The 57,671-nt window shown below is 41.9% G+C and carries 57 protein-coding genes (1 of these 57 running past the window's edge); 24 read left to right on the top strand and 33 right to left on the bottom strand.

Annotation, left to right across the window (positions count from 1 at the left end):
- Positions 1–9 precede the first annotated feature (9 nt).
- Positions 10–846, top strand: coding sequence for an ORF6N domain-containing protein (locus BLW20_RS02715; protein WP_091096303.1), 837 nt, complete (start codon positions 10–12; stop codon positions 844–846).
- 25 nt (positions 847–871) lie between these two features.
- On the opposite strand, the gene BLW20_RS02720 is transcribed toward BLW20_RS02715, so the two are convergent.
- The gene (locus BLW20_RS02720; RefSeq protein ID WP_091096088.1) at positions 872–2,485 is read right to left on the bottom strand and encodes a hypothetical protein; all 1,614 of its coding nucleotides are present in this window, start codon (positions 2,483–2,485) and stop codon (positions 872–874) included.
- Positions 2,486–2,663: 178 nt separating this feature from the next.
- Between BLW20_RS02720 and BLW20_RS02725 the strand changes: the two genes are divergently transcribed.
- The gene (locus BLW20_RS02725; RefSeq protein WP_091096090.1) at positions 2,664–3,101 is read left to right on the top strand and encodes a DUF1896 domain-containing protein; all 438 of its coding nucleotides are present in this window, start codon (positions 2,664–2,666) and stop codon (positions 3,099–3,101) included.
- The gene (locus BLW20_RS02730; protein WP_091096092.1) at positions 3,088–8,535 is read left to right on the top strand and encodes an N-6 DNA methylase; all 5,448 of its coding nucleotides are present in this window, start codon (positions 3,088–3,090) and stop codon (positions 8,533–8,535) included. Before BLW20_RS02725 ends, BLW20_RS02730 begins: the two co-directional genes overlap by 14 nt.
- 12 nt (positions 8,536–8,547) lie before the next feature.
- Here the strand turns inward: BLW20_RS02730 and BLW20_RS02735 are convergent, their stop codons facing one another.
- The 26 genes from BLW20_RS02735 to mobC all read right to left on the bottom strand — a co-directional run bounded on the left by BLW20_RS02735 (position 8,548) and on the right by mobC (position 32,826).
- On the bottom strand, positions 8,548–9,372 hold the full coding sequence (locus tag BLW20_RS02735; RefSeq protein ID WP_091096094.1) for an RteC domain-containing protein: 825 nt from the start codon (positions 9,370–9,372) through the stop codon (positions 8,548–8,550).
- Positions 9,373–9,450: 78 nt separating this feature from the next.
- Complete coding sequence (locus tag BLW20_RS02740) at positions 9,451–10,869, bottom strand: bifunctional metallophosphatase/5'-nucleotidase (RefSeq protein ID WP_091096096.1); 1,419 nt, start codon at positions 10,867–10,869, stop codon at positions 9,451–9,453.
- 39 nt (positions 10,870–10,908) lie between these two features.
- A complete protein-coding gene (locus tag BLW20_RS02745) occupies positions 10,909–11,364 on the bottom strand; it encodes a DsrE family protein (protein WP_091096098.1) in 456 nt (151 codons plus the stop codon).
- A gap of 9 nt (positions 11,365–11,373) precedes the next feature.
- Positions 11,374–11,997, bottom strand: coding sequence for a TlpA family protein disulfide reductase (locus BLW20_RS02750; protein WP_091096100.1), 624 nt, complete (start codon positions 11,995–11,997; stop codon positions 11,374–11,376).
- A gap of 18 nt (positions 11,998–12,015) precedes the next feature.
- Complete coding sequence (locus tag BLW20_RS02755; protein WP_091096103.1) at positions 12,016–12,579, bottom strand: TlpA family protein disulfide reductase; 564 nt, start codon at positions 12,577–12,579, stop codon at positions 12,016–12,018.
- A 30-nt stretch (positions 12,580–12,609) separates the two neighbouring features.
- Entirely contained in the window at positions 12,610–14,280 is a 1,671-nt protein-coding gene (locus tag BLW20_RS02760) for a protein-disulfide reductase DsbD family protein (RefSeq protein ID WP_091096104.1), read from the bottom strand.
- 10 nt (positions 14,281–14,290) lie between these two features.
- Positions 14,291–14,737: a protein-disulfide reductase DsbD N-terminal domain-containing protein gene (locus BLW20_RS02765; RefSeq protein WP_091096106.1), complete on the bottom strand. Its 447-nt coding sequence runs from the start codon at positions 14,735–14,737 to the stop codon at positions 14,291–14,293.
- A 21-nt stretch (positions 14,738–14,758) separates the two neighbouring features.
- Positions 14,759–15,352, bottom strand: a complete 594-nt coding sequence (locus BLW20_RS02770) for a TlpA family protein disulfide reductase (RefSeq protein WP_143037725.1) — start codon at positions 15,350–15,352, stop codon at positions 14,759–14,761.
- A 4-nt stretch (positions 15,353–15,356) separates the two neighbouring features.
- A complete protein-coding gene (locus tag BLW20_RS02775; protein ID WP_091096108.1) occupies positions 15,357–16,466 on the bottom strand; it encodes an efflux RND transporter periplasmic adaptor subunit in 1,110 nt (369 codons plus the stop codon).
- Positions 16,467–16,499: 33 nt separating this feature from the next.
- Positions 16,500–19,667, bottom strand: a complete 3,168-nt coding sequence (locus BLW20_RS02780; protein ID WP_091096110.1) for an efflux RND transporter permease subunit — start codon at positions 19,665–19,667, stop codon at positions 16,500–16,502.
- A 10-nt stretch (positions 19,668–19,677) separates the two neighbouring features.
- Complete coding sequence (locus BLW20_RS02785; RefSeq protein ID WP_091096112.1) at positions 19,678–21,063, bottom strand: TolC family protein; 1,386 nt, start codon at positions 21,061–21,063, stop codon at positions 19,678–19,680.
- Positions 21,064–21,175: 112 nt separating this feature from the next.
- Complete coding sequence (locus BLW20_RS02790) at positions 21,176–21,595, bottom strand: hypothetical protein (RefSeq protein WP_091096115.1); 420 nt, start codon at positions 21,593–21,595, stop codon at positions 21,176–21,178.
- 172 nt (positions 21,596–21,767) lie between these two features.
- Positions 21,768–23,243 carry an MBL fold metallo-hydrolase gene (locus BLW20_RS02795; protein ID WP_091096117.1) on the bottom strand — a complete coding sequence of 492 codons (1,476 nt, stop codon included), beginning with the start codon at positions 23,241–23,243 and terminating at the stop codon, positions 21,768–21,770.
- A gap of 12 nt (positions 23,244–23,255) precedes the next feature.
- Positions 23,256–24,074 carry a DUF2490 domain-containing protein gene (locus BLW20_RS02800; protein ID WP_091096119.1) on the bottom strand — a complete coding sequence of 273 codons (819 nt, stop codon included), beginning with the start codon at positions 24,072–24,074 and terminating at the stop codon, positions 23,256–23,258.
- Between the two features lie 9 nt (positions 24,075–24,083).
- Positions 24,084–24,584, bottom strand: a complete 501-nt coding sequence (locus BLW20_RS02805; protein WP_091096122.1) for a DUF6691 family protein — start codon at positions 24,582–24,584, stop codon at positions 24,084–24,086.
- Positions 24,585–24,596: 12 nt separating this feature from the next.
- Positions 24,597–25,160, bottom strand: coding sequence for a YeeE/YedE family protein (locus tag BLW20_RS02810; protein WP_091096124.1), 564 nt, complete (start codon positions 25,158–25,160; stop codon positions 24,597–24,599).
- A gap of 8 nt (positions 25,161–25,168) precedes the next feature.
- Positions 25,169–25,462 (bottom strand): thioredoxin, encoded by a 294-nt coding sequence (gene trxA / locus BLW20_RS02815; protein ID WP_091096126.1) that lies wholly within the window; start codon positions 25,460–25,462, stop codon positions 25,169–25,171.
- Positions 25,434–25,661 (bottom strand): DUF6132 family protein, encoded by a 228-nt coding sequence (locus BLW20_RS02820; RefSeq protein ID WP_091096128.1) that lies wholly within the window; start codon positions 25,659–25,661, stop codon positions 25,434–25,436. Before BLW20_RS02820 ends, trxA begins: the two co-directional genes overlap by 29 nt.
- A complete protein-coding gene (locus BLW20_RS02825; protein ID WP_091096130.1) occupies positions 25,645–25,878 on the bottom strand; it encodes a hypothetical protein in 234 nt (77 codons plus the stop codon). Before BLW20_RS02825 ends, BLW20_RS02820 begins: the two co-directional genes overlap by 17 nt.
- Entirely contained in the window at positions 25,875–26,084 is a 210-nt protein-coding gene (locus BLW20_RS02830; protein WP_091096132.1) for a YgaP family membrane protein, read from the bottom strand. The genes BLW20_RS02825 and BLW20_RS02830 overlap by 4 nt, the downstream gene beginning before the upstream one ends.
- The gene (locus BLW20_RS02835; protein WP_091096134.1) at positions 26,081–26,410 is read right to left on the bottom strand and encodes a rhodanese-like domain-containing protein; all 330 of its coding nucleotides are present in this window, start codon (positions 26,408–26,410) and stop codon (positions 26,081–26,083) included. Before BLW20_RS02835 ends, BLW20_RS02830 begins: the two co-directional genes overlap by 4 nt.
- 11 nt (positions 26,411–26,421) lie before the next feature.
- Positions 26,422–27,840 (bottom strand): MBL fold metallo-hydrolase, encoded by a 1,419-nt coding sequence (locus tag BLW20_RS02840; protein ID WP_091096136.1) that lies wholly within the window; start codon positions 27,838–27,840, stop codon positions 26,422–26,424.
- A gap of 98 nt (positions 27,841–27,938) precedes the next feature.
- Positions 27,939–29,198 carry an NAD(P)/FAD-dependent oxidoreductase gene (locus tag BLW20_RS02845; protein WP_091096138.1) on the bottom strand — a complete coding sequence of 420 codons (1,260 nt, stop codon included), beginning with the start codon at positions 29,196–29,198 and terminating at the stop codon, positions 27,939–27,941.
- Positions 29,199–29,211: 13 nt separating this feature from the next.
- Complete coding sequence (locus BLW20_RS02850; RefSeq protein WP_091096141.1) at positions 29,212–30,009, bottom strand: sulfite exporter TauE/SafE family protein; 798 nt, start codon at positions 30,007–30,009, stop codon at positions 29,212–29,214.
- A gap of 60 nt (positions 30,010–30,069) precedes the next feature.
- Positions 30,070–30,693, bottom strand: a complete 624-nt coding sequence (locus tag BLW20_RS02855) for a Crp/Fnr family transcriptional regulator (protein ID WP_091096143.1) — start codon at positions 30,691–30,693, stop codon at positions 30,070–30,072.
- 132 nt (positions 30,694–30,825) lie between these two features.
- On the bottom strand, positions 30,826–32,826 hold the full coding sequence (gene mobC, locus BLW20_RS02860) for a conjugal transfer protein MobC (RefSeq protein ID WP_091096145.1): 2,001 nt from the start codon (positions 32,824–32,826) through the stop codon (positions 30,826–30,828).
- A 220-nt stretch (positions 32,827–33,046) separates the two neighbouring features.
- On the opposite strand from mobC, the gene BLW20_RS02865 reads away from it, so the two are divergent.
- From BLW20_RS02865 to BLW20_RS02875, 3 genes are read left to right on the top strand one after another with little or no spacing between them, the layout of a single operon-like run.
- Positions 33,047–33,745, top strand: coding sequence for a type 1 glutamine amidotransferase domain-containing protein (locus BLW20_RS02865; protein WP_091096148.1), 699 nt, complete (start codon positions 33,047–33,049; stop codon positions 33,743–33,745).
- Between the two features lie 4 nt (positions 33,746–33,749).
- On the top strand, positions 33,750–34,694 hold the full coding sequence (locus BLW20_RS02870; RefSeq protein ID WP_091096150.1) for an NAD-dependent epimerase/dehydratase family protein: 945 nt from the start codon (positions 33,750–33,752) through the stop codon (positions 34,692–34,694).
- A gap of 34 nt (positions 34,695–34,728) precedes the next feature.
- Positions 34,729–35,640, top strand: a complete 912-nt coding sequence (locus BLW20_RS02875) for a helix-turn-helix domain-containing protein (RefSeq protein WP_177165020.1) — start codon at positions 34,729–34,731, stop codon at positions 35,638–35,640.
- 22 nt (positions 35,641–35,662) lie between these two features.
- On the opposite strand, the gene mobB is transcribed toward BLW20_RS02875, so the two are convergent.
- Together mobB and mobA are read right to left on the bottom strand one after the other, a co-directional pair.
- Positions 35,663–36,952, bottom strand: a complete 1,290-nt coding sequence (mobB, locus tag BLW20_RS02880; RefSeq protein WP_091096152.1) for a conjugal transfer protein MobB — start codon at positions 36,950–36,952, stop codon at positions 35,663–35,665.
- On the bottom strand, positions 36,949–37,392 hold the full coding sequence (gene mobA, locus BLW20_RS02885) for a conjugal transfer protein MobA (protein ID WP_091096155.1): 444 nt from the start codon (positions 37,390–37,392) through the stop codon (positions 36,949–36,951). The genes mobB and mobA overlap by 4 nt, the downstream gene beginning before the upstream one ends.
- Positions 37,393–38,100: 708 nt before the next feature.
- On the opposite strand from mobA, the gene BLW20_RS02890 reads away from it, so the two are divergent.
- Genes BLW20_RS02890 through BLW20_RS02900 form a run of 3 tightly spaced genes read left to right on the top strand, consistent with a single transcriptional unit; the run spans position 38,101 to position 39,958 of the window.
- Positions 38,101–38,868, top strand: coding sequence for a ParA family protein (locus BLW20_RS02890; protein ID WP_091096157.1), 768 nt, complete (start codon positions 38,101–38,103; stop codon positions 38,866–38,868).
- A 5-nt stretch (positions 38,869–38,873) separates the two neighbouring features.
- On the top strand, positions 38,874–39,311 hold the full coding sequence (locus tag BLW20_RS02895) for a DUF3408 domain-containing protein (protein ID WP_091096159.1): 438 nt from the start codon (positions 38,874–38,876) through the stop codon (positions 39,309–39,311).
- Between the two features lie 11 nt (positions 39,312–39,322).
- Positions 39,323–39,958, top strand: a complete 636-nt coding sequence (locus BLW20_RS02900) for a conjugal transfer protein TraD (protein ID WP_091096307.1) — start codon at positions 39,323–39,325, stop codon at positions 39,956–39,958.
- Between the two features lie 15 nt (positions 39,959–39,973).
- Here BLW20_RS02900 and BLW20_RS02905 read toward each other — a convergent pair whose 3' ends face one another.
- Positions 39,974–42,007 (bottom strand): UvrD-helicase domain-containing protein, encoded by a 2,034-nt coding sequence (locus tag BLW20_RS02905; protein ID WP_091096161.1) that lies wholly within the window; start codon positions 42,005–42,007, stop codon positions 39,974–39,976.
- Complete coding sequence (locus BLW20_RS02910; RefSeq protein WP_091096163.1) at positions 41,991–43,760, bottom strand: ATP-dependent nuclease; 1,770 nt, start codon at positions 43,758–43,760, stop codon at positions 41,991–41,993. Before BLW20_RS02910 ends, BLW20_RS02905 begins: the two co-directional genes overlap by 17 nt.
- Before the next feature lie 179 nt (positions 43,761–43,939).
- Between BLW20_RS02910 and BLW20_RS02915 the strand changes: the two genes are divergently transcribed.
- The 15 genes from BLW20_RS02915 to BLW20_RS02985 all read left to right on the top strand — a co-directional run bounded on the left by BLW20_RS02915 (position 43,940) and on the right by BLW20_RS02985 (position 54,588).
- Positions 43,940–44,245, top strand: coding sequence for a DUF4134 domain-containing protein (locus BLW20_RS02915; protein WP_091096166.1), 306 nt, complete (start codon positions 43,940–43,942; stop codon positions 44,243–44,245).
- 11 nt (positions 44,246–44,256) lie between these two features.
- Positions 44,257–44,586, top strand: a complete 330-nt coding sequence (locus BLW20_RS02920) for a DUF4133 domain-containing protein (RefSeq protein WP_091096168.1) — start codon at positions 44,257–44,259, stop codon at positions 44,584–44,586.
- Positions 44,583–47,087, top strand: a complete 2,505-nt coding sequence (locus BLW20_RS02925) for a TraG family conjugative transposon ATPase (protein ID WP_091096171.1) — start codon at positions 44,583–44,585, stop codon at positions 47,085–47,087. The genes BLW20_RS02920 and BLW20_RS02925 overlap by 4 nt, the downstream gene beginning before the upstream one ends.
- 20 nt (positions 47,088–47,107) lie before the next feature.
- A complete protein-coding gene (locus BLW20_RS02930; RefSeq protein ID WP_091096173.1) occupies positions 47,108–47,740 on the top strand; it encodes a DUF4141 domain-containing protein in 633 nt (210 codons plus the stop codon).
- A gap of 2 nt (positions 47,741–47,742) precedes the next feature.
- Entirely contained in the window at positions 47,743–48,738 is a 996-nt protein-coding gene (traJ, locus tag BLW20_RS02935; protein ID WP_091096175.1) for a conjugative transposon protein TraJ, read from the top strand.
- 24 nt (positions 48,739–48,762) lie between these two features.
- Positions 48,763–49,386 (top strand): conjugative transposon protein TraK, encoded by a 624-nt coding sequence (traK, locus tag BLW20_RS02940; RefSeq protein ID WP_091096177.1) that lies wholly within the window; start codon positions 48,763–48,765, stop codon positions 49,384–49,386.
- Between the two features lie 12 nt (positions 49,387–49,398).
- Entirely contained in the window at positions 49,399–49,830 is a 432-nt protein-coding gene (locus BLW20_RS02945; protein WP_091096179.1) for a hypothetical protein, read from the top strand.
- A gap of 20 nt (positions 49,831–49,850) precedes the next feature.
- On the top strand, positions 49,851–50,138 hold the full coding sequence (locus tag BLW20_RS02950; protein ID WP_091096182.1) for a nitrogen regulatory IIA protein: 288 nt from the start codon (positions 49,851–49,853) through the stop codon (positions 50,136–50,138).
- Entirely contained in the window at positions 50,125–51,462 is a 1,338-nt protein-coding gene (traM, locus tag BLW20_RS02955) for a conjugative transposon protein TraM (protein WP_091096184.1), read from the top strand. The genes BLW20_RS02950 and traM overlap by 14 nt, the downstream gene beginning before the upstream one ends.
- A gap of 24 nt (positions 51,463–51,486) precedes the next feature.
- Positions 51,487–52,389 carry a conjugative transposon protein TraN gene (traN, locus tag BLW20_RS02960; protein ID WP_091096186.1) on the top strand — a complete coding sequence of 301 codons (903 nt, stop codon included), beginning with the start codon at positions 51,487–51,489 and terminating at the stop codon, positions 52,387–52,389.
- A gap of 21 nt (positions 52,390–52,410) precedes the next feature.
- Positions 52,411–52,971 carry a conjugal transfer protein TraO gene (locus tag BLW20_RS02965; protein ID WP_091096188.1) on the top strand — a complete coding sequence of 187 codons (561 nt, stop codon included), beginning with the start codon at positions 52,411–52,413 and terminating at the stop codon, positions 52,969–52,971.
- 12 nt (positions 52,972–52,983) lie between these two features.
- Complete coding sequence (locus BLW20_RS02970; protein WP_091096190.1) at positions 52,984–53,433, top strand: DUF3872 domain-containing protein; 450 nt, start codon at positions 52,984–52,986, stop codon at positions 53,431–53,433.
- 113 nt (positions 53,434–53,546) lie between these two features.
- Positions 53,547–53,834 carry a molybdenum ABC transporter permease gene (locus BLW20_RS02975; RefSeq protein WP_091096192.1) on the top strand — a complete coding sequence of 96 codons (288 nt, stop codon included), beginning with the start codon at positions 53,547–53,549 and terminating at the stop codon, positions 53,832–53,834.
- Positions 53,835–54,005: 171 nt separating this feature from the next.
- On the top strand, positions 54,006–54,317 hold the full coding sequence (locus BLW20_RS02980) for a helix-turn-helix domain-containing protein (RefSeq protein ID WP_091096309.1): 312 nt from the start codon (positions 54,006–54,008) through the stop codon (positions 54,315–54,317).
- Complete coding sequence (locus tag BLW20_RS02985) at positions 54,298–54,588, top strand: helix-turn-helix domain-containing protein (protein WP_091096194.1); 291 nt, start codon at positions 54,298–54,300, stop codon at positions 54,586–54,588. Before BLW20_RS02980 ends, BLW20_RS02985 begins: the two co-directional genes overlap by 20 nt.
- On the opposite strand, the gene BLW20_RS02990 is transcribed toward BLW20_RS02985, so the two are convergent.
- Positions 54,585–57,524: a DNA polymerase III subunit alpha gene (locus tag BLW20_RS02990; RefSeq protein WP_091096197.1), complete on the bottom strand. Its 2,940-nt coding sequence runs from the start codon at positions 57,522–57,524 to the stop codon at positions 54,585–54,587. The genes BLW20_RS02985 and BLW20_RS02990 overlap by 4 nt on opposite strands.
- Positions 57,525–57,529: 5 nt before the next feature.
- Positions 57,530–57,671 carry the 3' portion of a DNA polymerase IV gene (dinB, locus tag BLW20_RS02995; protein ID WP_091096199.1) on the bottom strand. 1,007 nt of this gene lie beyond the right edge of the window, so the window shows 142 of its 1,149 coding nt (coding positions 1,008–1,149); its start codon lies off the right edge, out of view; it ends in the stop codon at positions 57,530–57,532.

Raw genomic sequence — 57,671 nt, forward strand, 5'->3', positions numbered from 1 at the left:
GCTCCGCTTATCCACACCATTAGGGATAAACAGGTCATTCTCGACAATGATTTAGCAACGCTCTATCAGGTAGAAACAAAAGGGTTAAACAGGGTTGTAAAGAGAAACAAGAACCGCTTTCCCGAAACTTTTTGCTTTCAGCTTACCGAACAGGAAGCAAAATCTTTGAAGTACCAATTTGGTACTTCAAACGTTGGACGGGGCGGTCGGCGTACTTTACCCTTTGCATTTTGTGAGCAAGGGGTGGCAATGATGTCCGCATTATTGCGTAGCGATGTAGCTGTAAAAGTCAGCATTGAGATTATGAATGCCTTTGTAGAAATGCGAAAAATGCTCATTAGCAACGCTTCGCTGTTTCATCGTTTGGACAATATAGAACTGAAACAATTACAAGCCGACCAAAAATTTGAGGAAATATTTAAGGCTCTTGAAAGCGACAAGCTCCACGCCGAAAAAGGCATTTTCTACAATGGGCAGGTATTTGATGCCTATACCTTTGTTTCCGATATTATCCGAAGTGCCAAAAGCTCCATTATCCTGCTGGATAATTATGTGGACGATACGGTGCTGACCTTATTGGGAAAACGCAATACCAATGTAACCGCTACTATCTACACCAAAAGCATCAGCAATCAGCTACGGTTGGATTTACAACGTTACAACAGTCAATATCCACCTATTGAAGTGGAGATTTTCTCCGATGCACACGACCGATTTTTGATTATTGACGGTACAGAACTGTACCATATTGGAGCATCGCTCAAAGACCTGGGCAAAAAATGGTTTGCCTTTTCTCGAATGGATATTGAAGTTGGCAGAATGCTTCAAATATTGAAGAATATATAAACAAATCCCTGTCAGAACAGGGATTTTAACTTCTTCTTGTCCAACTTAAATTGGCTGTAATTAACTCAACTATTAAAGTTTCCAATATTTCATTTACCCACTCCAATTCAAAAATTAAATTGTTTTTAGCAAACCTAAAAGTTAAATCTTGCTTTTCTGCGTGGAATATCTTATTCCGTAAATAGTAGCAGTATTTGATGCAGATAAAAACAACGATTTCCAAATCTGTATTCGTTACAGGATTTTTAACCCTATCTTCTAAATATCCTTTAACCTTTTTAAAGATTATTTCGTTGTCTGTTGAAGACTTATTATTGTGATAGAGGTCTTTGATATAGTCAAACTTGTTAAACTTACTTTCAATCTTATCCAGATTGAAGATACTTTTTAAATCGGCTTCAAAATAGCTGATGTTGTCAAGTAGGTTTTTACTAATGATTTTATTTTGATACCTAAAGACAAAAGCAATAAAAGCAACTATCTTTTCTTTAGTGTCATAATCATTACTCAATAGCTCATAAAAACGAACTTTCTCCCGAAGCTCTTTTGCCGTAATACTTTTTGCTCTACGTTTTGATTTTGAAAACAACGTAGGGTTTGAAAGTATAAAACTTCTCATTAATCGGTGGCACTCATTTTCGTTTGCACCATTTCCAAAATAGTAATAGATTGAATTAAAGGATTTCCATAATTTTTCAAATCGTTCACTTTCTTGATTGGTAATTTTAGATTTCAAAAGGTAGGTTAAAGCATATTGGATTGCTTTGGATTTGTCATCGACTTTAAAAATGTCGGTAATATCCAATGTTGAAATATCAATACCTTTAAATTTATCGCTTAATATTTGCTCAATACTAATTTTTGTAGTTGGTAAGAAAAATATCGTTTCTTCTCCTGTTTGCTTTATTCGGTTAATAGCAATATTCTTTATAGGAACAAAGCGGTTTAATTTGATATAATAATAAATCAGAGATTTTATAATCTGGTCGTGAATAGAACTGCTTTCTGAAAAGATGATATTTATAAGATTGATTTTTGCAATTCTATTACACTTTATTGTTAGTGTATTATCCTCAATCACTAACTCATCATTTGTGCCTGAACTTCCGTTATACTCCATTCCAAAAATTTCCCGAGAAATTGAAATGTCAAGAGCATCAAAACTTATATTGACCGAATAATTGTGCTTTATTTTTTTCTTTGCGAATGTGTTAATAGAGCTTGTAATAAAGTCATCAAATTTTGACTTCTTTTCATAGTTGTAAATATCATAAACATAAGGATATAAGTCTTTAAACTTAATCTTGAAATCTGTCAATGTATAAGGGTCGCCATTAAATGAATTGTGTAAAATCATAAGTTTATCATTTATGGTTTTAACGGGCTTACCTTTCTTTTTTTTGGTTAATCTAACATCTTCGCCAAAATTTTGCAATGCTCTAAAGGCTTGCTCTTTAACATCGAATATTTTATCCGTTTTCATCAAACGATACAGTTCCTTTTTGCTTTCATAGCATTTGTATTGTGAAAGGAAGTCTATTGCTTTCAATCTATTTCGGTAGTCTGAAATATCATTTGCGAGAACTACATATTCTCTGATATTACTCGGTGCTTTATTCTCATAATCTTTCTTAGCCATCTTTTCTCAAACAGTTTAATTGTCAAATTTAATTAAAAGCCATTTATGTTAGGTGGTTTTAAGTATTAGAGTTACGCCAAATCCTACCTCTCAACGCCAAACCCTGCCACATCTTCAAAGGCATATCTGTACCGCTATAATTTTAGGCTTTCAGTAAAATTCTAAACAAAATTATAGTATGAGTACACAGCAAAAAGACTTGTCGTATTTCAGATTACGACTGCAAGAACTTTTAAACAGTAGCTTCCCCGAAAAGGCACACGACCAAAAATTTATTGACCAGCGTTCTTCGTGGGCTTCCAATGCCTATGAGGGTGCTTTTCGTTCAGGAAACCCGATTGAGCAATGCAACGAGATTGCCAACTACATACTCTTTGAGGGTTTGCACTTCTCCAAATTTGACACGGTTTTCCAAGTGGTATGCAATGAGTTTGATACCCTGATGGCAGACGAGGAACTGCGACCGTTCGCCCTTAAAATGCTCCCTGTTTGCGAACCTGTTTTTGCCCGATATGAACTAACCGATGATTTCGCATACGGTTATGAGTTTGATTTGCTCTACACCGAAATAACCGGAATAATCGCCATTTGGATAGAGGAAAATGGGCTTCAGTAAAAAGCAACACCTCCAACAGAATATTGATGCGTTACGGATTGCTTTTACATTGGAAAAGGAGAAACGGCAAGCCACCGTAGGCGAAAGACTGTCATTGATGCGTTACAGCGGATTTGGCGGTCTTAAATTCGTTCTCAACCCCATATCGGACGATATAGACATCAACCATTGGCGGAAAAACGACCACGACCTTTTCCCCATTACCCAGGAACTCCACCAATTATTAAAGGAAAATTCTACGGACGATAAGCAATACCGTAGGTACGTGGATAGTATGAAAAGCTCGGTACTGACCTCTTTTTATACGCCACCGCAGGTCATTGATGCAATTTCCGAAACCTTGCGTGAAAGCGGTGTAAATATTCAGAAATTCCTTGAGCCCTCCGCAGGTATCGGCTCATTTATACAATCCTTTTCCGACAACCAACAACCCAAAGTTACTGCCTATGAAAAGGATTTGCTGACAGGCAAAGTTTTAAAGCACCTTTATCCCGAAAGCAATATCCGTGTAAGCGGTTTTGAAGAAATTCCCGAAAAGGAACAAAACAGCTATGATGTAATTGCAAGCAACATTCCCTTTGGCGATACTTCTGTATTCGATTTGTCCTTTTCCCGAAGCAAGGACAATGCAAAAGTACAGGCTTCCCGAAGCATTCATAATTACTTCTTTCTGAAAGGAAACGATATGCTCCGTGAGGGCGGTTTGCAGGCGTTTATTACTTCGCAAGGCGTTCTGAACAGCCCGAAGAATGAGCCGATACGCAGGGCATTAATGGAGAACAACAATTTGGTTTCGGTTGTCCGACTGCCTAATGACCTCTTTACGGAATATGCAGGTACGGAGGTCGGAAGTGATTTGATAATCCTGCAAAAGAATACGGCAAAACAAGGTTTGACCGAAACGGAAGAACTGTTTTGCCAAAGCAAAATGACCAAACACAATACGCCAAGCAATGCTTTTTTTCGCAATGGTACGAGGGTCATACATACCGACCGAAAAATTGACACCGACCTATACGGAAAACCTGCAATTATCTATACCCACAAAGACGGTGTTGCCGGAATTGCCAAAGATTTGAAGCAAATGCTTTCTGAAGATTTTGGAAAGCTCCTGAATTTGGATTTATACAAAGGCGAACACAACGATGAACCTGTTATCCAAATTCCTATTGAGCCAAAGGTAACACCTCCGGTTGTTGAGCCTGTTATAATTCAACAAAAGTCACAACCTGCACCAACTCCGGTAATTCATCGGGAGGAAAGCCCGCAGGAACTGAAACAGTTGAGCATTTTTGACCTGTTTGAAAATGCTAACGAGCCTGTAATGGTGGTAGCTCCGCCCAAAAGAACTACACAAACCAAAAGACAAACCGCAAAGAAAAGTCGAGGTGTAATAAATCGTCAAACAAACCTGTTCGGCGGTGCGATGCAACAGCCTTATACTCCGCCAAAACTTAACGGAACTACGAACGGAACAACTCAAATAAATGGCAAAAAACAGGAAGCAATCGGAGATTTGTTTTCACAGGCAAACGGGAATGGCCAAGCGGACACGCCAGCCATTCCCAACATTACCATTAACACCATTCCCGAGCCTGCTCCGTACAGTGGCGAACTGCAATCCTTCCACCGAAACGACTGCCTTGTGGTGGATAACGGTTGGGTCGGTCATCTGCAAGACGTAGATACCGCAGACGGTACGGCTGTTTTCCACCCTTTGCAACTGCCGTCCTTACAAAAAGCAAGAGCCGAAGCGTATATCGGGGTGCGTGATGTTTACCAACAGCTTTATATCAAAGAAGCGGAACAGCAAACCGAACACAAAGAAGAAAGGGAAACCCTTAACCGCCTTTACGATGCTTTTATAAAAAGGTACGGAAACCTCAACGATGCTAAAAATATCGAACTCATCAAAACGGACAGTGCAGGTAAGGAAATGCCCTATTTGGAGCGTGTTGTTGGCGGTGTAATCCATAAGGCAGATATATTCAACCGTCCTGTAACTTTTTCTACTGCAACCATAGCAACTGACAATCCCGAAGAAGCCTTATCGGCTTCGCTGAATAAATACGGAAATGTGGATTTGGACTTTATGTCCGAAATCAGCGGTATGCCTGCCGATGCTTTAAAAGAAGTCTTACACGGTCGTATCTACTACAACCCATTAGAAAAGGAATATGAAATATCCGAACGCTGGATTACGGGTAACGTAGTGGAGAAAGCCAATGAAGTAAGAGCCTATCTCGAAAGCAACCCCGATGATACAGAAGCCAAAGAAAGCCTTACCGTTTTGGAAGAAGCAAGACCAAGACGTATCGAATTTGAGGAACTCGATTTTAATCTCGGCGAGCGTTGGATACCGACAGGCATTTACGCCCGATTTGCTTCGTACTTGTTCGAGGCAGAAGTCAATATCCATTATGCTGATAGTGCCGATGATTTTTCCGTTACCTGCAAACAGAAGAACGTACACATTTGGGACAAGTATGCGGTCAAAGCCCAAAGCCGGACGTATGACGGAATTGCCCTGCTCAAACACGCCCTTGTCAATACCACACCCGATATTTCTAAAACAATAAAGGTCGATGACAAAGATGTCAAGATACGCGATATGGAAGCTATCCAGATGGCGAATACCAAGATTGACGAAATCCGCACTGCTTTTACCGATTGGCTTCACGCCCAGAATGATGAGTTCAAAACAAGACTGACCGACCAATACAACGACACCTTTAACTGTTTTGTCCGACCGGACTATGACGGCTCACATCAGGAGTTTCCGGGATTAGACCGCAAGGGATTAGGCATTGAAGACTTGTATTCGAGCCAAAAAGATGCCGTTTGGATGATAAAGCTCAACAACGGTGCTATCTGCGACCACGAAGTAGGTGCAGGAAAGACCTTGATAATGTGTACCGGAGCACAGGAAATGAAGCGTTTGGGAATGGCTCACAAACCGATGATTATAGGCTTGAAAGCCAATATTCCCGAAATAGCCGAAGCCTACCGCAAAGCCTATCCCCACGCCAAAATCCTCTATCCGGGCGTTGATGATTTTACGCCCGAAAAGAGATTAAGAATTTTTGGCGACATTAAAAACAACGAGTGGGACTGTGTGATATTGACACACGACCAATTCGGAATGATACCCCAATCGCCCGAAATACAAAAGGAAATTCTCCAAGACGAATTGGATACAGTGGAGGAAAACCTTGACGTGATGCGAAGTCAAGGCGATGAAATAACACAATGGATGCTAAAGGGAGCGGAAAAACAAAAGGAAAACCTCGAAGTAAAGCTCAAAACCCTGCAACACGATATTGAAAACCGCAAAGATGATATTGTGGATTTCAAGATGATGGGCATAGACCATTTGTTTGTGGACGAAAGCCATCAGTTCAAAAACCTGATGTTCAACACAAGGCATTCAAGGGTTGCCGGATTGGGCAATCAACAGGGAAGCCAAAAGGCACTGAACCTACTTTTTGCTATCCGTACCATACAGGAGCGTACCCAAGCGGATATGGGTGCGACCTTTCTTTCGGGAACAACTATCAGCAATTCGCTAACAGAACTGTACCTGCTCTTTAAATATCTGCGACCACGAGCATTGGCAAAACAGGGTATCAACTCTTTTGATGCGTGGGCGGCGATTTATGCCAAGAAAACGACTGATTATGAGTTTTCGGTGGCTAACAACATCGTGGCAAAAGAGCGTTTCCGCTACTTTATCAAAGTGCCGGAATTGGCTCAATTCTATTCCGAAATAACGGATTACCGCACTGCGGAAATGATAGGCATTGACCGCCCCGAAAAGAACGAGATATTCTATAACATACCGCCAACTCCAGACCAGGAAGAATTTATCCAAAAGCTGATGAAGTTTGCCGAAACAGGCAAAGGCGAATTATTGGGTAGAGCACCCTTATCGCAATCGGAAGAGAAAGCAAAAATGCTCATCGCTACGGATTATGCCCGTAAGATGTCGCTTGATATGCGTATGGTAAGTGATATTTACGATGACCATCCCGACAACAAGGCTTCGCATTGTGCCAATAATATCGCCAAGTATTACAATAAGTTCAACGCACAAAAAGGTACGCAATTCGTGTTCTCGGATTTGGGAACATACAAGCCCAACGAATGGAATGTATATGCTGAAATCAAACGCAAACTCGTAGAAGACCACCGCATACCTGCACACGAAATCCGATTTATACAGGAGGCGAAGAACGACAAGCAACGCAAGGCATTGATTAAGGGAATGAACGACGGTACAATCCGTGTGCTGTTCGGTTCTACGAGTATGTTAGGTACAGGTGTTAATGCACAAAAAAGAGCCGTTGCCATACACCATTTGGATACGCCGTGGCGACCGTCCGACCTTGCCCAAAGGGACGGTCGGGCTATCCGAAAAGGAAATGAAATCGCTAAACATTTTAACAACAACAAAGTGGATGTAATTATTTATGCAGTTGAAAAATCGCTGGACAGTTATAAGTTTAATCTGCTGTACAACAAACAGCTATTTATAGACCAATTGAAATCCAACAATCTCGGCAAACGGACGATTGACGAGGGCAGTATGGACGAAAAATCAGGAATGAATTTCTCGGAATATGTGGCTATCCTTATGGGCAATACTGACCTGCTGGACAAAGCTAAAATTGAAAAACAGATTGCCGGATTGGAGAGCGAACGACAAGCGTTCAACCGTTCCAAGTACAGTGCTAAATACAAATTGGAAGACTATACAGCAGAACTGGATAAAGCCCAATCACGCTACGACCGTATGAGCCTTGATTGGAATAACCTGCAAGGACGTATCCAAAAACGTTCTGACGGTACTATTGCTAATCCTGTTCAGTTGGAAGGCTTATCGCCCAATGCGGACATCAAACAAATCGGTGCAAAGCTCAATCAGCTTGCCGACAAATCCCGTACAGGTGGGGATTATGAAGAAATCGGTAGTTTGTACGGTTTTCAACTTTTGGTCAAAACAGAAATGTCTCAAAAAGAGGGTATGGATATTCGGGTAAACCGATTTTTGATACAGGGCGAGGGCAATATCAAATATACTTACAACAACGGTATCATTGCCAAAGATGAGAAATTGGCATCTATGAATTTCCTCAACGCATTGGAAAAGATACCTAACTATATCGAACAGGAACAAAAGAAAATAGCCGAAATACAAAAGGATTTACCTGTTCTTCAGGAAGTGCTTAACGGTACGTGGAGCAAGGAAAGCCGGTTGAGCGAACTTAAAACGGAATTGGCTTCCGTTGAACGGAAAATACAGCTATCTATCACGCCCGAAACGAAAGAAGCACCCGAAGGACAAGCTGAAAAGCAAACCGAAAAAGAAACTCCAAAGGTTTCGGAAAGTATAGTACGAACAAAAGGTATTCATTTGCCAAGAGGTGTGTTGTAAAGGCTTTAGCCGCTATTCCTCTTGCTCGTCCATTTTCCTAATCAGTGCATCACGCAGGCTGTCAAGGAATTTGGTACGGTTTATTTTGCGGGCTTTCAGTTCCATAAACGTATGGTAAAAGTCGCCCAAATCAATATTGAACATCTTTTCAAATACTTTGGCAATCACTTTGATGTCGGCATTGCCATTGTCAAATACGCCTTGTGCATACAGGGCGTAAATCAGTTCGGTTAGTGCTGTTTTGCTTCCCGTCCAACTCAACGGGGAATTTTCAGATTTCCTCTTTTTGTTGGTGCTATTCAATTGGTCTTCGAGATAGACCTGTATCAAATCGTTGGCAATTATTTTAGCCACTTTGTAATCGTGGGAAGTCGAAAAACTATGGTCGGTTTCAAAATAATAGGTATCTAAGCTCAACTTTATATCGTACTTGCCCCTGACAAAATATTTCTCATCAAGATAGGTGCTGTTGGTTCTGTAATACTTATAAAATTCGAGGTTGTTATCAAAGTACCTTTTCAGTTTTGCCAATTCATTATCTATATAGTTCTTTATGGTTTTCCCGTTGCCATAGGGCTTTTTGGCTTCTATTTTATAAATGGCATTGTAATAAATCAGCTTTGCGAGAACGACGGGTTTTAGCCTTTTGAAGAAATGGATTTCTTCTTCGATATTTTTAAACCCACGCTCTAATACAAATTGTTTTAGCTTAGCTAAGCACGCTATCAGAAGACCGACAATTTCTTGGGACAATAGAATTGGGTTATCTAACTCTATTGTCAGCTCTTGGATTTTTTCTTCCAGTTTCTGTACATATTCGTTGTAGTATTTTTCCATAGCCTTTAGTTTTACGTTAAACTCACTATGAGTAAAAGCTCTATATCGTTTTTACCATACGGCACAATTTGTAAAGGTTTATTGTTCTGAAAAATTGGTGTCTGAACAGTAACTACTATCGTTCAAATAGGTAATCAGGGCTTGTACTGCGGTGGTTTCCAAATGTGTCCTGTTGCCACCGTATTTGTTCGATACACTTTGTTCTGTGATGTAGGCAACCCGATATACTTTTTCCTTTTTCAAATGCTCGCCCTGATGGTAGATTTCCTCTATGCGGTAGCCATACGGGTTTTCAATATGGAATTTGATTTGCAAGCCTAAATACCGCTTACAATAACCTCCCATTTGCTGCATAGGATTGGCTGAAAAAGTACGCTCAAAGTTTTCTTCAAGCATATCCATTATCTCCTGACCTGTCATATCCACTACGGAAATAGCGGGGTTCATCGGAACCATATTGTACAAATCCCACACGGTAATATCTCCCTTATCAACAGGCGCACCGTACCGCCACCCGTTCGAGAATGCTATGTTCACGCCTGCCGCCTTAGCGATGGCTTTCAACAGCAGGTTATCCATTGATGATGAGAAGACCGAATAGCGGTGCAGGATAGTGTCTGTTTTTCCGACAACCTGCTTTTGCAGGCTCCTGTACGAGGCCATAATGTCGTTTATCATCCGCTCCACAGTCTTATCGCCGACAATATGCTCATCAACTTCTATAAGCTCATATTCGTGGCGGGCAATGTTATTGTCTGAAATGGAAAGTTTCAGATGCCCGACAAAAGAGCCGTGGCAACCGCACTGTATCATTATCGTATCATTTACCTTTACGGTTTCATAGAGCCTGTTGTGGGTATGCGCACTTAGGCATACATCAATCCCTTTCGTGTGTTTGAGCAATTCAATATCCTGCGGATAGCCGTTGTGCGAAAGCAGAATGACAAGATTTGCTCCCAATTCTTTTACCTCCTTTACATAGCCCTCTATTTCGACCATTCCGTCGGTTACATAAATGCCCTTTTTAAATTCGGAGGGCATCGTCTTATCAATAATGTTGGAACAAATACCGATTACGGCAATTTTATGATTATCTACTTCGACAAAGGAATACGGCTTCAGCAATAGCGTACCGTCGTCCTTATAAACATTAATACCCAATACAGGATAGTCAAGATGTTTGTCTAAGTTTAAAAGATGTTCGGGCTTATAGGCAAAATCCCAATGTCCCACCATTGCGCTAAAACCAAGTTCTTTTAAAACAGGGATTAACGCTTCGCCTCTGGAAGCTACCACGGGCAGGGTTCCGTGAAAGGTGTCGCCGCCATCAAAAAATAAGGCGTGTTCATTTTTACTTTTTATCTTCCCGAAAATGGAAGCAATCTTTGCATATCCTCCCGCTGTTTTGATGTATTCTCCGTCCTTGCCGTAAAACAATTCAGGGTGCGGTTCGAGATAACCGTGTACGTCATTTATAAATCCTATTGATAATTCCATAATATTGAATTTTACGTTTGAAACATTTTTTGTTTTTGATTAAGGATGGACAACCGCCCAACCCTCGTACTGCCTTAATATGATTTCTCCGTTACCGCTCGGAACGTAGTTCACAAAGTCAAACAATTCGTTCTTTTCAATTTTTCGTTCTTCCATTGTTTTTGAACATTGGGCGAATACTACGCCTTTATCTTTCAGGGCATTCAGTAGCTCCTGATAGCTGTTCGCTTTCTTGTACATTTCAACCCCATCAGAAAATGCAAGGACTTCAATATGCAGTTTGCCTTTCAGCCGTGGGTCACTCAATACATTATTGATATTGCGAAGTATGCCCTTTATTTTTTTATCTTCCGCTTCGTTCAGTATGTAAAGAGCGTTGTAATGTTTTTTGTATGCTTTTGCAGGCTCAAAAACGGTATTTGTTTTTTGTTGTGCAAAAACGCTAATGGACGTAAAACACAATACGGCTATTAGCAAGGCTTGTAGTTTTTTCATTTTATTTTTTTATTGTTCATTTATCAATTCTTCTATCTGCTTCACAAATTTGGCTGATGCGTAATTGGCAAATCCGGTATGATGCAATCTGATTTTCCCGTTCTTATCCAATACAATGGTGGTGGGCAATGAACCGGAGAATACTTCTGCCGGAACATTCCCGTTGGACTGATACATTGGTATTGAAAACTTTTCTTTATCGAGATATGCTTTTCCCATAGCGGGGTCGTTATCCTCGTTAATCGTTAGAAAGAAAATATCGGGGTTGTCTTTGAATTGGGTATAAAGCGTTTCAATAGAGGGAAATTCAGCCCTGCAAGGCGGACACCACGAAGCCCAAAAATTGATAAACACCACCTTACCCCGTAATGATGCGGTACTTTGAACATTCCCTTTTTCATCTTTAAAATCAAAATCATTGGCAGATGATGTATCAGCACTTTTTCCGTCCATACTTGCGTTAAAAAGCCCTGTTGCCATTAACTGCCGAAGCACAAATGATTTTGCATCGGGGCTGACAAACATTACGCCGACAAAAACGACCATTAGTATAGTAAAGCCGTTTTTCCTGATGTATTGCCATAACTTATTCGCAGGCGGTTTCTTTGTTGGCACTTCTTTATTGTTCAGCATAATTCCCGTTTTTATCTGTTAATTGCTTTCCACCAATTCATTCAGGGCTTTGATGATTTCGGGGCTTGTATAATCCCTGCCACCCTCTATACGGGCTATCATATCTCCACTTTTGTCCAATATGACCGTAGTAGGAATTGAACTGCCCAAATAGTCGGACGGAATTTCACTCGCAGGAACATACACAGGCAAATCATATTTTTTATCTTCCATAAAGGCTGTGGATTTTTCTATGTTATTATCCACGTCCACCATTAAAAACACGATATTGTTATTGCCTTTGTACTTTTCTTTTAGTGCGTTAATGGTAGGCATTTCCTGAATGCAGGGTGGACACCACGTTGCCCAAAAATTGATAAATACTACCTTACCTTTTAATGAGCTTAACGATACGGTTTTCCCGTCTTTGTCCGTAAAGGAAATACCCGCAGTGGTTGAAACCAGAGCTTCTACTGTAGGAGTATTCCCGCTCTCTACCTTGTTTTCTTTGTTCTTATCCGTATTTCCACAAGCTGCCAACGAAATGGCTGTGATGATGAAAAGACCGGAACGAACCACTAAATTTTTAAATTGCGTTTTCATACTAACTAATTTTTACTGTTTCTAATTCTATTAATTTTTATTCTTGTATCGGTCTATTACAGATTTCAAAAAGCTGTAATAGCTTTTTGGGTCATAATCGGCTCCGATAGGTGTTATCAATATTTCTTCATTGGACGGGTCTAAAAGCACATAGTAGGGCTGTGAATTGGAATTGTATTTGCTCGCTTGAAAATCGCTCCATTTGTTGCCAATGGTACTGACTTTCTTTCCGCTGAATGATGATAGATACTGTTCTTCAGTCGGTAAGGCGGTCTTATCATCTACATAAAGCTGTATAATGACAAGTTCCTCGTTCAATAACCTATAAACGTCCTTGTCCGTCCATACAGAAGCCTCCATTTTACGGCAATTCACGCAGGCGTGTCCTGTAAAATCAAGCATCACGGGTTTACCTACTTTTTTCGCATATTCCATACCCTCGTCATAGTCAAAAAACACATTGAGATTTAGCGGAGCGTGGAATATCTCTGAATATTTACGGGTTGTGCCGTCATTTGTATTGCTTGCCTGTATTCCTCCAAACGAGGACGTGTACAGGTCAAAATCCTGTGTTGATTGTGGCGGTAAAAATGCGGAAATGGATTTTAAAGGTGCTCCCCACAGTCCGGGAAGCATATACAGGGTAAAGGATAGTACAATCATTGACAGCACCATTCTCGGCAGGCTGATGTTTACCGCAGGGCTGTCGCCCGGAAACCGGAGTTTGCCCAATAAGTAAAAGCCCAAATAGCCAAAAATGATAATCCAAAGTGCTAAAAAGACTTCCCTGTCAAACCAATTCCAATGATAAGCAAGGTCAACATTGCTCAGAAACTTCAAGGCAAGTGCTAACTCCAAAAATCCGAGTGTGATTTTTACGCTGTTTAGCCAACCTCCCGAAGACGGCAGACTTTTTAAAAGGCTTGGGAACATTGCAAAAAGGGTAAACGGTATTGCCAATGCCAATGCAAAGCCGAGCATTCCGATGGCGGGACCTAAAAGCTCGCCCATTGTAGCCGCCTGTACCAGCAAGGTTCCGATAATCGGACCTGTGCAGGAAAAGGACACAACGGCTAATGTTGCCGCCATAAAGAAAAGCCCCAACAAACCGCCACGGTCTGCCTTACGGTCTAACTTGTTCGCCAGCGAAGCCGGCAACGAAAGCTCGAACGCACCGAAAAAGGAAAAGGCAAAAACCACTAAAAGAGCGAAGAAAGCGAAATTAAAAATCCCGTTTGTGGATAGGCTGTTGAGTGCATCTGCACCGAAGATTACTGTAATGAGAATACCCAATAGAACGTAAATGAGTATAATAGACAACCCGTATATCATTGCCTGCATTACCGCCCTGCGTTTGGTATGCCCGCTTTTGGTAAAGAAACTTACCGTTAAGGGCAGCATCGGGAAAATGCAGGGCATCAGCAATGCCGCAAAGCCGCCAATAAAACCCGCAATAAAGATTGCCCATAAGGAACCTTTATCCGTTTCGGTTTCATCAGCTATCATCGAATGGGCCACTTCTGGTGTTGCTTTGTCGGTGGATTGGACAATATCGTCCTCCTGCTCAACGGGCTGTTCTTCGGCAATATCCGTAAATTCCACATCATCAAACGAAATGAGACTGTCGGTCTGTGCGTTCGCAGTAATAGCCATCAAACCACTGATGAATAGTACCGTTAATATTTTCACTATTAATCTCATAGTATATCCTTTATTTTACAGGAATGCTGAACGCCACTTCTTCAGGCGGTAAGCATTGCTTGTCGTTACAAACCATATAGGTAAGCGTACCTTTTACCGTAGGCGAATTGCCTGTTAATTTTACCTTTTGCTGAAACACTACTGATTTTTCATAATAGCCTACCTCCATATCGAAAGTCGGGTCGTGTTTGACAATAGGTTTAGCCGCCTGAACCTTTCCGTTCAATTGGTAGGCTTTCGACGAAAGGAAAGAAAAACTTGTCGGCTGCGGACCATTTTTCGGAACCGTTTGTGAATAGATATGCCAGCCGTTGTCTATCGTTGCCTTTAACAGCAGCACCGCTTCTTTATCGTTGATACGTTTTGAAGCATACGACCATTTTACAGGCTTTAGTATTTGTCCGAATGATGCGGCACTTATGAATAAGAATGCCACAAAAAATATTATCCTTTTCATTGTATTATCTTTTAAGTGTTGCTAATTATTTTTATTAATTGTTGCTACCTGTTTTTCGTTTAACAGTTTCGTCATCAGGTCGATGACTTCCTTTGACGAATAGTCTGCGCCGCCCACCTGCCTGCCGATGATGTTGTTTTGCTTATCTACGATAATGGTAGTGGGGATAGAGCCAGTGAATAGCTCACGGGGTATCTCGCCGTCGGGAACGTGTACAGGCAGGTCAAATTTTTTCTTTTTCATCCACTCTTTTGACTTTTCTATTTTCCCGTCCACATCAACCATCAGGAATACCAAATCTTTATTGTCCTTAAAGGTCTTCCGCAGTTCGTTAATAGAGGGCATTTCGTGAATGCAAGGCGGACACCACGTTGCCCATAGATTGATAAAGACAACTTTACCTTTTAACGAGTGTAACGAAATGGTTTTGCCGTTTTCGTCCTTAAACTTTAAATCAGGCGTTTGCTGCGTATTAGACACTAACGGCTTTTCGCCATTAGTGCCTTGTTTTGCGGTCATACTACCGTCAATGGCATTGCCATTGATTGCTGCGTATGCCCATCCCGTAATCGCTATTAGCGGGAGCAGGGCTATTTTTTTAATGTTCATTTTCATAATCTTATTTTTTGATTTTACCCTCTTTGATTTCTTCCGATGGTTTCATAATGATATTATCGGCTGGAGAAAGATTACCGAAGACCTCTGTCAGCGTATCTAAACGAACGCCCTCACTTACGGCAATCCGTTTTACTTCATCGTTGTTCAGCGTTAAAACATAGGTTCCCGATTGCGTATTTAATACGCTCTTGGTCTGCACCCAATTCGACGGGCTTTTACGTTTTAATTTCAGCTTTACCTGTGCATAATCGCCGCCCAGCAATTCGCCCGACGGGTTGCTTACGTCAAATTCCAGTGTAAGCGAACGGTCTTGCTGGTCGAGCAATCCCGATGTGCGGGAAAGTTTGGCATCAAATGTCTTTCCGGGCTGTGAACTGACCGTAAACGTGGCAGGCATACCCTCGTACACCGATGATGCGTGTCGTTCGGGCAGGGATAAGGTCAAGCGGAGCTTATTGCTCTGTGCTATCATAAACAGGGGCGTATTACTTCCTGTACCTGCCAATGCGCCGACCGAAACATTCCGCTCGGTAATCACACCGTCAAACGGTGCTGTAATGCGTAGATACTGCTTTAACTGTGACGAATGTGCCGTACCTGCTTTGGAGGCATCGTAAGCGGATTTGGCACTTTCCATTGCACTTTTAGCCCTGTCCAACTCAATATCCGCTACTGCTCCCGTTGTTTTGGAAGCATCTAACAGCCGCTCATACGCCTGTTTTGCATACAGGTAATCACTGTGTACCTTTTGCTCGTTGGATTTATCGGAAAGGTACTGCTGTTCCATTTCGGGGGCTTCCAGTACCGCCAAAAGCTGACCTTTGCGCACCCTGTCGCCTCTATCTACGTACATCCGTTGTACAAATCCCGTAACTTTTGCATACACCGCTACTTGCTCAAATGGTTTCAGTTCTGCCGGAACGGATATTTCGTATTCGGGATTGATGACCTGTACAGGAGCCGTCTTATAATTCACGGATGTAGGCTGCCCCTTTTGCGCCTGTCCTTTTTCCTGCTCTTTTTGGGAACAGGCTGAAAGCACCAATACCAGCGATGTGGTCAATGCCAGTAGGGTTGTTGATTTTCTATTTATTGAAATGCTTTGATACATTGTAATGCTAATTTTTAAAGTTTATTATATCGTTTATTTACCGGATTGTTTTGCGTAATACCTGCTCTCGCAATCATCAGGGTCTAACGACGGGCTAATGACTTTAGTCCTCGACATCAGGGAAGAAAAGAAATGCGGAACCAATAAAAGGATGGTAACGGTAGAGGCAATCAGCCCGCCGATAACCGCCCTCCCCAAAGGTGCGACCTGCTCTGCTCCATCGCCCAAGCCCATTGCCATTGGCAACATTCCGGCAAGCATCGCTGCTGCGGTCATTATTACAGGTCTTAACCTTGACGAAGCTGCAAGCCTCGAAGCGTTGGCAGGTTTCAGGAGTAATTTTTTGCGGTAATATTCCGCCTGATTGACCAATAATACCGCATTGGAAACCGATACCCCAAGAGACATAATAATACCCATATAGGATTGCAGGTTGAGCGTACTGCCTGTGAGGAATAGAATAATAAGGCTGCCCGCAATTACGGCAGGCAATACGGATAGGATAATCAAAGGCACTTTGAACGATTGGTAATAAGCCGAAAGCATCAGGAATATGGCAATAATGGCTACGCCCAAACCTGCCAAAAGACTGCCCAATGTATCATCCAATAGCTGCAATGTTCCCTCTGTCCAAATGGTTGTACCACGGGGCGGTTCTCCCGCATCTTTAATGGCTTGCTTCACTGCACCGGAAGCCGTACCCAAATCCTTACCGTACACATTGGCAACAATGGTTACATAACGGTTCGGTCCCTTACGGTTTACCTGTGCCGGAGCTGTAGCCCTGCGTATGGTCGCCACATCTTCCAGTACAGGGCGAAGACTTCCTGCTTTCAAAGGAAGCGACCGCAATCTTTCCTCCGACATAATGCCCTCCGGTATCTGTACCTGCGTTTGGAATACCAATCCCGATTTGGGGTCAATCCAAAGGTTCTTGTCCGTAAAACGGGTAGATGAGGTAGCCGTAACAAGGCTGCGGGTAATATCCTGCATCGTCAGCCCGAACTGTCCGGCAAGGTCACGGTTTACCTCGATTTCCATACTCGGATAAGCAATAGGTTCCGCAATGCGGACATCACGCAAATAAGGAACTTTTTTAAGGTTGGCTTCAATCTTTGATGCGTGTGCATACGCACCTTTTACCTGACCTGCACCTACTTTGACTTCAATAGGGGTCATTGCGCCCTGTCCCATAATTTTTTCGGTCAGCTCCATCGGTTCAAAATTGAAAGCGACTTCGGGGTGCTTCTCTATAATCTTTTTACGGACTTTCTCTTTAAAATCTTCCATTGAACCGCCGTACACTTCCTGATTAACGGATATTTGCAGTACCGCTTCGTGTGATGAATTACTGAAAAGGAATATCGGGTTGATAGGCGAACCTGCGGGGTGCATCCCGACAAACGCGGAAGTAATATTTAATCCGTTTTCAGGCAGTTCTGCTTTAATATCTTCGGTAATCTCTTTGACTATCCGTTCGGTTTTTTCAATCCTGCTCCCCTGCGGAGCCTGTATGCGCATCTGAAAATCGCCGTTATTGGAAACAGGCATTACATCCGTACCCACAACGGTCAATAGTAAGCCTGCGATAGCACCTGCCACCAGCAGGTACACTACAAAAAGCGGCGCGGCTTTGGCCCGCCATTTACGCATACGGTAGGAATAGTTGACACGGAACTTATCAAAGAAAGCCCGCTTTCTCGGCGTATTGGCTTCTGTGTTGTGCTTGTTCTTCATCATCCAGTTTGCCAGTATCGGCACAAAGGTCTGCGAAGCCAAAAAGGAGGCAATCATTGCAAAAGCGACTGCCATCGACAAAGGCATAAACATATCTTTGGGTATGCCCGTCATAATAAAGGCAGGGGTCAGTACCGCAAGAATACAGAGCAATATCAGCAATTTAGCGATAGAGATTTCAAGCAGGGCATCTACAATAGCCCGCTGTTTGGGCTTGCCCATTTCCATATGCTGGTGTATATTCTCTATCGTTACCGTGGCTTCATCTACGAGAATACCGATGGACAGGGCAAGACCGCTCAACGTCATAATATTGATGGTCTGCCCGAAAAGATACAATGTCGTAACTGCCGTAAGAATGGCAATCGGAATAGTAAATACAACAATGATGGCTCCCCGTGTATCGCCTAAGAACAATAATATGACCAATCCTGTGAAAACCGCTCCCAATATCCCCTCGTGGATAAGGTTGGAAAGTGAGCGTTCGATATAACTCGATTGGTCAAATTCATAGCTCACCTTTACATCTTCGGGCAACTGGTCTTTCAGCATAGGAATGGCAGCCTTAAGGTTCTCCACAGCATCCAATGTGGAAGCATCCGCCTTTTTAATAATAGGCAGGTAAACCGAACGTTTGCCGTTTATCAAAGCGTAACCTACGGTCTGGTCTGCGCCGTCTTCTACACGGGCAACATCGCCCACATATACGGTACGGTTATCACTTGTTTTTACAGGGGTCTTCAATAGCTCGTCCGGTCCTTTGGCGATGGAGTTAATGGGAGCCATCAGGTTTTCATCGCCTATGCGGATATTTCCGGCAGGCGACGGAAGACTGTTTTTAGTAATGGCTACTGTAATATCTTCGGGACTTAACCCGTTCGCCTGCATCGCTTCGGGGTCAATGTTAATGACAATGGAACGGATGTTACCGCCAAAAGGCGCAGGGGAAGTAATACCCGGAATTTGTACGAACATCGGTCTGATTTTGGTCAGTGCCAATGTCTGTATTTCATTAACGGAACGCTGGTCGCTTTCAAAAACAAGGTTACCTACCGGAAGCGAACTGCCATCGAACCGCACCACCATCGGGGGAACGGCTCCGGGCGGCAGGAAGCCCATTGCCCGTGAAACGGACGTTGATACTTCCCCGGCAGCCTGTGACATATCGGTTCCGGGATAAAAGGTCAGCTTCATCAGGGTTAAGCCCTGCACACTTTTAAAATCAATATTTTTTACGCCACTCACGAACAGGAGTACCTTTTGGAACTCGTTTGCCATAAAGCCGTCCATATATGCGGGGGACAGCCCACCGTAAGGCATAGCAACGTACATCGCAGGCAATTCCACTTCGGGAAATATATCTACGTTTATTTTTTTTACGGTATTGTAGGAAAAGAAAGCTATCGCAAGTACGACAACCATAATCGCAATAGGCTTTCTTAATGCAAATCTTATAATGTTCATATACGATTAATTAAAGGTTGTTAAACAAAAAGTCGAAATCGGCAGTAAGCTCCGCTTCGTAAGCCAGCAATACCCAATAATCACGGGAAGCCTCGATATGGGCGTTCTCCGCCTGTTCGAGCAAGATGCGTATCTGTAACAGTTCGCTCAACGTGATTAATCCACTTTTGTACCTTGCGAGGTACATATTGTATGCATCCTGCGACTGCTGTACGGCAAGCCTTGTTTTCTGGAGTTGTTCATACTGCTGAATTATTTTTGCCTGCGAAGCGGATAAATCCGCCTGCATCGCCTGCAGGTACTGTGAATGCAATAATTTGGTGCTTTCCGCTTCTTTAAAAAGCTGCTCGCCTTTCATACGGTTGGTATGCAGGCTGGTCAAATTCCACGTAATGGCGATACCCGCCAAAAAATTATTGGTCGTATTATTAAAGCCGTCTTTCCAGGCTCCCGATACTGTTCCGTTAGGGCTGATGCCCGTACCCCGATAAGCATAACCGCCCAACAGGTTGATAGCGGGCAGAGAAGACCTTTTTTGCGCTTCTCCGCTCAACGTGTAATACTCCGATTGCTTATCCAAAGCATCTAAAATGGGGTGCGTGGGATTAATGGTATTGACCTTGTTTAAGCCATTTTCTGCGGGGTTGCCAAAGCGGTTGGCAGATGCGGTATAATTAATGGTATCATTGCCGTACAGTTCCAATAGCTTGATGTATGCGGCATTTTTAAAGCCAAACCATTTATCGTGTTCGCCCATTGCCTGCACATACGATGATGATGCGAGCAGGCTGTCTGCCGCAGGTCGTAAACCGGAAGCGGACAAGCCCGACGTTATTTTACGAATATCGTCCAGGCGTTCTGCATTCTTCTCTGCCCATTGCAGTTTGGCATCATTGTATAACAGACCAATGTACCTTTCGGATAATGTCTTTTTCAGGTTGAGCAAATAAGCATCTTTATCACTGACCGATTTGTTATACAATGCGCCCGCAGCCTCGTTCTGCTTGCGAAGCTTTCCAAAAGAAAACACTTCCCATTGAACAATGGCGGAGCCAAAGGTATTGGCAGCCGTAGAACTACCGTCCCGTGGTACTGCCGAACCGCTCACATTGAAAAAGCCTGCCTGAGGGAAAAACGCTCCTTCGCTTCCCTCGTAAGTTCCGTAAGTATTCTGTGCCTGTGCGTTTACCTGTGGGAGCATCTTGCCCTTAACCGCCCGTCGGTTGAACTTGGCGGCATCAATCGCCGATGTTTTTGCCCCAACGCCCGGATAGTTTTCTTGGACTTTAGACCACAGGCTGCCTAAAGTATGTTCCTTTTGTTGCTGTGCATATAGTGGAAACGTAGCAACAATGGCTAACCACAATAATGTGGTTGTCCTAATATGTTTTATCATATTACTCTACAAATTTTGGACAGGTCGCAAGCGGCGACCTTAGATTATTTTAAAATGAAATCAATAGAAATTCGTCCCGTTGAACAGGTGCGATCAACAGGGAAAAAGGGAATTAGCAGGCGTGATGAATGATAAGTTTCCGGTATTCCAAAAAGAGAGGAATAGAACTCCGGATTTTCCCGCTACGACTGTAAAGCGGGTGTTTGCTTTCTTTGCTTACAGGGCGTAAGCCGAATAGAAAAAAGAATGCAGCCGTAAAGATAACGGCAGGCAGTAAATCGTTCGCATTGAAAGAAACCTTTTGAACGATTTGTGTATCTGAAGCATCAAACTGCGCACATTTTTCAAGTGTGTTTGTAGAAAAATTGTGGCTGGCTTTGGGTACGCTCCGTTCTGTTTTGGTGGGAATACCAGCTAATGTTTTGACACTTGCTTTAACGGCACAAGATGAAAATAACACCAAAAATACCGTAGCGCATACGAACAGGTATCGCTGAAAAGTATTTGTAATATTTCGTAAGGTGTTATTCATCAATTAACAAAAGTAATTCTAATTAAGTAAGTGAGCAAGTAACAAAATTGTGTTTATGATTTTATTAACACGAAAGACGGTGAATTTGGTTGCATTTTGCCTATAAGCCATATCTATTTCAATTTAATGTAAAAGAGGTGTTTTCAGCACCTCTTTTCGATGTTACAATTTATTATTTAACCAATTCATTCTTTTTTTCTATCCATTCGTTGATACCTCCTGAATACATTTTAAGGTTTTTTACACCGTTTCTTTTCAGTATGGAATATGCCATTGCAGCCCGTACCCCGCTTTGGCAATGCACAATAACAGGTTTGTCTTTGCTGATTTTGTCTAAATTGTTTTCCAGCGAAGTCAGTACCATATTTTCCACGCCTTTGATATGTCCGTTATGGTATTCGCTTTCGGTGCGCACATCGAAGATTTGCACATCGTTTTTACCTAAATGCTTTTTCAGTTCTTCGGCGGTAACAAGGTCTGATTTTTCCAAACTCACGTTCATTTTATCCAAGTCGGTTACAAAGCCGTAGATATTGTCCATCCCGATACGCATCAGCTTACGGGTTACATCTTCCGTGTGGCTTTCATCGGTTATCAATATGATTTGCGGTTGATAATCTACCAAAGAGCCTACCCAAGTGGACAGTAATTTTCCGTTTTCAATATGCAGGCTACCTGTAATGTGTCCTTTGGCAACCTCATCTTTGCTTCGGGTATCAATAATCAGCAATTTGTTATCTATGGCTTTTTGAAATGCTGTCTGGTCGAGCTTCGGGTGTATGGGAACCTGTACCAGCAAAGGGCGTTCTACTTTATTAAGGTGCTTCATCACGGCAAAATATTTGGGCGGGGTCGGCTGTCCGTCCAAGATGTATTGTACAAATCCTTTTTCATCATTTTTAAACTGAAAGGCTTTGCTGTTCTGCTTTTCTTCCTTTAAGGTTGAGTGCGGAATGGTGCTTAGGCTTTTACCGCAAAATGAACCTGCTCCGTGTCCTGCCCATATTTCCAAATCATCGGGCAGTTTGGAAAATTTTTGGATGGAAGCATACAACTGTTTTGCACCTATCTCCTGCGAGCCGACCTGTCCGGCTGCTTTTTCCAATAAGTCGGGACGACCTACATCGCCCACAAAAATAAAATCTCCGGTAATGGCTCTTTGAGGCGTAGCGGGAACTTTGGTATCGCTTACCAAATAAGTAATGCTTTCGGGCGTATGTCCGGGTGTGTGCATTACTTTCAGTGCTACCTGCCCGATTGTAATAACGCTTCCGTCTTTCAGCCCTGTGTGCGGAAACTCGTATTGCCAGTCTGTTCCGCCCTCGTCGGACAGGAACAGCCCCGCACCTGTAACGGCTGCCAATTCACGGGAACCGCTTAAAAAATCGGCGTGGATGTGCGTTTCAGCTACTTTGGTTATGTTGAGGTTATTGGTTTTGGCAATTTCCAAATAGGTATCTATATCCCGCTTCGGGTCAATAACAATGGCTTCTTTGGTCTGCAAATCGCCTATAACAAAACTTGCCTGTGCGAGCGTTTCATCATATACACGCTCAAAAAAATAGCTTTGTGCTTGCAATTTATTTTCTTGTAAGAACAAGATTACAAATAAGGTTATGATAGTCGTAAACTTTGCTTTCGTTAGCATAATCAAACATTTTTAGATATTCTCAACCTGCAAATTTAAACTATCTGTTTCCCCTGTACTGTAACTTTTGTTACATAACGTAAATGATTGGCGGCGCTTCTTCCTGTCATTCTTCAATTGATAGGTCACATTCAGGAACATATTGTTTTCATATAACCTAATATTGCCCGATGCAGCGGGAACGGCAAACCGGATAAGGTAAATGTAGCCGACATCAAATTTCAGGTTGGGTAAAACGCTATATTCAATGTTCATACCTATCCTGTTATGGTCGGGAATATATTCGGCAGACGTTCCTGCTATGTTGATAAAGAACTCGTCAAATACGGTTAGTTTAAGGAGTTCGGTTATTTCATACCGACCGCCGAAACGTGTGCGGAACCTTGTGATGTTAGGTTGCTGGTTATGGATAATACGATATTCCAAAGCATTCCTGTTGATGAGGTAAATATGCCTGAAAATGCTGTGCTGCAATTCTTCCGCTACTGAAACCCGCACTTCGCTATTGGGTGCTGCTGTTTCATCCGCCTTGTTCTGTATAATGCGGTAATTGGAAAAATAGGCAAACGGCGAAACGGAAAACTTCAGGTTTTGATTATGCTGATAGTGTACCCAACTTCTGAATGTAAACATCAGCTTGTTATCCAGCATATTCCCGTTTTGAAATCCGCTTTGCCGCCTGTGCTGAAACTCAGCATCCGTCTTTATTTTTTCTTTCAAAGAAATGCTCAACGTATTGCGGAACCAAGCATTATTATGATGCTGTGCGGTTAAAGTTTGGGCAATAGCAACCCATATTGCTGTTATCAGCAATTTTTTAAACCCAAACATAAAATGTTATTAATGTGGTAGTTTCTCTCTTCGTAAGCCGTACACCCAAGTGCCTGCAATGGCACTTAATAAGGTAACGGCGACAACGGTAGCACCTGTCCCGATTTGTGCAAACAACGGGCCGGGGCAAGCTCCGGTCATAGCCCATCCCAAGCCGAAAATAAGACTGCCATAGATTTGCCCTTTATTGAATGTTTTGGGCGCAATTTTAATGGGTTCGCCGTAAATGGTTTTGATGTTGAATTTCTTTATCAAGAAAATGGAAATCATACCTGTTATGACCGCACTCCCGATGATGCCGTACATATGGAATGATTGCAGGCGAAACATTTCCTGTATGCGGAACCAGCTTATGACTTCCGATTTTACGAAGACAATACCGAACAATATTCCGATGACCAGGTATTTGAAATTATGATACCATTTGTGTTCCAAACGGCTTTCGTTTACACACATCGCATCCAGTTCACGAAGCTGTAAATCTTTTTCTGTGTTTATGTTTTGTTGCATTGCTTGTCGGGGTTACATTGATAGAATAGTGGGTAAAATAAGGTTTGCCATAATGAAGCCGCCAATCAAAAAACAGATGGTGGCAATCAGTGAGGGTAACTGCAAATTGGACAAGCCCATAATGGCGTGTCCGCTTGTACAACCGCCTGCATAGCGTGTGCCGAAGCCTACCAAAAAGCCTCCGCCTACCATTAGTATAAGACCTTTCAGCGTAAATAAAGACTGCCAATTAATGATGTCTTCGGGGATTAGGTTGCTGTAATCGGTAATACCGTAGCCCGCTAATTCTGTTGCCAGCTTTGGATTGACTTCAATAGGATTTGGATTGGACAACAGGCTTATGGCAATGGCTCCGCCCAAAAATATCCCGAACACGAAGAACAGGTTCCATACTTCTTTTTTCCAATCGTATTTAAAGAACGGGATATTGGCAGGCATACAGGATGCGCATATATGCCGTAGTGAGGAACTGATGCCAAATGATTTGTTACCGACGATTAAAAGTAAGGGTACGGTAAGCCCGACCAATGGGCCAGCAACGTACCAAGCCCACGGCTGTTTCAAAAATTCTAACATTTATATTTTTATAAGTTTTCGTTAATCAATCTCTCTAATTCATTTGCCGGAAAAATACCGGATTGCCGCCAGCGTACTTCTCCTTTTTTAAATATAATGAGCGTAGGTACGCCACGTACCTGATACGCTGTTGCTGCCTGCGGGTTTTTGTCCACATCAATTTTGATGATGTTTGCATCATCGCCCACACGCTCTTTTAATTCTTCGAGAATGGGCGACATCATTTTGCAGGGGCCGCACCATTCGGCAAAGAAATCTACCAATACAGGCTTATCACTGTTGATTATCTCCTGAAACGTCATATTGTTTTTTGTCTTTTTTAAATGTTGATAATAGCAACCCGCCCATTACCGCTCCGTACAGGGTACTGTTTACAGGGTTGGAAGTAATGGCGCAACTGCCCGTACTGCACCCGATAAATTTCCAATAGAAATATCCTGCGACCGCACCGATAGCCACGCCTGTTATGGTAATCAAATGTTTTTTAGCGAACTTCCTCATACGTTATATCTTCTGTCTTTTTATTGCTTCTCGGAACAGATGTACTGCAACCCGAAACACCGCAACAGCCTATATTCATCAATGGCATTAGGGAGAACAAACCGCCCAATCCTACAATCAACCATTCTTTTGTCATTATGCCCTGTACAACAATGAAGATGCCCAATGCCAATCGAAGCACCCGCATAAAGCTCCAGTTTCTTAAATAGTTTCTCATTCTCGTTTCTTTTTAAATGTGCTGATGCCAAAGGGCAGGTACAACGGGCAAAAGCTGATGAACGAGGTAAGTACAAAAGCTACTGCCACTATGCCCAATATGATGGCTAATGTTCCCGAAATGGTATTTGTGAAGTACAAAACACCAATGACAACCGCAATGAGTATGCGGATTGCCTTGTCTGCCATTCCCATATTCTTTTTCATACCTGTTTGTTTTCTTGGTTGACCACCTGATTTACGTTTTGCCACGTTCCACCGTTGATGACATCCTGAAAGCCGTTCTGCTCCAAGATGTTTTTCGCCTGCCCGCTCCTGTTCCCGCTACGGCAGAAGACAACAATGTTCTTCTTGACGATGAACTTCGACAGTTGTTCCTCCACTTTATCCAACGGAATGTTGACCGCTCCCTTTACGCTTCCCTCCGCAAACTCGGCGGGTGTGCGCACATCGACAAGGAAAGCTCCGTTTTTTACCGCTTCCGTAAGCTGGCTGTTATCTGTATTGCCGAATATGGCTGAAAAAAATCCCATAGTTTTAAATTTTAAGCGTTCGTACACGATGCCTCTTTGCACCCGGTTGTTTTACCCTCTGCCGCTAACCATTCTTTCATCCCGCCGGAAAAGTTCTTGACGTTTTCAAAACCGTTCTTGGCAAGGATGGAATAAGCGACTGCCGAACGGTCGCCCGCCTGACAGTGAATGACCACCTGTTTGTCCTTACTGATTTTATCGAGGTTGTCCGGCAGGGTTCCGACAAAGACATTGTCTGCACCCTCTATGTGTCCTGCCTCATATTCGGTCACGCCCCGAACATCGACTATCTGCACATTGTCCTGTCCGATGTAGGTCTTAAATTCGTCCAAATCAATTACGTCTGCGCTCTGGAGGGCAATGCCCATATCGCTTACCTCTGAAATGTAGCCGTAAATGTTGTCCAAGCCGATACGCATCAGCTTACGGGTCAAATCTTCCATCTGGCTGTCTTCGGCAATCAGAATAAACTGCTCCTGATAGTTCAGCAGCCAACCGCACCACGTAGAAAAAGAGTTGTTGCCCTGAATGTTCAGGCTACCGGGAATAAAGCCACCTGCGAAATCTACCTTATTGCGGGTATCTATTACCCTGATACCTTTTTCATAGGCAGAAACAAACTGCTCTCTGGATAGCTTCGGGTGCTTCGGAACTTCTATCAGTAGTGGACGGTTAACTTTGTTCAGGTGCTTCATCATCGCAAAATATCTCGGCGGTTCCGGCTGGTCGGCTAACAGGTATTCGGTAAACCCGTTTTCATCTGCTCCATACTGGAACGCCCAATTGCGGATTTTTTCATACCCTACGGTAGAGCTATGCACCGCTCCCAAAGACTTGCCACAGGCGGAACCTGCCCCGTGTGCCGACCATACCTGAACGTATTCGGGAAGTGCGGCAAACTTTTTCAACGATTGGAACATCTGTTTGGCTCCGGCTTCCTTTGTTCCGAGAAGCCCTGCGGCTTTTTCCAGCAAATCGGGACGACCTATATCGCCAACAAATACAAAATCGCCTGTGAACACCATAACGGGCTTGTCCGTTGCGGGGTGGTCGGTCAGTAAGAAGCTGATGCTTTCGGGCGTGTGACCAGGTGTGTGCATAACCTCCAATGTGAGGTTGCCCACCCGGATGATGTCGCCGTCTTTCAGCCCTTTGTGCGGGAACTGGTATTGCCAGTCTTCGCCGCCCTCGTCAGACAGGTACATTGCTGCCCCCGTTACCGCCGCCAGCTCCCTTGAACCGCAAAGAAAGTCTGCGTGTATGTGGGTTTCGGCAATGTGCGTGATGCGCAGGTTGTTCTGCTTGGCAATGTCGAGATATACATCAATATCCCTTTGGGCGTCTATTACGACTGCCTCGCCCGTAGCCTGACAGCCTATTATATAGCTGCCCTGTGCCAAACTCTTATCATAAACGTGTTGAAAAAACATACTGATTTATTTTTATCGTTATCATTCTTTTTGTTACTGCAAATTTCCGTTACTTATTTTTCCCGTACAGCTACTTTGGTTACATAAGGACGGGAAGATTACATTTTCCCTTTCATCATTTTGTTCCAGTACATATAGGGAAGCATATATTTCTTTAGCAGCCACAACCGCCAATGCTCTTTGTAGCTGTTGAACACCAGCATAAACTTCAGCATCGGGTCGGGTGTGAACTCATTCTTGTAATTAAATTCTGCGAGTGTCATTTTACCGTACCCTGTAACCAACGGGCAGGACGAATACCCGTCGTAGGACTTATTGTCTGCGGGCTTATGGGCAAGTAGTTTCAGGATATTATCTACGACAACGGGAGCCTGCTTGCGAATGGCTGCACCTGTTTTCGCCGTTGGCAATGCCGCTACGTCGCCCAATCCGAAAATGTTAGGGTATGTTTTATGTTGCAGGCTGTTTATATCCACATTCAGCCAACCTGCTTCATTGCACAAGCCCGATTTTCTTACCAATTCGGGCGCAACCTGCGGGGGAGCCAGATGCAGGAAATCAAAGGGTATTTCAATGACGGACTGCCCCTGTATCTTTTCGCCCAACACGTTGCCCTCGTTGACCACGCACTTGTTTTCATCGGGTGCGATGTTCTGGAAATAGGCAATCTTCTTATCGGGGTCAATCTTTACCGGGGCATAGAATGGCTTGAAATGAATGTTGTACCGATGGATGACTTTCATCAGTGTTTCTGCGATTACCTTTACGCCGAAAATGACCGAACCCGGCGTGGCGAACACGACATTTGTTTTTTTATCCAATCCTTTCCTTTTGAAATAATCTGCCGCCAGGTACATAATCTTCTGCGGTGCGCCGCCACATTTGATAGGCGTGGTGGGTTGCGTAAAAATGGCGTTTCCGCCTTTGAAATTCTGCAAACATTTCCAAGTGTATTCGGGGTCTATATAGTTGCTGCAAACCACGCCTTTGGCAAGGGCTTCCTCTAAGCCCGCTATCATCGAAAGGTCGTACACAAGCCCCGAAGCAACGACTAAGTAATCATAACCGATGCTGCCGCTTTTTTCCGTTGCTACCTTGTTTTCTTCGGGCAGGAATGCGGTTGCCTTATCTTTAATCCATTCCACGCCGGAGGGAATGAGCGATGCCTCCTGCCTTATAGTGTTCTCCATTTTGTAAGTGCCTGCACCTACCAATGTAAAAGCAGGCTGGTAGTAATGCTTTTCGGAGGGTTCTATAATGGCAACGGATAAATCCGGTCGCTTGTTCTTTAATTGCGCAGCAGTCATAATACCGCCCGTACCTCCGCCAATGATGAGTATTTGAAAATGCTTTTCCATAATGACAATGATTTTAGTGTAACAATGTTTCCTTGATAACTATATAGATGCCCATAACCAGCACAAACCAACCGAAAGCGGGCTTTAGCTTGTTCGCTTTTATTTTAGTAGAAAGGTAGCTGCCTATGAGGATGCCGATAATGGCAATAGCGGCAATGCTTAGTAAAAATCCCCACTGTACGGAAGTGTGGGACAGGGAAAACAAAAAGCCCATTAATGAATTAATGGAAATGATAACCAATGATGTGCCTACGGCTGTTTTCATTGGCAATTTCAGCAGGTTTACCAAAGCGGGTATTATCAGGAAGCCGCCACCTGCGCCAATCAGCCCCGTAATCACGCCGATAAAAATTCCCTGTAAGAGAATTTGCAGGTAATTGAGAGGTTGTTTTTGCAGAGCTTCCTCATTTTTCTGCCTTTCTTTCTTTATCATACTGTACGATGTTACAATCATCAGTACGGCAAAGAGCAGCATCAACAGCATATTCTTGGTTACGGTGTAGCTCCCGATAGTGAAGACGTCCTGCGGGATAGCGGGAAGCAGGTACTCCCGTGTCAGAAAAATGGCGGCAATGGACGGAATACCGAAAACAATGGCTGTTTTGATATTGACCAATCCTTTTTTGAAATAGGAAAATGAACCGACAACGCTCGTTGAGCCAACGATGAAAAGAGAATAGGCGGTTGCCAATACTGCATCAAGGCTGAACAGGTAAACGAGTACCGGGACGGTAAGGATGCTGCCCCCGCCGCCGATTAGCCCTAAAGAAATACCAATAAAAATTGATGCTGAATACCCCGCTATATCCATAGATTTCTGAATTGATACTGCAAATTTGCACCAATCCAAAAACCTGTACAGTTACATTTGTTACATAAGCGTGATTTTGTTCCTGCCCAATCGAACCGTTCCCATTTCTTCCAATTGTTTCAGCAGCCTCGATACGACTACACGGGCAGTACCCAATTCATTGGCTAATTGTTCGTGGGTAATGTTCAGGATATTATTTCCTGTAAGTTCCTGCTTCTTGCGCAGCAGAGCCAATAGGCGTTCATCAATCTTTTTAAAAGTGATGGCATTGACAATCTCCAGCAGTTCCTCGAAACGTTTGTGGTATAAACGGAAAATATAATCCAGCCATTGCGGATATTCCTTGATGAACAGGGCTACTTTATCCATAGGCAGAAAAAGGATTTCTGCATCCTCTTCCACTTCTGCTTTGACCTTGCTTGTTTCATTGTGCATACCACCGAGGAATGACATAATGCAGCTTTCCCCGGCTTTGATGTAATACAGTAGAATTTCCCTGCCATCTTCTTCTGTCCGGACAACTTTCAGCGTTCCTTTGGTTACGATGGGGATAGAACGAATAGAAGCGTTTTCGTTCAGGATGACACTTCCGGCTTCATATTCTTTTTTTATACTGTTTTCATAAAGTTTCCCCACCAATTCAGGAGAGGATTTAAATTCTGTTATCTGTTCCAATGGTTCCATCTGCAAATTTTTAAGGGTTACTTATTCATAACACGGTTATATTCTACGAATTACCATATTAAAATACGTAACCTGCAAATTTACACTATCTGCTTGCTATATACTGTAACTTTTGTTACAAAATGAATGGTTTTATCCCTCTTGCACCAAATGCTGCAAGTTCGGGTCGTTCTTGATGCGCTCCATTTCACTGACAACGATATTCATAATGTCGGATTTTATACGCTTGTAATTGCTTTCGATTTCCTGCTTCATTTTGTCCTCGCCCTGCTCATCTGCAAAGGACAGGATTTGCGGTATCTTCTGATAGGCTTTGATTTCGGCAGCTACCTTTTCATTGTCCACTACAATTTCAGCGTGAAAGATTTTTTGCTCGATGCGCTCATCGAAGTTATCCGATACGGAACCTACGAACATACCCTGTGTCAAAGTTGAAATTTTAGAAGCAGGAATAAGGTTGTCTAATTGCGTAGAAATAGAAGTTGATTTATCGTTTCGGTTTATCGTCATACTTTGGCGTTTCTGCAATACTTTCCCGAAGCGTTCGGAAAGGCTTTTTGCCGTTTCGCCCACAACCTGCCCACTGAATACATTACCTACGGTATTCTGGATAACTTTCGCCTCTTTATCTCCATAATCACGTATTAACTGCGAAAAATCCTGAAAACCCAAACATACGGCTACCTTATTACTTCTCGCCGTTGCGATAAGATTGTCTAATCCTCGAAAATAAATTGTCGGCAATTCGTCGATGATAACTGAACTCTTTAGCTGTCCTTTTTTATTAATCAGTTTTACAATTCTTGAATTGTACAAGCCCAATGCTGCCGAATAGATATTTTGGCGGTCGGGGTTGTTACCCACGCACAAAATTTTCGGCTCTTTTGGGTTGTTGATGTCTAATGAAAAGTCGTCGCCCGTCATTACCCAATACAGTTGCGGACTAATCATTCTTGATAAAGGAATTTTAGCCGATGCGATTTGTCCCTGTAATTGGTCTTGTGCTCCACCTTGCCAAGCATCGAGGAAAGGAGATAAATAATTCTCCAATTCATAGTATGAAGTTAAAATCGTGAATACGTCCGAATACTTTTTATTCAGCAATTCTATGGCGTGCGGGAATGTGCAGTATTTGCCGTTATCGTATATTTTCAGATACCAAATTATAGCAGCTAACAGGATAATAGGACTTTCCACGAAAAAATCCCCTTGCTTCTGTATCCACGACCTGTTGAGGTTCAACATTATGGTATAAGCCGCTTCGTAAGCATCTGAAATGTCCGTCATAAAGTCGGGATTGAGGGGGTTACAACGGTGGCTCTTGCGTGGGTCGTCAAAATTTATCACGTAAAATTTGGGTTGAACTTTGTACTTATCCCTGTTCTTCAGTAAATGATTGTAGGCAATGGTCGAAAGGTCGTCAAACTTAAAATCGTATATATACATACTAAACCCTTTCTCAATCTGCTGTTTGATGTAGTTGTTTACAATGGCGTAAGATTTTCCACTGCCGGGGGTTCCCAACACAATCGTTGCCCGAAAAGGATTGACAACATTTATCCAACCATCATTCCATTTGTTCTTGTAATAAAACTTCGTGGGTAGATTAACCGAATATTCATTTTGCATCAGCTTGGTTTCCTGTTGGAAACTTTCATTCTCATTGTTGAATACGTCGTCCATTAAGTTGGTACGGAGCAATCGGCTCATCCATACACCTGCCATCAGCAAAGCGATATAGCCTAATGAAATGGTAAGGATATACAAGAATGTACCGATTACCGGAGGTAGCTTTAATAAGGGCGTATTCAGAAAGAACAGCACAAAACCGAAGCCTAATGCGATATAGATTTTAGTCCACGTTATCTTTTCATTCTTTACGCCTTTCGTTCCCAAACAGCTTAAAGCCAACAAGACCAAAGCAAAGGCTTTGGTATATAAGGTATGCGAAAACAGTCCTGCAGTTCGCTGAAAATTCCCTAATATTTTGTTGATTACTTCCAATGTCCAGCCACGCTCTAAAAAGAAACCGTAGCAAAACCAATAGAGGTGCATCAGTACCAATAGAATACTCACTGCCCTCATAAATGCCATTATTTTGGCAAGTCCTCTTAAATCGTCTTCTCCCTGCATTATTTTTCAGTTTTAATGTTCGGGCGTGAATTTAAAAGCTCTATACTGTGGCAAGAAGAATGTGGCAGACATTGGCGTTGCGTGGCAGTATTTGGCTGAATAGGAATTGTCCAATCAGGCAGTTTTATAGAAGTACAGAGATTTTGTTACAACTTCCCTTTATTGGGTTACATCTGCCTTGATTTTCTTTTAGACCTTTGTGTTATTAAAAAAGGACAATATGAATATTTTGAAAATTTTAATCGTTGTAACCAATATCAATGTATATGAAAACGGTAAATTAGAAACAGGTCTGTGGTTGAGCGAACTGACCCACCTTTATCACGAAGCAATAACCAATGGTTATGAAGTAACTATTGCAAGCCCAAATGGTGGTAATGTACCTATTGACCCCGAAAGCCTCAAACACTTTACTCTTGATAAAATTTCCAAACAATATTGGAATGAACCGTCTTTTCGGGAACTGTTGAAAAACAGCAAGAGTTTAGTTGAAGTTTCGGAACAGCAATTTGACTGTGTGTATCTGGCAGGCGGACACGGTACAATGTATGACTTTCCCAATGACTCCACCTTACAGAACATTGTCAGGGAACATTATGAAACAGGCAAAATTGTTTCGGCAGTCTGTCACGGAGTTGGTGGATTGTTGAATGTCAAACTATCAAACGACGAATATTTAATCAAAGACAAGACTATAACAGGTTTTAATTGGTTTGAAGAAAGCCTCGCCAAACGAAAAAAAGAAGTTCCGTTCAATCTTGAAGCCGAACTGAAAAAGAGGACTTCCAACTATAAAAAAGCATTTATTCCGATGACTTCTAAAGTAGTCGTGGACGGAAATTTGATAACCGGACAAAACCCTTTCAGCTCGAAAGAGATAGCCAAAGTAGTCATACAGGAATTGAGAAATAAAAGATAAAAAGATGCAAACGATATTAGGAGCAAACGGTCAGATTGGCGAGGAGCTGGCACGGGAACTAAAAAGAAATTTCACTTCGGATATTAGGATTGTAAGCCGTAAGGCTAAAAAAGTAAATGATACCGATACGGTTTTTTCGGCAGATTTATCCATTAGAGAGCAAGCCATTGAAGCCGTAAAAGGTAGTGAAATAGCTTATTTCACTTTGGGGCTTCCAATGAGTTCTGAATTATGGGAACAGCAATTTCCGCTTATCCTCCGCAATGTGATTGATGCCTGCAAAATCAATGGAACAAAATTGGTGTTTTTTGACAATACCTATATGTATCCGCAAGACGACAGGGTAATCACAGAGCAAACTTCTTTCGCACCTGTGGGAAGAAAAGGAAAAGTGAGAAAAGAAATGGCGGAAATGGTTTTAAGAGAAATGCAATCGGGAGAATTGGATGCCGTTATTTGCCGTGCTCCCGAATTTTACGGAACGGGAAAAACGCAAAGCATTACCAATACGTTAATTTTCGATAATATCAAAAAGGGCAAAAAGCTCAAAGTACCTTTAAGCGATACAAAAAAAAGAAGCCTCATTTGGACACCTGATGCAAGTAGAGCAACTGCTTTAATTGGTAATACGCCCGATGCTTTCGGACAGACCTGGCATTTGCCTGTTGATGAAAGCAATCCTACTTACAAAGAATTTATTACGCTGACTTCTGAAGTTTACGGTAAGGAATTAAAGTATTCCGTTGTTCCGAAATTTGTATTTAAAATTGGTTCGTTTTTCAATAAAAGGGCAAAAGAATTGCAGGAATTATTGCCCCGATATGAGCACAACAATCTCTTTGATATTTCTAAATTCAAAAAGCGTTTTCCCGATTTTAAGGTAACAACTTACAGACAAGGAATAGAGCAAATTAAAAATGAGCAACTTTCAACCCAAAAGAAAAAGTAGTAATTTAGCAATGTATAAATCTGACAACCCACAAATGAAAGCTCCGGCAAAAGTACCGTCAATAAGTGCATTACATGAGTTTTTAGGATTGAGCAAACCGTCCAATCCGCTGATTAGTGTGTTCAATTTTGATGATGTAAAATTAGAGCCGGAAACGATTTTGAGTACAATTACAACTGATTTTTATGTAGTTGCTTTAAAAAAGGATTGTGCAGGTGGAAAATGCAAATACGGTCAGCAATATTATGATTTTGATGAGGGGATAATGTATTTTATTGCCCCGCACCAAGTATTACAATTTGAAGATGTGCTTCTCAACGGTGTAAAAGGTTTTGTTCTGGTGGTACACCCTGATTTTTTTCACGGCTATCCTTTGGCAACAGAAATCAGGAACTATGGTTATTTTTCGTATGTAAGCAATGAAGCCCTGCATCTGTCCGAGAAAGAAGAAAAATCTATAATGCACATTATAGAAAATATCAGCAAGGAGATAGATGATAATATGGATGCTTATACGCAGGATTTATTAGTGTCTAACATTGATTTGCTATTGAAATATTGCGACCGTTTTTATAACCGTCAATTTTTGACAAGGAAGAAAGCCAACAATGATTTGCTGACCAAATTGGAAGCTCTGTTGAATGAGTATTTCAAAAACGATAAATTAGCTGATAAAGGTATTCCTACGGTTCAGCTCGTGGCAAGTGAATTGCATTTAAGCCCTAATTATTTGAGCGATATGCTACGGGTACATACAGGACAGACCACACAGCAACACATACAAAACCGTGTTATCGAAAAAGCAAAAGAACTATTATCAACGACCTCAATGTCTGTATCTGAAATAGCGTATCAGTTAGGTTTTGAGCATTCACAATCATTTCATCGTCTGTTCAAAAACAGGACTTCTGTTTCGCCATTAGAGTTTAGACAATCTTTTAACTGATGTATCGAGCAATTTTGAAATACTATCTTCTGTTTTTCTTTTTAAGTTTTTTCTTCATCTTGTTGGCAAAGTCCTGTTCCTCGTAATCTTCTCCCTGTGCTTCGGGTATGAGCAAACCTCCAAAGGCTTCTATCAAACCGTCTTCGTGTTTTGGCTCAGTGTTTAAGAAGTCAAAGAAATGATGTGGTTCTTCCGTAGGAAGATCCGCATCATTTGATGTGGATAGTTTGGGTACTGGCTTCGCAGGTTCTTTTATTTTCGGTTTGATGTCGTTGTTCCAATAATCATGAAAGGTATTGGCAGAAAGCTCCTTTGCCAAACGTGAGCCGTTCCAAACCGATTTTGAGTTGTGGTCTATAAAGGTTATACCATAAATACGCCCTGCATCGTTCCTGCGGACAACCACGTTAATACCTTGTTCCCCTAAATGCTTTTTAAATGCCTGTTCGTTGTCGGTAGATTGCAGAGCAATGGTAACGGCAGATTTTAAAGTTTGTTTTGTCGGCGTATCTTTTTGGCTTGTTTTGCATTTCGCAAAATGTAATTCCAAAGCCGGAAGCCCTGCATTTTTCCCGAAAAGTGAAGCCTTGAACGGGTGTCCGGCTCTTTCGCCTTTCTCATCTAACGGAATGTACAATAAACCCTGCTGTGCCTTTCCGTGAAGTTCGCCCCCTACCTTTTCGGTGGTAATATTGAACAGGGAAAGCAAAGCGTTGTATTCTCCCAAAGTCTGAAATTGATAGTAATTCGGCAGGTGGCGAATGACCGAAGCAATCTGACTTTTTATATCGCCTGCCTGATAATCCACCGGACGGAAAACCTTGTCTTTTTGGTTACGCTCCTTATCTGTGGCAGGTATTAAATGGTGTTTTCTTTCGAGTTCCCGGCATACGTTCATTGACCGCATTTTCTCAAATTTGTCAGAGATTTTTTTACCGTTCTCGTCCACACAGACCGATACAATATGAATATGACTGCGGTCAATATCGGTGTGTTTGAATACCACAAAAGGCTGTTCGCCATAGCCCATTTCCCGCATATATTCCTGTGCCATTTCCCGATATTTATCATCGCTAACTTTATCTTTCGGGTCGGGGTTGAGCGAAATATGTAAGGTATGATATTGCGTATTGCGATTTGCGATGAGGTACGGCTCAAAAGATTGGGTTAATTGAGCAACGGTATATGCTCCGTTTGTCGTTTCGATAATCTTATTTGTGAACAGAATTTGTCCGTTTTCCTTTTCCACTTTTAGATTATTATACGCCAATGCACCATACAGATTTTCGCTTCTTCCAATTTTTGCTATCATTTTTCACGCTGTTTTTTCAGATGTTCGGCCTCAAATTCTTCGGTTAGCTGAATGATTTTTTGACACAACATTGCCATTTCAGCCGTCTGTTTTTCTAATTTGTACAGGAAAGCGGCGGCTTTTTTCTCCGAAAAATGACGATACAACAGCTTTACAATCTGATTGTAATTGACACCTATTGCCCGAAATTGCGAGTGAAATGAAGTTAATCGCATATAATAATCGACTGTTCCTTTATCAATTTTGACCGACTTCATTTCATTTCCAAACACCTGCGAAATGAGAAACTTGGCTTTATTGTTCATTCCCGACGCTTCAAAAAGTGATAAAAGTTTGGCGTTTTCCTCGTCTGTAAGACGGAAAACGTGGCGGTGGATGCTTGGGTTGAGCTTTGGCTTGCGACCGCCCTTGTTTCGTTTGTTGTTATTGTTCTCGTTCATCACTAATCCATTTATAATTCATACGAAAAGCCGACTTCGGAGGTTTTTCCTGCCCCCTGCAAAGGGCAAGTTGTTTTGAGGCACTAAATTCTATTTAGAGTGCCTCAAAACACAACTTGCCGTGTTCCGGTGAACACAATAATCCCGATAAATCGGGATTGAAAGTAACAGGAAAAAAACGGCTCGAAGCCGTTACTGTTACCCTCCGTTTTGTCAAAAACCTTTTGCATAAATCCGTTAATAAAAATCACAATACAAAGTAAAGCCCTCTTTCTAAAAGGATTGCACTGTCGAGCAGTGCCAAACACTGCCTTTGAACGCCAAACACTGCCACATTGAAAGAACTGCTCGTTAATCTCTTTTTATTTGTACCAACAAAAGGATATAAGTGCGTAGATAGTTATGCAGGTAACAACATAAGCACCTAACTACCGAGGTAGGTAATCAAGCAAACAGGTACATAGAAAAGTACCTGTTCAGATACTTGGTTATGTAGTTGGGTAAGGAGAAATGCAAGTGCATAGGTAAGTAAGTCTGCGGGTACAGACCTACTTATCTGCCTACCGATGTAGGTGTGTATTTAAGTGAATAGGTAGATAATTACCTGCACAAGTACAGAGCAACATACTTAATCACATAAGTATCTGACTGCTGACATAGGCACTTACGCACATAGGTAATTGAGTAAATAATTAAATAAGTAGAGATATGAGCACAAAACACAAAACAGTATTTATCGCCTTTTCTTCGCAAAAAGGTGGTGTCGGCAAGAGTACATTTACAACGCTCGTTGCGAGTACCCTGCATTATCGTTTGGGCTACAATGTAGTCGTCTTCGATACGGATTTTCCACAGCACAGCCTAATGAAAATGAAAGAGCGTGATTTGAAAATGGTAATGGAAAACGAAGCCTTGAAAAAACAGGCGTATAACCAATTTATAACCATCAACAAAAAGGCTTATGAGATTATACAGCATCGAGCGGACAGCGTATTGGAAAAAGCACAGGAATATGTAAACGGTTCCCCTGTGCCGATTGATGTTGTTTTCTTCGACCTGCCCGGAACAGTGAACACGCCCGGTATTCTGAAAGCGTTAGCAGGAATGCACCACATTTTTACACCCATTACGGCAGACCGTGTGGTAATGGAAAGTACGCTCGTTTTTACGCAACTTTTGCAGGACGTTATTATGAAACAAGGAGAAACTTCCATAGAAACCATAAACCTGTTTTGGAACCAAGTGGACGGCAGGGAAAGCACACCGTTGTACGAAGTTTATAACAATCTTATCAACCAATTAGGATTAAGCCTTATGCAAAGCCAAGTCAAGAGCAGTACACGCTTTCGGAAAGAAAGCGAAGTGAACAGCAAAGGCTTATTCCGTTCCACGTTGTTACCTCCCGATGAGCGGCTGATGAAAACCTGTCAGTTAGACCTGTTTATGAACGAATTTTTAAAAATCACCCAATTATAAGCCCTATGGAAAAAGGAAACAGAAAAAAAGTAACACCCGATATTGACGAGGAACTGATGATGAGCCTTATGGTGGACGGCGTGAAAAAGGAAGGCATACAGCTTCCTCCCAAACCTGCCAAAGTACCCGAAAAGGAAACCGAAGAAGTAAAACAAGAGGTAGAACGGAACAAACCTGCGGTTAGGGAAAAGAGCCGGACAAAGCGAACTGCCGATGCCGATTATGAAAGTACCTTTTTCAAAAAATCGGAAACGAATGCCCGTGATGGTAAAACGGTTTATATCAGACCGGAATTTCACGAAAAGCTGACACGAATTATTCAAGTGATTGGCGAAGACAAGATTAGTATATACGCTTATTTGGATAATCTGCTCAATTACCATTTTGAAGAATTTAGCGAACAGATTACCAAGAGCTATAACGAAAAGTATAAACCCATTTAATATTGATGGATATGGAAACTCTAATTGTAATATGTCTTTTGATAATCATTGTCCTGCTTGTACAGGACAAGATTGTCATCAAGAAAAAATCGGAGCAAAAGCCTAAACAGGAAAAAGTCAATCCCAATCTGCCCGATATTATGGGTCAGCCAAAGCCTATAAGAAGCCAATCAATGCCAAACACTGCCAATGAAAGCCAAATGGCGGAACAGGAGATAAATCCCGATAATTTAGACATTGAATACGACGAAAACGAAACCGTTGGCATTCAAATTCCGCAGGAGGAGCTGGACGATGCTTTTAGTAATATGCCTGATTTAAGAGCAGAGGAAGAAGAATGGAACAGGTACGGAATTTCCGGTGGCGATGACAGTATTGCCCAAGGGGTTACCTATGACGAACTAACAACCGTAAAGGCGTTGCTCCAAAAAGAACATTTGGAACAGCCCCAAAAAGAAACGGCGATAGCATTAGTTCAAAAATTACAAGGTACTGAATTATTCAGCCTAATGGAAAATTCCATTGAGGGTGCTTCCCGAAAGATTGCCGAGATTTTGGACAGCACACTGACAACTGAAACGGAAGCCGGTTCTTCCAATTTGCGGAAAAATGATTTTGAAAACTTTGACATCAGGGAGTTTATATAGACTTCCCTTTGTCTTTTAAACTGTTATAATTTCCCAAATATCTGTACTTATTGTGTTTTGTAATGCGTTAAATCTGTCTTTGTGAATTGCTATGCAAAGTAAATCTGTTGGTCGTGAAAAACCAACGTAAGCCATTTTCGCTGATTGTTTTACTCTGTCGCCAACAGTTGATTGTATTTGTGTTCCTAAAAATTGGTCTTTTAGTCGTTGCGATTCGTAAGACTTTGCATTTGTTCCTCGTCCGTCTTGCTGAAAATATGATTCCAAATACAATGTCGCACAATGTGTTTGTCCTTTTACTGCGTGAACGCTTGTAATTTCAATTTCAAAGCCGTCTGCTTTGTAATGATTTGTTGGGGCTAAAATTTCTGCATTTTCGACAGAAATTTCTGCATTGTCATCATTGATGAAATTTGAACTTATAGAAACAGTTTTGTCAAAAATTGCAAGCAATGTTGGAATGTAAGTTTTAATTTCTTCCCAAACTTCGTTTGTTTTTTCTCTAACTATTTCGATTGACCAATTATAAATGTTAAGATTTAATTCGTCATATTTTTGAACGTCTTTTTCGTGTATGAAGTCAATTAGTTTTTTCTTTGTGTAGGGTCTGTCGTCTGTTGTATTGATGTTTTCTAAACGTAAGATTTTTAGAAAAGCATTTAAGATATTTTTCCGAATAGGTTCTAATGTTTGCTTTTGCTCATAATACAACAAATAACTTTTCAAGTTGTCATAATCTTGTTTTGGTTTCCCTTTGTCTTTCGCAAAACCTTTGTGATAATCTTCTAAACGTAGTTTAGCTGCATCATTACGGCTTGTTTCATCTTCTTTCCATTCGGTATTCCAACAAACAGCTTTGATTGGTTTCTCGGAATTCCCTAAACCTTTTTCTTTTACGATTTGAGCAAAACAAGCAATAATGTTTCCGATTGTTTCATTTTCAAAAACTAAAATATGCGGTTTTATTTCACATTCATTTTTCCCAACAATATCAAAAGTTTCATCGCTGTATAAAGCAAATTTTTTTACAACGTTTGCAATATGTTTGCTTAGTCGTTGGCTTCCGTTTAATCGTAAAACTTCTGGTCTATCAACCCAATTATCATTTGCTTTTACAAATGAGTTATAGATAGCTTGGTTTTTGTCGCCAATTCTTTGAATTTTTGAAATGCTGTTTCCGTCATCGTAAAAAACTTTTTCTAACAAATTGTATTGATGCGTGTCCATATCTTGCATTTCATCAACGAACACAAAAGAAAAACGTGTCTGCAATATGGTTTTGACACTTGGTATTTTATTCAAATAAACGTCAGCTAAAAAATAAGCATCATCATAGTGTAAAATACCTGATTGAAGAATTCCAATTTTGAATCTTAAAAACCAATTATATACACTTTGTTTTTCTTGCGGTGTGTAATCACGATAATTTTCTGTCCTTGTTCTACCTCGTGGTTTACTAACTTCTAAAACATCCCCATTTAGTTTTTTTACTAACTGAGTTTCTGTAGAGTATTGAAATCTGTAATTATAAAATAACCCCTCATTATTGTTTTTTATATAGGCAACTTTGTCGGTAATATCTTTGTCGAACCCCAGCTTATACAACCAAGGTTTTTCAATACAATTCTTAATCTTTTCGTTGTATATTTCGTGGTCAATCCTGATTGGCTTTTTATTGAATTTTTGAACGTAAAACGGAACAGCTAAAAACTCATCAACAAAACTTTGTATTGTTCCAATGAAATTTGGATAGGAAAATAATCTCGGACAATACTTTTGAATTTTTTCTTTTATTTCGTCAATGGCTGCGTTTGTATGCGACAAAACCAAAATTCCTGAACCTTCAGCAAAGGGAAGTTTGCTTTCCAAAATAATTAGCTTTGCAAGCAAAGCCGTTGTTTTTCCACTTCCGGGAACAGCTTGTAAATCTATTGTATTGAAATTGCGAATAAACACTTTTCGTTCATCGTCAAATGTTTTGCCTACAGGTAAAAGCAATCGTTCGGCATATTGAATTTCTTCATCTGATATGTTAATTTCCTGTGGCATATTTAATCGCTTTTACAAGATAATTAACTGTGTCGGCTTCATCTTCTGAAATTGTAATTGTCTGAACTGCTTTACTTAAATCTTCATCAATCGCGTTTGCAATGTGATAAGCAATATTGGTTTTTTTCAAAGTTTTGTTTATCAATTTTGTTGCAAGTGCTTTTTCAAAATCCGCTTCCCAATCTGTTTTTGTATGAAATGCTTTTGCTGCATTTTGAAAAACCGTTGTTAAACTTGTTGATTTGAATAGGGAATATTCCAAAGTCCAATTTGGTGCAGCAAAGTATTTTACATTTTCTTCCGATTGGTCAGCTATCTTTTTAATTTCCGCTTCTGTTTTTTCCTTAATTGTTTCGGCATCACGTTTTACAAAATCATCTCCGCTTTTTTCGTATTCCCTAATATCCGAATCTGTAATTACAGCAACAGGAATTTTCATATTGGGTTCTGCTTCTCGCAAGTATATTTTTGAATAATGGTCAAAACCTGTGTGTCCGATGTTCACAATGGAAACGCCTTTTTCTGTTAAGCTTATTCCGATTGCTTTTGCAATGCTTGGCAATAAAATTTCTTCTGCCCAACCCTCAACTAAAATCACGCCTTTGGCAAAAAACAAATTGGCTTTTGTGGTGTCCAAAAATTTTTCTAAAAATTTGTAATCGTCTTTTCCCAATTTGGTGTAAGTTTCGCCCATTGGAAAAGCGTTTCCATTGTTGCAAATAATCAAATTTTCCAATTTGAGTTTGGAAGCCAAATTAGGGCTGTGCGTTGTGAGAATGAGTTGAATGTCTGTTTGCTTTTGAAACACTTCAATCACTTGCATTTGTGCCTGTGGGTGCAAGTGTGCTTCCAATTCTTCAACCAAGCCCAAACGTAAACCTGTCCAATTTGACTTGGTTAAGTGAAGCAATTCCGCAGCCATAAACAAACGGTTCAAAGTTCCTAAGCCCGGATTTGGTTCGCCTTTCAGGGTTAAAGCAAGTTTTTCAAGAATGCTTTTGATGTCGGTTGATGTTGATTCAAATTCGCTTTCGTTATTCTTGCTGTAAAAACTTTTAATGTAGTTGTCAATTTTATCTTTTATCTGTTTTCCCTCTGTGGCTTTGGGTTGTCCTGTATTATCAACGCCTTTGAAATAATTTTCTAATTCTTCTTTTAAGCCCGAAAAGATTTTTACCAAATCGTTGTCTTTCTCTTTTCCTTTAAATGCTTCATCGCCTAAAAGAATTTGTGATAAACGTGAATTACGCTTTGCAACCAATTCGTTTTCTGCATCACGCAAAGGTTTTAAGTAAGTTGCTTTAAAATATTCTTTTGTTTCTGATGAAAGCATATATCCTTCTTCATCAACTCCGGCTTTTACATCGGTTGGCGTTATTTTGCCTGTTTGGCGTTTTACATCGTAGTTTAATTTCAAAAATGGTTTTGCTTCTTCGCCTGTACCTATCCAGCCCAACCATTCTGTAAAGTTTTTTGCCTCTTCGGGTTTTAAATCTTCAAACTTCAATTCAATGCGGAAACGATTTGCATCTTGGTAAAAATCTTTATCATCAACTCTTATGTATTCGTAGCTGTGCGTTTTCAAAACCAATTTTATGGCATCAATAATAGCAGTTTTACCCGAATCATTTTCACCAATAATCACATTCAAACCTTTGGTGAGGTTTAAATCTAAATGTGGTTTATCAAGGTCTATATCCCCCTCAACACCGAATTTTCTAAAATTCCAAAGTTTGATGTTAGATAAATACACGTATTCAATATTTAGATTGATAAAATATGCTAATATAAAATTAATTCTTCAAACCGCCACTGAAAGCCAAATACTTCCTTTGACTGCCACTTCAAAATAACACGCCCATTTCCATAAGACATTTGTCCTGAAAGCCCGCAAAGTGCGGGGTAAGGATAACAATTTTAATCTTTTTCAAAATGGAAAAACAGAGAAAAAAAATTTTGCTGACGTTCGGTGCAATGCTGTCAGCAATGGGTGCGTTCGCACAGGGAAACGGCTCGGCAGGTATCAACGAAGCCACCCAAATGGTAACATCGTATTTTGACCCTGCGACACAGCTCATTTATGCCATCGGGGCTGTGGTCGGGTTAATCGGAGGGGTAAAAGTGTACAACAAGTTCAGTAGTGGCGACCCCGACACGAGCAAAACTGCGGCGAGTTGGTTTGGTGCGTGTATCTTCTTAATCGTTGCGGCTACTATCCTGCGTTCATTCTTCCTTTAATCGGTTGCCTTATGAGTTACAATATCAACAAAGGTATCGGAAGAACGGTTGAGTTCAAGGGTTTGAAAGCTCAATACCTATTCATTTTCGCAGGCGGACTGCTCGGCACGCTCATTTTCGTGATGATACTGTATATGGCAGGTGTAAACCCGTACATCTGCCTGTTTATCGGTGCAGGCGGAGCTTCACTGATTGTGTGGCAAACCTTTTCGCTGAACAAAAAACACGGCGAACACGGACTAATGAAAATCGGGGCAAGAAAAAGACATCCCCGATACATCATTTGTCGCAAGCCTGTACACAGGTATCTAAAATTCACTCCTAAATCAAATAAAGTATGAGAAACGTATCTAAAACAACCACATTAGAAAGCAAATTTCCATTGTTGGCAGTAGAAAACAACTGTATCTTATCAAAAGATGCGGACATTACCGCTTGCTTTGAGGTGCGTTTGCCCGAACTATTTACGGTAGCATCGGCAGAATATGAAGCCATACATTCGGCTTGGCATAAGGCTATCAAAACTTTGCCCGATTTTACTGTCATTCATAAGCAAGATTGGTACATCAAAGAAAACTACGCTCCGGATTTGGTGCAGGAAGACCAAAGTTTCCTATCCAAAAGCTATCAAAGGCATTTCAACGAGCGACCATTTCTAAACCATTATTGCTATCTGTTCCTCACGAAGACCACAAAGAACAGAATGCGTATGCAGAGCAATTTCAGTTCGCTTTGCAAAGGCACACTCATTCCAAAGGAAATCAACAAGGAAACGATACACCGCTTTATGGAAGCGGTAGCACAATTTGAGCGTATCGTAAACGATAGCGGTTTTGTAAGCCTGAAACGTCTGACCGAAGACGAAATCATCGGGACGGAAGAAAAGCAAGGGCTGTTGGAACAATACCTTACGCTTTCGAGAGAAGCCGGAACGGCAATGCAGGACATCGCACTCGGAGCGGAAGAAGTCCGTATCGGAAACAAAAGGCTGTCCTTGCACACCTTGTCCGATACGGACGACCTGCCGGGAACTGTATCGGCTGATACCCGTTTTGAAAAGCTGTCCACCGACCGGAGCGACTGCCGTCTGTCGTTCGCCGCACCTGTGGGCTTGTTGTTGAGCTGTAACCATATCTATAACCAATACCTGTTCATAGATAACAGCGAAGACAATCTGCAAAAGTTTGAGAAATCCGCCCGTAATATGCACTCTTTAGCCCGATATAGTCGGGCAAACCAAATTAATAAAGAGTGGATAGAAAAGTACCTGAACGAAGCACATTCGTTCGGGCTGTCTTCTATTCGGTCGCACTTCAATATTATGGCTTGGTCGGAAGACCCTGCGGAACTCAAACAGTTGAAAAACGATTGCGGCAGTGCGTTGGCACTTATGGAGTGCAAGCCCCGCCACAACACGACGGACGTAGCAACCTTGTATTGGGCAGGTATGCCGGGCAATGCGGGGGACTTTCCTGCGGAAGAAAGTTTCTACACATTCATTGAGCCTGCTTTGTGTTTCTTCACGGAAGAAACCAATTACCATAATTCGCCCTCTCCGTTCGGGATAAAAATGGCGGATAGATTGACCGGAAAGCCAATCCATTTGGATATTTCCGATTTGCCAATGAAACGTGGGATTATCACGAACCGCAACAAATTTATTTTGGGGCCGTCAGGTTCGGGAAAATCTTTTTTTACCAATCATATGGTACGCCAATATTACGAACAGGGGGCTCACGTACTATTAGTGGATACAGGAAACAGTTATCAAGGTTTATGCGAACTCATCAAGGGAAAAACCAAAGGCGAAGACGGTGTTTATTTCACTTATACCGAAGATAACCCGATTGCGTTCAATCCCTTTTATACCGATGATGGTGTGTTTGATATTGAGAAGCGTGAAAGCATCAAGACTTTGATACTTACGCTTTGGAAAAGGGACGATGAACCGCCCACAAGGTCGGAAGAAGTGGCATTATCCAATGCTGTATCGGGATATATCGAACGTATCAAAGCGGACGATATTTATCCGTCATTCAACGGCTTTTACGAATACGTGAAAGGCGACTACCGCAAGGTACTCGAAGAAAAACAGGTAAGGGAAAAAGACTTTGACATTGCCAATTTTCTCAACGTGTTAGAGCCTTATTACAAAGGTGGCGAGTATGACTATTTGCTGAACTCGGACAAGCAATTAGACTTATTGAGCAAACGCTTTATCGTGTTTGAAATTGATGCGATTAAAGACCATAAAATTCTCTTTCCCATAGTCACGATTATTATTATGGAGGTTTTTATCAACAAAATGCGTAGGCTGAAAGGTATCAGAAAGCTCATTTTGATTGAAGAAGCGTGGAAAGCGATTGCCAAAAAGGGTATGGCGGAGTACATAAAATACCTCTTTAAAACGGTGAGAAAATTCTTCGGCGAAGCCATTGTCGTAACACAGGAGGTCGATGATATTATTCAGTCGCCCATCGTCAAGGAAAGTATCATTAACAATTCCGACTGCAAAATCCTGCTTGACCAACGCAAGTATATGAACAAGTTTGATGATATACAGGAGATGTTGGGGTTGACCGACAAAGAAAAAGGGCAGGTACTTTCCATCAATATGAACAACGACCCATCACGGCTTTATAAAGAAGTGTGGATTGGCTTAGGTGGTACGCACTCGGCAGTCTATGCCACCGAAGTGAGTTTGGAGGAATATCTCGCCTATACGACTGAAGAAACCGAAAAAATGGAAGTAATGCAACTAGCTTCAGAACTCGATGGCAATGTAGAACTCGCCATTAAGCATATCGCAATGCAAAGGCGGGACAAATCAAATAGTAATTAACATTTAAAATTTCAAGTACAATGAAAAAAGTATTGTATCTGGTGTGTACGGCACTAATGCTTGCCGTAGCACCGTCAGCAAAAGCTCAATTTGTAGTAACTGACCCTGCAAATTTAGCATCAGGTATTCTCAACAGTGCGAACGAAATCGTACAGACTTCCTCGACTGTTAGCAATGTGATTAAGAACTTCAACGAAGTTAAAAAGGTCTATGAGCAAGGCAAGGAATATTACGACAAGCTAAAGGCTGTCAATAACCTTGTAAAAGATGCCCGCAAGGTGCAACAGACTGTTTTGCTGGTAGGCGATGTTTCAGAAATGTATGTTCAGAATTTCGGCAAAATGATGAACGACCCGAATTTTTCCGCACAGGAATTGTCGGCTATCGCAAATGGTTACTCGGCTTTACTGAATGAAAGTACCGAACTGCTCAAAGAGCTGAAACAGATTGTAACCTCTACAAGCCTGTCATTGAATGACAAAGAGCGTATGGATATTATAGACCGAGTTTACAAAGAGGTCAAGGAATATCACAGCTTGGTAAGATACTACACGAATAAAAATATCTCTGTAAGTATCCTGCGTGCAAAGAAACAGAATAATACCAAACGAGTGCTTGACCTCTATGGAACTCCCAACCAAAAATACTGGTAGTTATGGAATTTAATAATCTTCACGAAGTCCTACGCTCATTGTACGATGAGATGCTCCCACTGTCCGCCGATATGGCGGCAGTGGCTAAAGGTGTAGCTGGTTTGGGGGCTTTGTTCTATGTCGCCATAAAAGTATGGCAGGCATTGAGTAGAGCCGAACCCATTGATATGTACCCGTTGCTCCGTCCTTTTGCTTTGGGTATCTGTATTATGTTCTTCCCGACTATCGTATTGGGAACAATCAATGCTGTGTTAAGCCCTGTTGTACAAGGTACACACGCCATTCTCGAAAATCAGGTGCTTGACCTCAACGATTTGCAAGCTAAAAAAGACCTCTTGGAAAGGGAAGCGATGTTGCGAAATCCCGAAACTGCCTATTTGGTGTCCAATGAGGAATTTGATAACAAGCTCGAAGAATTGGGCTGGTCGCCGGGCGACCTGATTACGATGTCGGGTATGTATATGGATAGGTTTGCCTATCAGACCGAACAGGCAATCAAAAATTGGTTTCGCAACCTGTTGGAAGTCCTGTTTCAAGCTGCGGCTTTAGTCATTGATACCATAAGGACATTTTTCCTAATCGTCCTGTCCATACTCGGGCCGATAGCCTTTGCGATAAGTGTGTGGGATGATTTTCAGTCCACACTCACGCAATGGCTGACCCGATATGTAAGCGTGTATCTGTGGTTGCCCGTGGCTGACCTGTTCAGCTCTATGCTTGCCAAAATACAATCCCTCATTATCGAAAAGGATATAGCAATGCTTGCCGACCCGACTTACATTCCTGATACTTCCAATACTGTGTATATCATCTTTATGATAATCGGTATCGTGGGTTACTTCACTATCCCGACGGTAACAGGCTGGATTATTCAGGCAGGTGGTGCAGGAAACTTTACCCGTAACGTAAACCAAGCGGCAATGAAAACCGGAAATATCGCCGGAGCCGGAACAGGTTCGGCAGTTGGAAATATCGGTGGTAAGCTAATGGGAAAATAAAAACAATTAAATCATTAAAAGGAAATGGAATTTAAAACATTAAGAAATATAGAAAACAGCTTTCGGCAGATACGATTGTACGCCATTGTATTTGCCGTTCTCTGTACCAGTGTGGTAGGATATACCGTGTGGAAATCGTACAGCTTTGCGGACGAGCAAAGGCAAAAAATCTATGTATTGGATAACGGCAAATCTTTGATGCTCGCTTTGTCGCAAGATGCAAGTATCAACCGTCCTGTGGAAGCAAGAGAACACGTCAGACGGTTTCACGAACTGTTCTTTACGCTCGCACCCGACAAAAATGCGATTGAAAGCAATATGAGTAGAGCATTCAATCTTGCCGACAAATCCGCCTTTGACTATTACAAAGACTTATCGGAGAAAGGTTATTACTCCCGTATCATATCTGGAAATGTTCAGCAACGCATCGAGGTAGATAGTGTCGTGTGCAACTTCGACACCTATCCGTATGCGGTGCGTACCTACGCCAAACAGTTCATTATACGGTCAAGTAATGTAACACGTCGTAACCTGATTACTTCCTGCTATCTCGTGAACTCAGTACGTTCCGACAACAATCCGCAAGGCTTCAACATCGAAAAGTTTGCGGTAATAGAAAACAGGGATATAGAAGTCATAAACCGCTAAAAAACCACGGATATGAAACAGTTACTTGATTTAGACACATTCGCAAAAACGCTGAACGATAAAGGATATGACGGTTATTTCCATACGGAAGCATCATACCCCGACAAAATCAAAGACAGCCTAAATGGTTTTTTGGAGGCTTGCAAAAATGGTGCGGATAAACCAATGCTACCCAATATGCTGATGCTGAAAACCTACCTGCAATGGAATGGTGATGACAAACCAAGAGTTGAATGCAATATGTGGGTAAAGTATGAAGATGGTCTTTTCGATGTACAGAAAATGAATATTGAAAGAACTGACCAATATGGGCATTTATTGAAGCAGTTAAAACTGACAGACCTTTCCACAGGTACAGTGCCGACCCGAAAAGAAGCTATTGCATTGGTGTCCGATGCTCCTAAACAAAAGTTGTCTTCACAAGGCAGACGGTTTAGGATGTGATAACCGATAATCAATAAGGTATGAAAAAATATAGAGCAAATATGGAAAGGTACTTTGACAGGCTGGACGAGCGTTGGCGGGCATTGCCAATACGCAAACAGCACCGATACACACTGTATCTCTTTGTCGGTTATTTTCTGATGACCGCAGGGATAATTTTCAAAGTGTGGTACGATACGTCAAAGTCCGATAACAATATGCACATCGAACATATTGAAAACCCTGTCCTCAAAAAAAATGAACGTCCTGCAAGCCCGCAGGACACATTATCAACAATTCTAAAAAATAAGTTTTATGAAAGAAAATGAGAATAAAAAATCGGTTGTTCGGGTAACGGAAAGTAACCCGAACGAAACCGCTGATGTCCTGCAAGACGGTACTCAGAACAAATCCGAAAAACTCAAAAAGCCATTGATTTTTGGTTTAATGGGGGTTGTTTTCGTGGGTTGTATGTATTTGATTTTTAAACCGTCGGAAGACAAAAAGGAAATCGAAAATATCGGTCTGAACGATGCCGTTCCGCAAGCCACCGGAGCCGGAATGCCCGACAATAAAGGTAAGGCTTACGAATTGGAAATGCTCGAACAGAAAGAGCAAGAAAAACGCAATGCACTTGCCACACTTTCGGACTATTGGAATACCGAAGACAGCGATGAACCGATGGACGAATTTCCCGAAGAAGACGAAAGCTATGATTATAGTGGCAGAAATTCGGGAGGAAATGGAAATCCTGCTTTGAACAGCTACCGCAATATGCAAAGCACATTGGGTTCATTCTATCAGGACGATAATTCGGAAACAATAGAACTCCAAAGACAGTTGGACGAACTCAAAGAACAATTAGCGGAACAAAATGTACCCAAGCCTGTAACCGTAGATGACCAACTTGCCTTAATGGAGAAATCCTATGAAATGGCGGCAAAGTATCTTCCGTCTAATACCAACACAAGCACCGCAGAAACCCTACCTGCAAACGGTACAGCATCGGAAACTTCGGGGGCTAATCAAAAAGAGCATTTTGTATCGTTTACACCGACAAGGAAAAATACCGTTTCAGCCCTGTACCGTGAGCCTACCGATAGTGCTTTTTTAGCCGATTGGAGCGAAACCCGAAACAGAGGGTTTTATACCGCAGGTGCTGTAGAACAGGTGGTACAACCGAAAAACAGTATCAAAGCCTGTGTACACGATGCACAAACGGTAGTTGGCGAAACAGGAGTGCGTTTGCGATTGTTAGAGCCTGCCCAAACACCACAGCGTAAAATCCCACAAGGAACGATTGTAACGGCTAATGCCAAGTTTCAAGGTGGGCGTTTGCAACTTAAAATTACCTCGATAGAATTGGAGGGCAATATTATCCCTGTGGATATTACCATTTATGATTTGGACGGACAGCAAGGTCTGTACGTTCCGTATTCTCCCGAAATGAACGCCCTTACCGAAATGGCGGGCAATATGAGCCAAACAGGCGGAACGAGCGTAATGCTAACGCAAAATGCCGGACAACAGGTTGCGGCGGATTTAAGTCGTGGCGTGGTACAGGGTATTTCGGGCTATTTCGCCAAAAAGGTGCGAACGCCAAAGGTTACGCTAAAGGCAGGACACCAAGTCTTTTTGGTATCTAAAAAATAATGTTGAACTCAAATAATTAAAACAATGAACAATCTTTTTAAATCAATCTGGGCGGTTGCCCTTACTGTAGGCTTTGCCGTAACCTCATTTGCACAAGATAGTGCAACTGCAAAAACTCCGCTTGCTTTGGGCAAGATAGAGCCGTATAAAATGCAAGTTACCTACGACAAAACTTCGCATTTGATTTTCCCGACCGCCATTCGGTATGTGGATTTGGGTAGCGAATATTTGATTGCAGGAAAAGCTGAAGATGCGGAAAACGTCTTGCGTGTGAAAGCATCGATAAGGGATTTTGAAGCGGAAACCAACTTTTCCGTAATTACCAATGACGGACGTTTTTACTCTTTTAATGTGTATTATAGTGGCTATCCCGATGCGTTGAGCTATGACCTTTTGACTATGCAAAAGGCAGTAGATAAAGCCAACGGAAACGATGTGCTTTTTGAAGAATTGGGCAATAACTCTCCGTCTTTGGCAGGCTTGCTGTTGGAAACCATTTACAAGAAAGACAAGCGTATTGTAAAGCATATCGGAGCAAAGAGCTTCGGTATTCAGTTTATTTTGAAAGGGATTTACATACACAACGGCAAATACTATTTCCATACGGAAGTAAGAAACCGTACCAATGTGCCGTTTGAGATTGATTTTGTCAATTTCAAGGTCGTAGATAAAAAGGTAGCCAAACGTACCGTAGTGCAGGAACGCCCATTGATACCGCTACGAACTTACAAACCTTTGGAAGACGGCATAAACGGAAAATCTACCGGACAAAATGTGTTCCTGTTAGACCAATTCACGATTGCCGATGACAAGGTATTGCTGATTGAGATTTTCGAGAAAAACGGGGGCAGACATCAAACCCTGCAAATCGAAAATTCGGACTTAATCAAAGCCCGATTGATTAACGATATGCACCTTAAATTTTAGTAACCTTTTAAAACAAGAACAATGAAAAAGTATATCTATACCGTGATGCTACTCTTTGTGGCCATCACGGTTGCACAGGCACAGCGAATGTTGCCCAAACAGAAAGGATTGGAGGTAAGCACAGGCATACTGTCCAATGACAAAATCGGTAACGATTATTATATCAATCTTGGTATGACCGTAAACGGCAAAAACGGAAATTATCAGCTATGGGCGTTGGAATATACGCACCAATCCCACGATTACAAGGACATTCGCATACCACAGGAAACCTATACAGCAGAGGGTGGTTACAGTTTCTTCTTGTTGGGCGATACCCGAAAAAACATCACGCTGAACTTCGGTATAACAGGCGTGGTGGGTTACGAAAGTATCAATCGTGGCGAAGCAATGTTGTATGACGGAGCAAGGATATTGAGCGAGGACAATTTTGTTTACGGAGCTGGCGGACGGCTCACATTTGAAACGTACCTGTCAGACCGATTTGTACTTGTCCTGCAAGGGCGTACAAAGGTCTTATGGGGTACGGATTTGGAACAATTCCGACCGTCCGCAGGTGTGGGATTAAGGTTTAATTTTTAAAACGTAGAAGCGATGATAGCAATATTTAATAAATTCAGAACAGGATTACTGCCGATATATGTACTCTTGGCAATCCTCACGGCTTCGGTTTCTTTGGTATCTTGTAGCAAAGATGATGACCTCGAAATACAGAACGATTTTCCTTTTGAGGTCAATGTAATGCCTGTACCCAAAGGCGTAGCCAATGGGCAGACCGTAGAAATACGCATTACCATTCAGCGAACAGGCAATTACCAAAATACGCAATACTACCTCCGCTATTTCCAATTTGATGGACAAGGCACACTTCAGTATTATGACGAACCGCCATATCTGCCGAACGATTTGTACCCTTTACAGGCGGAGCAATTCCGGTTGTACTACACTTCAACATCTGCCGTATCACAAGCCTTTGAGGTTTGGATTTCGGACAGTTTTGGGAACGAAAAGCAAATTAGTTTTCAGTTCAACAATACTGATTAAGAACAATAGAAATGAAGCTAAAAAACCGACTTTACGCAGGTCGGTTTTTTGCTTTTTAGCTTTCGGTGTAGGATGATTTTGTTTAAATTTACTTCATTATAAATCATAAAGCTATGGATACAGTTACGGCTCAATTGGTGTTTGGTATTATTGTTATCGTTGTTGGTATAGGGCTTATCTATTGGATAAACCGCAGGAAATTTTACAGACGTAATGCTATGGGTGCAGAAGGCTTTTCAAGTTTTGAAGCATCGGTTTTTACACGCTTTATTGAGCGTATCGGTAAATGGATTGCCTACCTTTTGATTATTGTAGGTGCTATTTGTATATGGACTTACAGCCAAATGAAAAAGGATAAAGAAAAACAGGAAGTAAGGACAGAGCAACCTGCCCAACGCTGATACGCATACTTTCGATATTAAAATCGGATAGCCCAAAAGGTTATCCGATTTTTTGTTTTATGGCAAACGTAAACCGCCAAATACTGCCTTTCAACGCCAATGGGTGCAACATTTCCAAATCTTGCAACAACCCTTAATATCTTCAACTTCCACAGCAAAATTGAGCAAACAATGGAAGTTATCGCAATACAAAAATCCGTATTGAACGGAATGAAAAATGAGCTGGAAGCACTTTTGGAATTGACCGAAAACGCTACCCGAAAATACAATCCCATTTTCAAAGGGGAGCAATGGCTCGATAACCAGGAAGTGTGTCTGATGATGAACATTACCAAACGGACATTGCAGACCTATAAGGACAAAGGGCTTTTGCCATACTCCAGACTGAACCGCAAGAATTATTATAAACGCTCGGACGTACAGGCTCTGCTCGATGCTGTACATCCGAACAATACCAACAACAATGGATTTACTGACGAATGAAGCCGAAGAAATCATCGCACAACAGGAGATGATTATGCAGTTGCGAAACCGTATCGAACAAATACTGAAAAACTACCGTCCTGTAATGAACGGAGAAATCTATTTATCGGGCGAAGATGTATGCAAGCTGTTACACATCAGCAAACGAACTTTACAGCAATATCGTGATGATAATATCCTGCCTTACATTCAGATTGGAGGCAAGATTATCTATAAGGAGACGGATTTGCTGGGTATATTAGAGCAAAACTATATCCGCCACAAACCCTAAACACTTCTCGGGTCGGGCTTGATGGGCATCATCGCACAACGATATACCTCTATCGCAGGACAATCGTAATCCACAGTAACTTTACCCTCTATCAGATAAAGCCCTTTGCCACGTAAGGGCGATTTTTGCAGGCTTTGCGTGAAATGTACGGTATCTATAAAATCGCCGTTATGGTCTATAAAAGTACCAAACTTCATCGATGAACCAGTTTTAGTCCGTACCGTTTTGGAAGCGACCAAATGGGCTACAACTCGGACTACTTTGCCCTCAAAAGAAGCTAAAGTTTCTGCATCGGCGTTGCCACGATAATCGGATTTGGCAAGGTCAAAGATACTACCCGATACAGGAAAGCCCATCAGTTCAATTTCATCGTAGAGGTTTTCCAATTCGTCTGTAACGAACATGGGAAGCTGTGGTTTTTCGGCATTCGTGGAAAATAACTGCCCGACCTGCGAATGGGTATTTCTGTTCTTATTCAGCAACAAATGAGCTTCCCAAAGCAACTCCTTTTTACCTGCTCCCAAAAAGCGGAACGCTCCCGAGCGGATAAGGATAATAATCTGCTCCAATCCTGCACCGGTACGTAGGTTGAAGTTTTCCAAACTCAAATATGCCCCATTGCGTTTTCGTTCTTCCGGGATAAGTTGTGCCAACCTGTTTTCAAGATTTAAAAGACAGTCAAAGCCCAAATAAATAGCATTGCCATCGATGCTCGTATCATAAACACTTTTATTCACACAAGGCAAACAGATATTTCCGCCTGCTTTCCTTGCTTCGTTGATATAGACCTCTCGGGAATAGAAACCACCGTAATTATTGAGTACGCTGACCATAAATTCCAACGGATAATAGGTTTTCAGAAACAAGCTCTGATAGCTTTCAACCGCAAAGGAAGCACTATGAGCCTTATTGAAACTGTACCCTGCGAACGACTGCATCTGTCGCCATACCTCGTTGGCTACGTGTTCGGGATAGCCTTTCTCTCGGCAATTACTGTGGTATTTGTCCTCAATCTCTGCCAAATGGTTTACGTTGCGGTATTTACCGCTCATCATTCGCCTCAATACATCGGCTTCTGCTAAATCCAATCCCCCGAAATGATGCCCGATTTTCATCACATCTTCCTGATAAACCATAATACCGTAAGTGTCCTCCAACTGCTCCTTGAATGCAGGGTGGATATATTCGACCTTTTCGGGGTTCAGATGCCTTTCGATAAATGCCTGCATCATTCCCGAAGAAGCTACACCCGGGCGAATGATAGAGCTTGCGGCGACCAATGTAAGGTAATCTTCGCACCGCAATTTACTAATCAGTTGTCGCATTGCAGGACTTTCTATGTAAAAGCAACCGACCGTATTTGCCGACCTCAGTTGTTCGGCTATAACAGGGTCAGTAAAAAAACGTTTGGGGGTTGAGGTATCTACCGTTACATCTTTGTTGATGCGTATCAATTCCCTGCAATCCTTGATATGCCCTATACCTCTTTGGGAAAGAATGTCGAATTTCTCGAAGCCAATATCCTCTGCCACGTACATATCATACTGTACCGTCGGCAATCCCTTTGGTGGGTAATCCAGTGCGGAATAACAAGTGAGTGGCTTGTCAGAAATCAGAACACCCGAAGCGTGTATCGTCCGTTGGTTTGGAAAATCTGCCATTTGGTTGTAAACGGACAGGATAGTGTTAGTTACTTCATTTTTGTTGAGCATATTATTTGGCTCTTGTATGAGCCTGTCAATTTCGCTTTTGGGCAATCCATACACCTTACCCAATTCACGGATAATGCTACGGTCACGGAATGTACCCATTGCACCCATCAAAGCGGTATGCTCGCTTTGGTATCGGCTGAAAATGTACTCGTACATTTCGTCCCTGTCCCGCCAAGAAAAATCTATGTCAAAGTCTGGCGGACTTTTGCGTTTGGGATTTAAAAAGCGTTCAAAATACAGGTTCAGTTCAATGGGGCAAACATCGGTAATGCCCAGACAATACGCCACAATACTGTTCGCTCCGCTACCTCTGCCCACATAGTGAAAGTCACGGCTTCTTGCATATCGGCAAATGTCGTCGGTAATCAGAAAATAGCTCGAAAAGTTGAGGTTGTCAATAATATCCAACTCTTTCAGTACACGCTCTTTTGCCTGTTTATCGTTTGCTCCGTATCTTCTGCCAAATCCGTCCATTGCATATTTGTACAATAGCTGTTTGTCATCGTATCGGTTACCTGTAAAGGTTTTGCGGTTTTTGGTGCTTTTGAAATCAAAATCAAAGCTACATTCCGAAAGCAAACGGTTGGTGTTTTCTATCAGTTTCGGTACAGGGCTGTACAGCTCCAACAGCTTTTCACGGCTTATAAAAACCTCGTCCTCACGGGCTACCTGCGTTTGTTCTAATTGGGAGATAAGGATATTGTTGTCGATAGCCCTCAACTGCTTGTGCAGTTGAAAATCCTGCCTTTTGAACGATACAGGTTGCAAAACCACATAGTTTTCCCAGTGTTTCTTGGGAGCTACTACGAATTTATTGACCTCGTGGGGTCGTATGCCGATGTATTCATTGTCCTTTAAATCTGTTTCGACAATAGCACCAAATGGATAGATGACAAAGGCGTTTTTAAATTCGGGTGCAATAACTGGTAAAGCCGATTTGTTGCGGTTGGCAAAGGTCATCAAGTCATTCAGTTCCTTAAAGCCCCTTTCATTTTTGGCAATGCCTACGTACAATAATTGGTTGTCGTTCCTAAATTCCATTCCTGCCAAACCTCTAATTCCTGCTTCGGTACAAAGACGGATAAAATCCAACGTTGCCGATGAATTGTTGATGTCGGTCAATACGGCTGTATCGTAACCATTGGTACGGATATTTTCAATGAGTTCTTTTAGGCTCATTGTACCGTACCGAAGACTATAATAGCTGTGCAGATTGAGCAACATAACGATTAGGGATTTAAAAGAGCAAAACCTCTTACCACCGAATGATGTCCGTATCGCATTCTAATCTTGTCCATTGCTTTGGACAGATTAATGTCTTCGAGCGTATCATCAAATAAATCCGCCTGATAGCTACCTGCTATTAGGTTA

Source organism: Paenimyroides marinum, assembly GCF_900108395.1.
In the GTDB taxonomy this organism is placed as follows: domain Bacteria; phylum Bacteroidota; class Bacteroidia; order Flavobacteriales; family Flavobacteriaceae; genus Flavobacterium; species Flavobacterium marinum.

Excerpts from the sequence above, each read along its gene's own strand:
- BLW20_RS02720 (WP_091096088.1), bottom strand. The coding sequence starts at position 2,485 with ATGGCTAAGAAAGATTATGAGAATAAAGCACCGAGTAATATCAGAGAA.
- BLW20_RS02725 (WP_091096090.1), top strand. The coding sequence starts at position 2,664 with ATGAGTACACAGCAAAAAGACTTGTCGTATTTCAGATTACGACTGCAA.
- BLW20_RS02730 (WP_091096092.1), top strand. The coding sequence starts at position 3,088 with ATGGGCTTCAGTAAAAAGCAACACCTCCAACAGAATATTGATGCGTTA.
- BLW20_RS02735 (WP_091096094.1), bottom strand. The coding sequence starts at position 9,372 with ATGGAAAAATACTACAACGAATATGTACAGAAACTGGAAGAAAAAATC.
- BLW20_RS02740 (WP_091096096.1), bottom strand. The coding sequence starts at position 10,869 with ATGGAATTATCAATAGGATTTATAAATGACGTACACGGTTATCTCGAA.
- BLW20_RS02745 (WP_091096098.1), bottom strand. The coding sequence starts at position 11,364 with ATGAAAAAACTACAAGCCTTGCTAATAGCCGTATTGTGTTTTACGTCC.
- BLW20_RS02750 (WP_091096100.1), bottom strand. The coding sequence starts at position 11,997 with ATGCTGAACAATAAAGAAGTGCCAACAAAGAAACCGCCTGCGAATAAG.
- BLW20_RS02755 (WP_091096103.1), bottom strand. The coding sequence starts at position 12,579 with ATGAAAACGCAATTTAAAAATTTAGTGGTTCGTTCCGGTCTTTTCATC.
- BLW20_RS02760 (WP_091096104.1), bottom strand. The coding sequence starts at position 14,280 with ATGAGATTAATAGTGAAAATATTAACGGTACTATTCATCAGTGGTTTG.
- BLW20_RS02765 (WP_091096106.1), bottom strand. The coding sequence starts at position 14,737 with ATGAAAAGGATAATATTTTTTGTGGCATTCTTATTCATAAGTGCCGCA.
- BLW20_RS02770 (WP_143037725.1), bottom strand. The coding sequence starts at position 15,352 with ATGAAAATGAACATTAAAAAAATAGCCCTGCTCCCGCTAATAGCGATT.
- BLW20_RS02775 (WP_091096108.1), bottom strand. The coding sequence starts at position 16,466 with ATGTATCAAAGCATTTCAATAAATAGAAAATCAACAACCCTACTGGCA.
- BLW20_RS02780 (WP_091096110.1), bottom strand. The coding sequence starts at position 19,667 with ATGAACATTATAAGATTTGCATTAAGAAAGCCTATTGCGATTATGGTT.
- BLW20_RS02785 (WP_091096112.1), bottom strand. The coding sequence starts at position 21,063 with ATGATAAAACATATTAGGACAACCACATTATTGTGGTTAGCCATTGTT.
- BLW20_RS02790 (WP_091096115.1), bottom strand. The coding sequence starts at position 21,595 with ATGAATAACACCTTACGAAATATTACAAATACTTTTCAGCGATACCTG.
- BLW20_RS02795 (WP_091096117.1), bottom strand. The coding sequence starts at position 23,243 with ATGCTAACGAAAGCAAAGTTTACGACTATCATAACCTTATTTGTAATC.
- BLW20_RS02800 (WP_091096119.1), bottom strand. The coding sequence starts at position 24,074 with ATGTTTGGGTTTAAAAAATTGCTGATAACAGCAATATGGGTTGCTATT.
- BLW20_RS02805 (WP_091096122.1), bottom strand. The coding sequence starts at position 24,584 with ATGCAACAAAACATAAACACAGAAAAAGATTTACAGCTTCGTGAACTG.
- BLW20_RS02810 (WP_091096124.1), bottom strand. The coding sequence starts at position 25,160 with ATGTTAGAATTTTTGAAACAGCCGTGGGCTTGGTACGTTGCTGGCCCA.
- trxA (WP_091096126.1), bottom strand. The coding sequence starts at position 25,462 with ATGACGTTTCAGGAGATAATCAACAGTGATAAGCCTGTATTGGTAGAT.
- BLW20_RS02820 (WP_091096128.1), bottom strand. The coding sequence starts at position 25,661 with ATGAGGAAGTTCGCTAAAAAACATTTGATTACCATAACAGGCGTGGCT.
- BLW20_RS02825 (WP_091096130.1), bottom strand. The coding sequence starts at position 25,878 with ATGAGAAACTATTTAAGAAACTGGAGCTTTATGCGGGTGCTTCGATTG.
- BLW20_RS02830 (WP_091096132.1), bottom strand. The coding sequence starts at position 26,084 with ATGAAAAAGAATATGGGAATGGCAGACAAGGCAATCCGCATACTCATT.
- BLW20_RS02835 (WP_091096134.1), bottom strand. The coding sequence starts at position 26,410 with ATGGGATTTTTTTCAGCCATATTCGGCAATACAGATAACAGCCAGCTT.
- BLW20_RS02840 (WP_091096136.1), bottom strand. The coding sequence starts at position 27,840 with ATGTTTTTTCAACACGTTTATGATAAGAGTTTGGCACAGGGCAGCTAT.
- BLW20_RS02845 (WP_091096138.1), bottom strand. The coding sequence starts at position 29,198 with ATGGAAAAGCATTTTCAAATACTCATCATTGGCGGAGGTACGGGCGGT.
- BLW20_RS02850 (WP_091096141.1), bottom strand. The coding sequence starts at position 30,009 with ATGGATATAGCGGGGTATTCAGCATCAATTTTTATTGGTATTTCTTTA.
- BLW20_RS02855 (WP_091096143.1), bottom strand. The coding sequence starts at position 30,693 with ATGGAACCATTGGAACAGATAACAGAATTTAAATCCTCTCCTGAATTG.
- mobC (WP_091096145.1), bottom strand. The coding sequence starts at position 32,826 with ATGCAGGGAGAAGACGATTTAAGAGGACTTGCCAAAATAATGGCATTT.
- BLW20_RS02865 (WP_091096148.1), top strand. The coding sequence starts at position 33,047 with ATGAATATTTTGAAAATTTTAATCGTTGTAACCAATATCAATGTATAT.
- BLW20_RS02870 (WP_091096150.1), top strand. The coding sequence starts at position 33,750 with ATGCAAACGATATTAGGAGCAAACGGTCAGATTGGCGAGGAGCTGGCA.
- BLW20_RS02875 (WP_177165020.1), top strand. The coding sequence starts at position 34,729 with ATGAAAGCTCCGGCAAAAGTACCGTCAATAAGTGCATTACATGAGTTT.
- mobB (WP_091096152.1), bottom strand. The coding sequence starts at position 36,952 with ATGATAGCAAAAATTGGAAGAAGCGAAAATCTGTATGGTGCATTGGCG.
- mobA (WP_091096155.1), bottom strand. The coding sequence starts at position 37,392 with ATGAACGAGAACAATAACAACAAACGAAACAAGGGCGGTCGCAAGCCA.
- BLW20_RS02890 (WP_091096157.1), top strand. The coding sequence starts at position 38,101 with ATGAGCACAAAACACAAAACAGTATTTATCGCCTTTTCTTCGCAAAAA.
- BLW20_RS02895 (WP_091096159.1), top strand. The coding sequence starts at position 38,874 with ATGGAAAAAGGAAACAGAAAAAAAGTAACACCCGATATTGACGAGGAA.
- BLW20_RS02900 (WP_091096307.1), top strand. The coding sequence starts at position 39,323 with ATGGAAACTCTAATTGTAATATGTCTTTTGATAATCATTGTCCTGCTT.
- BLW20_RS02905 (WP_091096161.1), bottom strand. The coding sequence starts at position 42,007 with ATGCCACAGGAAATTAACATATCAGATGAAGAAATTCAATATGCCGAA.
- BLW20_RS02915 (WP_091096166.1), top strand. The coding sequence starts at position 43,940 with ATGGAAAAACAGAGAAAAAAAATTTTGCTGACGTTCGGTGCAATGCTG.
- BLW20_RS02920 (WP_091096168.1), top strand. The coding sequence starts at position 44,257 with ATGAGTTACAATATCAACAAAGGTATCGGAAGAACGGTTGAGTTCAAG.
- BLW20_RS02925 (WP_091096171.1), top strand. The coding sequence starts at position 44,583 with ATGAGAAACGTATCTAAAACAACCACATTAGAAAGCAAATTTCCATTG.
- BLW20_RS02930 (WP_091096173.1), top strand. The coding sequence starts at position 47,108 with ATGAAAAAAGTATTGTATCTGGTGTGTACGGCACTAATGCTTGCCGTA.
- traJ (WP_091096175.1), top strand. The coding sequence starts at position 47,743 with ATGGAATTTAATAATCTTCACGAAGTCCTACGCTCATTGTACGATGAG.
- traK (WP_091096177.1), top strand. The coding sequence starts at position 48,763 with ATGGAATTTAAAACATTAAGAAATATAGAAAACAGCTTTCGGCAGATA.
- BLW20_RS02945 (WP_091096179.1), top strand. The coding sequence starts at position 49,399 with ATGAAACAGTTACTTGATTTAGACACATTCGCAAAAACGCTGAACGAT.
- BLW20_RS02950 (WP_091096182.1), top strand. The coding sequence starts at position 49,851 with ATGAAAAAATATAGAGCAAATATGGAAAGGTACTTTGACAGGCTGGAC.
- traM (WP_091096184.1), top strand. The coding sequence starts at position 50,125 with ATGAAAGAAAATGAGAATAAAAAATCGGTTGTTCGGGTAACGGAAAGT.
- traN (WP_091096186.1), top strand. The coding sequence starts at position 51,487 with ATGAACAATCTTTTTAAATCAATCTGGGCGGTTGCCCTTACTGTAGGC.
- BLW20_RS02965 (WP_091096188.1), top strand. The coding sequence starts at position 52,411 with ATGAAAAAGTATATCTATACCGTGATGCTACTCTTTGTGGCCATCACG.
- BLW20_RS02970 (WP_091096190.1), top strand. The coding sequence starts at position 52,984 with ATGATAGCAATATTTAATAAATTCAGAACAGGATTACTGCCGATATAT.
- BLW20_RS02975 (WP_091096192.1), top strand. The coding sequence starts at position 53,547 with ATGGATACAGTTACGGCTCAATTGGTGTTTGGTATTATTGTTATCGTT.
- BLW20_RS02980 (WP_091096309.1), top strand. The coding sequence starts at position 54,006 with ATGGAAGTTATCGCAATACAAAAATCCGTATTGAACGGAATGAAAAAT.
- BLW20_RS02985 (WP_091096194.1), top strand. The coding sequence starts at position 54,298 with ATGGATTTACTGACGAATGAAGCCGAAGAAATCATCGCACAACAGGAG.
- BLW20_RS02990 (WP_091096197.1), bottom strand. The coding sequence starts at position 57,524 with ATGTTGCTCAATCTGCACAGCTATTATAGTCTTCGGTACGGTACAATG.